This window comes from Halobaculum litoreum (assembly GCF_030127125.1).
Classification (GTDB): Archaea; Halobacteriota; Halobacteria; order Halobacteriales; family Haloferacaceae; genus Halobaculum; species Halobaculum litoreum.
In genome coordinates this window covers 1-56,847 of sequence record NZ_CP126156.1, presented here as the reverse complement: position 1 = coordinate 56,847, position 56,847 = coordinate 1, and the positions used below count along the sequence as shown (strand labels likewise).

53 protein-coding genes, 1 tRNA gene and 12 pseudogenes (1 of these 66 only partly in view) are annotated in these 56,847 nt (G+C 67.8%); 33 read left to right on the top strand and 33 right to left on the bottom strand.

The annotated features are described in order from the left end of the window. The 9 genes and pseudogenes from cmk to P0R35_RS00275 form a co-directional block, all read left to right on the top strand. Window positions 1–396: the 3' portion of a (d)CMP kinase gene (cmk, locus tag P0R35_RS00315; RefSeq protein WP_284014662.1), read on the top strand. 183 nt of this gene lie to the left of the window's left edge; only the last 396 of its 579 coding nucleotides appear in the window; the start codon falls outside the window, past its left edge; it ends in the stop codon at window positions 394–396. Between the two features lie 2 nt (window positions 397–398). Continuing rightward, window positions 399–1,307 carry an RNA-guided pseudouridylation complex pseudouridine synthase subunit Cbf5 gene (locus tag P0R35_RS00310; RefSeq protein ID WP_284013259.1) on the top strand — a complete coding sequence of 303 codons (909 nt, stop codon included), beginning with the start codon at window positions 399–401 and terminating at the stop codon, window positions 1,305–1,307. A gap of 76 nt (window positions 1,308–1,383) precedes the next feature. Continuing rightward, window positions 1,384–2,482: pseudogene (locus tag P0R35_RS00305) on the top strand (succinylglutamate desuccinylase/aspartoacylase family protein). Between the two features lie 84 nt (window positions 2,483–2,566). Next, window positions 2,567–2,637: transfer RNA gene (locus P0R35_RS00300), tRNA-Pro, on the top strand. A 66-nt stretch (window positions 2,638–2,703) separates the two neighbouring features. Further along, window positions 2,704–2,964, top strand: coding sequence for a DUF7563 family protein (locus tag P0R35_RS16465; protein WP_284013258.1), 261 nt, complete (start codon window positions 2,704–2,706; stop codon window positions 2,962–2,964). Further along, window positions 2,961–3,536, top strand: a complete 576-nt coding sequence (locus P0R35_RS00290; RefSeq protein WP_284013257.1) for a hypothetical protein — start codon at window positions 2,961–2,963, stop codon at window positions 3,534–3,536. Before P0R35_RS16465 ends, P0R35_RS00290 begins: the two co-directional genes overlap by 4 nt. Next, on the top strand, window positions 3,533–3,904 hold the full coding sequence (locus P0R35_RS00285; protein WP_284013221.1) for a hypothetical protein: 372 nt from the start codon (window positions 3,533–3,535) through the stop codon (window positions 3,902–3,904). Before P0R35_RS00290 ends, P0R35_RS00285 begins: the two co-directional genes overlap by 4 nt. Beyond that, entirely contained in the window at window positions 3,901–5,580 is a 1,680-nt protein-coding gene (locus tag P0R35_RS00280; protein ID WP_284013256.1) for a DUF7845 domain-containing protein, read from the top strand. The genes P0R35_RS00285 and P0R35_RS00280 overlap by 4 nt, the downstream gene beginning before the upstream one ends. A gap of 805 nt (window positions 5,581–6,385) precedes the next feature. Beyond that, entirely contained in the window at window positions 6,386–7,636 is a 1,251-nt protein-coding gene (locus tag P0R35_RS00275; protein ID WP_284013255.1) for a hypothetical protein, read from the top strand. 201 nt (window positions 7,637–7,837) lie between these two features. Here P0R35_RS00275 and P0R35_RS00270 read toward each other — a convergent pair whose 3' ends face one another. The 13 genes from P0R35_RS00270 to P0R35_RS16460 form a co-directional block, all read right to left on the bottom strand. Continuing rightward, entirely contained in the window at window positions 7,838–8,119 is a 282-nt protein-coding gene (locus P0R35_RS00270) for a hypothetical protein (protein ID WP_284013218.1), read from the bottom strand. A gap of 1 nt (window position 8,120) precedes the next feature. After that, complete coding sequence (locus P0R35_RS00265) at window positions 8,121–8,426, bottom strand: hypothetical protein (protein ID WP_284013254.1); 306 nt, start codon at window positions 8,424–8,426, stop codon at window positions 8,121–8,123. Between the two features lie 17 nt (window positions 8,427–8,443). Then, window positions 8,444–10,468, bottom strand: coding sequence for a hypothetical protein (locus P0R35_RS00260; RefSeq protein ID WP_284013253.1), 2,025 nt, complete (start codon window positions 10,466–10,468; stop codon window positions 8,444–8,446). A 559-nt stretch (window positions 10,469–11,027) separates the two neighbouring features. Further along, on the bottom strand, window positions 11,028–12,128 hold the full coding sequence (locus P0R35_RS00255) for an ATP-binding protein (protein ID WP_284013252.1): 1,101 nt from the start codon (window positions 12,126–12,128) through the stop codon (window positions 11,028–11,030). Window positions 12,129–12,354: 226 nt separating this feature from the next. Then, window positions 12,355–13,266, bottom strand: a complete 912-nt coding sequence (locus P0R35_RS00250; RefSeq protein WP_284013251.1) for a hypothetical protein — start codon at window positions 13,264–13,266, stop codon at window positions 12,355–12,357. Next, window positions 13,259–14,773 carry a hypothetical protein gene (locus P0R35_RS00245; protein WP_284013250.1) on the bottom strand — a complete coding sequence of 505 codons (1,515 nt, stop codon included), beginning with the start codon at window positions 14,771–14,773 and terminating at the stop codon, window positions 13,259–13,261. The genes P0R35_RS00250 and P0R35_RS00245 overlap by 8 nt, the downstream gene beginning before the upstream one ends. A 335-nt stretch (window positions 14,774–15,108) precedes the next feature. Further along, a complete protein-coding gene (locus P0R35_RS00240) occupies window positions 15,109–15,525 on the bottom strand; it encodes a hypothetical protein (protein ID WP_284013249.1) in 417 nt (138 codons plus the stop codon). A gap of 73 nt (window positions 15,526–15,598) precedes the next feature. Further along, the gene (locus P0R35_RS00235) at window positions 15,599–15,844 is read right to left on the bottom strand and encodes a hypothetical protein (protein WP_284013210.1); all 246 of its coding nucleotides are present in this window, start codon (window positions 15,842–15,844) and stop codon (window positions 15,599–15,601) included. Continuing rightward, window positions 15,841–16,149: a hypothetical protein gene (locus P0R35_RS00230; RefSeq protein ID WP_284013209.1), complete on the bottom strand. Its 309-nt coding sequence runs from the start codon at window positions 16,147–16,149 to the stop codon at window positions 15,841–15,843. The genes P0R35_RS00235 and P0R35_RS00230 overlap by 4 nt, the downstream gene beginning before the upstream one ends. Window positions 16,150–16,288: 139 nt before the next feature. Then, window positions 16,289–16,639 (bottom strand): hypothetical protein, encoded by a 351-nt coding sequence (locus P0R35_RS00225; protein WP_284013248.1) that lies wholly within the window; start codon window positions 16,637–16,639, stop codon window positions 16,289–16,291. Window positions 16,640–16,642: 3 nt separating this feature from the next. Then, window positions 16,643–17,179: a hypothetical protein gene (locus P0R35_RS00220; RefSeq protein WP_284013207.1), complete on the bottom strand. Its 537-nt coding sequence runs from the start codon at window positions 17,177–17,179 to the stop codon at window positions 16,643–16,645. Further along, a complete protein-coding gene (locus P0R35_RS00215) occupies window positions 17,179–18,534 on the bottom strand; it encodes a hypothetical protein (RefSeq protein WP_284013247.1) in 1,356 nt (451 codons plus the stop codon). The genes P0R35_RS00220 and P0R35_RS00215 overlap by 1 nt, the downstream gene beginning before the upstream one ends. 17 nt (window positions 18,535–18,551) lie before the next feature. After that, on the bottom strand, window positions 18,552–18,794 hold the full coding sequence (locus P0R35_RS16460) for a twin-arginine translocation signal domain-containing protein (RefSeq protein ID WP_432765016.1): 243 nt from the start codon (window positions 18,792–18,794) through the stop codon (window positions 18,552–18,554). Window positions 18,795–18,948: 154 nt separating this feature from the next. On the opposite strand from P0R35_RS16460, the gene P0R35_RS00210 reads away from it, so the two are divergent. Next, window positions 18,949–19,251: a DUF8053 family protein gene (locus P0R35_RS00210; RefSeq protein ID WP_284013246.1), complete on the top strand. Its 303-nt coding sequence runs from the start codon at window positions 18,949–18,951 to the stop codon at window positions 19,249–19,251. A gap of 262 nt (window positions 19,252–19,513) precedes the next feature. On the opposite strand, the gene P0R35_RS00205 is transcribed toward P0R35_RS00210, so the two are convergent. From P0R35_RS00205 to P0R35_RS00190, 4 genes are all read right to left on the bottom strand, one after another. Continuing rightward, window positions 19,514–20,008 carry a hypothetical protein gene (locus P0R35_RS00205; protein WP_284013245.1) on the bottom strand — a complete coding sequence of 165 codons (495 nt, stop codon included), beginning with the start codon at window positions 20,006–20,008 and terminating at the stop codon, window positions 19,514–19,516. 19 nt (window positions 20,009–20,027) lie between these two features. Continuing rightward, window positions 20,028–20,639 carry a hypothetical protein gene (locus P0R35_RS00200; RefSeq protein ID WP_284013244.1) on the bottom strand — a complete coding sequence of 204 codons (612 nt, stop codon included), beginning with the start codon at window positions 20,637–20,639 and terminating at the stop codon, window positions 20,028–20,030. A gap of 178 nt (window positions 20,640–20,817) precedes the next feature. Next, on the bottom strand, window positions 20,818–21,087 hold the full coding sequence (locus P0R35_RS00195) for a DUF7386 family protein (RefSeq protein ID WP_284013243.1): 270 nt from the start codon (window positions 21,085–21,087) through the stop codon (window positions 20,818–20,820). Between the two features lie 242 nt (window positions 21,088–21,329). Next, window positions 21,330–21,788: a hypothetical protein gene (locus tag P0R35_RS00190; RefSeq protein ID WP_284013202.1), complete on the bottom strand. Its 459-nt coding sequence runs from the start codon at window positions 21,786–21,788 to the stop codon at window positions 21,330–21,332. A 430-nt stretch (window positions 21,789–22,218) separates the two neighbouring features. Between P0R35_RS00190 and P0R35_RS00185 the strand changes: the two genes are divergently transcribed. After that, entirely contained in the window at window positions 22,219–22,575 is a 357-nt protein-coding gene (locus P0R35_RS00185) for a hypothetical protein (protein ID WP_284013242.1), read from the top strand. After that, a complete protein-coding gene (locus P0R35_RS00180) occupies window positions 22,560–23,573 on the top strand; it encodes a Cdc6/Cdc18 family protein (RefSeq protein WP_321170435.1) in 1,014 nt (337 codons plus the stop codon). The genes P0R35_RS00185 and P0R35_RS00180 overlap by 16 nt, the downstream gene beginning before the upstream one ends. A gap of 263 nt (window positions 23,574–23,836) precedes the next feature. On the opposite strand, the gene P0R35_RS00175 is transcribed toward P0R35_RS00180, so the two are convergent. Beyond that, entirely contained in the window at window positions 23,837–27,172 is a 3,336-nt protein-coding gene (locus P0R35_RS00175; protein ID WP_284013241.1) for an Eco57I restriction-modification methylase domain-containing protein, read from the bottom strand. Continuing rightward, on the bottom strand, window positions 27,157–27,345 hold the full coding sequence (locus P0R35_RS00170) for a hypothetical protein (RefSeq protein ID WP_284013196.1): 189 nt from the start codon (window positions 27,343–27,345) through the stop codon (window positions 27,157–27,159). Before P0R35_RS00170 ends, P0R35_RS00175 begins: the two co-directional genes overlap by 16 nt. Window positions 27,346–27,659: 314 nt before the next feature. On the opposite strand from P0R35_RS00170, the gene P0R35_RS00165 reads away from it, so the two are divergent. Then, the gene (locus P0R35_RS00165) at window positions 27,660–27,911 is read left to right on the top strand and encodes a hypothetical protein (RefSeq protein ID WP_284013195.1); all 252 of its coding nucleotides are present in this window, start codon (window positions 27,660–27,662) and stop codon (window positions 27,909–27,911) included. Between the two features lie 108 nt (window positions 27,912–28,019). Here the strand turns inward: P0R35_RS00165 and P0R35_RS00160 are convergent, their stop codons facing one another. Beyond that, a complete protein-coding gene (locus P0R35_RS00160; RefSeq protein WP_284013194.1) occupies window positions 28,020–28,277 on the bottom strand; it encodes a winged-helix domain-containing protein in 258 nt (85 codons plus the stop codon). A gap of 430 nt (window positions 28,278–28,707) precedes the next feature. Between P0R35_RS00160 and P0R35_RS00155 the strand changes: the two genes are divergently transcribed. The 7 genes and pseudogenes from P0R35_RS00155 to katG all read left to right on the top strand — a co-directional run bounded on the left by P0R35_RS00155 (window position 28,708) and on the right by katG (window position 33,932). After that, a complete protein-coding gene (locus P0R35_RS00155; protein ID WP_284013193.1) occupies window positions 28,708–28,980 on the top strand; it encodes a hypothetical protein in 273 nt (90 codons plus the stop codon). After that, on the top strand, window positions 28,977–29,327 hold the full coding sequence (locus tag P0R35_RS00150) for a hypothetical protein (protein WP_284013240.1): 351 nt from the start codon (window positions 28,977–28,979) through the stop codon (window positions 29,325–29,327). The genes P0R35_RS00155 and P0R35_RS00150 overlap by 4 nt, the downstream gene beginning before the upstream one ends. Next, the gene (locus P0R35_RS00145) at window positions 29,294–29,506 is read left to right on the top strand and encodes a hypothetical protein (protein ID WP_284013239.1); all 213 of its coding nucleotides are present in this window, start codon (window positions 29,294–29,296) and stop codon (window positions 29,504–29,506) included. The genes P0R35_RS00150 and P0R35_RS00145 overlap by 34 nt, the downstream gene beginning before the upstream one ends. Further along, window positions 29,503–29,805, top strand: a complete 303-nt coding sequence (locus P0R35_RS00140) for a hypothetical protein (RefSeq protein WP_284013238.1) — start codon at window positions 29,503–29,505, stop codon at window positions 29,803–29,805. Before P0R35_RS00145 ends, P0R35_RS00140 begins: the two co-directional genes overlap by 4 nt. 6 nt (window positions 29,806–29,811) lie before the next feature. After that, window positions 29,812–30,390: a J domain-containing protein gene (locus P0R35_RS00135; RefSeq protein ID WP_284013190.1), complete on the top strand. Its 579-nt coding sequence runs from the start codon at window positions 29,812–29,814 to the stop codon at window positions 30,388–30,390. 36 nt (window positions 30,391–30,426) lie between these two features. Next, window positions 30,427–31,590 carry a site-specific integrase gene (locus tag P0R35_RS00130; RefSeq protein WP_284013237.1) on the top strand — a complete coding sequence of 388 codons (1,164 nt, stop codon included), beginning with the start codon at window positions 30,427–30,429 and terminating at the stop codon, window positions 31,588–31,590. 207 nt (window positions 31,591–31,797) lie between these two features. Continuing rightward, window positions 31,798–33,932, top strand: a pseudogene (katG, locus tag P0R35_RS00125) (catalase/peroxidase HPI). Window positions 33,933–34,020: 88 nt separating this feature from the next. On the opposite strand, the gene P0R35_RS00120 reads toward katG, so the two are convergent. Together P0R35_RS00120 and P0R35_RS16235 are read right to left on the bottom strand one after the other, a co-directional pair. Then, window positions 34,021–34,473: a pyridoxamine 5'-phosphate oxidase family protein gene (locus tag P0R35_RS00120; RefSeq protein WP_284013236.1), complete on the bottom strand. Its 453-nt coding sequence runs from the start codon at window positions 34,471–34,473 to the stop codon at window positions 34,021–34,023. Beyond that, window positions 34,470–35,297 (bottom strand): hypothetical protein, encoded by an 828-nt coding sequence (locus tag P0R35_RS16235; protein WP_321170434.1) that lies wholly within the window; start codon window positions 35,295–35,297, stop codon window positions 34,470–34,472. Before P0R35_RS16235 ends, P0R35_RS00120 begins: the two co-directional genes overlap by 4 nt. A gap of 4 nt (window positions 35,298–35,301) precedes the next feature. On the opposite strand from P0R35_RS16235, the gene P0R35_RS16230 reads away from it, so the two are divergent. Then, window positions 35,302–35,796 (top strand): lycopene cyclase domain-containing protein, encoded by a 495-nt coding sequence (locus P0R35_RS16230; protein WP_321170433.1) that lies wholly within the window; start codon window positions 35,302–35,304, stop codon window positions 35,794–35,796. Window positions 35,797–35,853: 57 nt separating this feature from the next. Here P0R35_RS16230 and ilvD read toward each other — a convergent pair whose 3' ends face one another. From ilvD to P0R35_RS00095, 5 genes and pseudogenes are all read right to left on the bottom strand, one after another. Continuing rightward, on the bottom strand, window positions 35,854–37,644 hold the full coding sequence (gene ilvD / locus P0R35_RS00110; protein ID WP_284013235.1) for a dihydroxy-acid dehydratase: 1,791 nt from the start codon (window positions 37,642–37,644) through the stop codon (window positions 35,854–35,856). 107 nt (window positions 37,645–37,751) lie between these two features. Continuing rightward, window positions 37,752–39,076 (bottom strand): annotated as a pseudogene (locus P0R35_RS00105) (S8 family peptidase). Window positions 39,077–39,197: 121 nt separating this feature from the next. Further along, a complete protein-coding gene (locus P0R35_RS00100; RefSeq protein ID WP_284014660.1) occupies window positions 39,198–39,803 on the bottom strand; it encodes an alpha/beta fold hydrolase in 606 nt (201 codons plus the stop codon). A 115-nt stretch (window positions 39,804–39,918) separates the two neighbouring features. Beyond that, window positions 39,919–40,071: pseudogene (locus P0R35_RS16345) on the bottom strand (alpha/beta fold hydrolase); the annotation flags it as partial. Between the two features lie 100 nt (window positions 40,072–40,171). After that, a pseudogene (locus tag P0R35_RS00095) lies at window positions 40,172–43,314 on the bottom strand (adenosylcobalamin-dependent ribonucleoside-diphosphate reductase). Between the two features lie 413 nt (window positions 43,315–43,727). On the opposite strand from P0R35_RS00095, the gene P0R35_RS00090 reads away from it, so the two are divergent. The 6 genes from P0R35_RS00090 to P0R35_RS00065 all read left to right on the top strand — a co-directional run bounded on the left by P0R35_RS00090 (window position 43,728) and on the right by P0R35_RS00065 (window position 48,206). After that, entirely contained in the window at window positions 43,728–43,940 is a 213-nt protein-coding gene (locus tag P0R35_RS00090; protein WP_284013182.1) for a DUF8029 family protein, read from the top strand. Between the two features lie 101 nt (window positions 43,941–44,041). After that, on the top strand, window positions 44,042–45,631 hold the full coding sequence (locus P0R35_RS00085; protein ID WP_284013234.1) for a sensor histidine kinase: 1,590 nt from the start codon (window positions 44,042–44,044) through the stop codon (window positions 45,629–45,631). A gap of 75 nt (window positions 45,632–45,706) precedes the next feature. Then, window positions 45,707–46,345, top strand: coding sequence for a dTMP kinase (gene tmk / locus P0R35_RS00080; RefSeq protein WP_284013233.1), 639 nt, complete (start codon window positions 45,707–45,709; stop codon window positions 46,343–46,345). Between the two features lie 83 nt (window positions 46,346–46,428). Then, window positions 46,429–46,896, top strand: a complete 468-nt coding sequence (locus P0R35_RS00075; RefSeq protein ID WP_284013179.1) for a hypothetical protein — start codon at window positions 46,429–46,431, stop codon at window positions 46,894–46,896. Further along, on the top strand, window positions 46,893–47,306 hold the full coding sequence (locus tag P0R35_RS00070) for a hypothetical protein (protein WP_284013178.1): 414 nt from the start codon (window positions 46,893–46,895) through the stop codon (window positions 47,304–47,306). Before P0R35_RS00075 ends, P0R35_RS00070 begins: the two co-directional genes overlap by 4 nt. A 3-nt stretch (window positions 47,307–47,309) precedes the next feature. Then, window positions 47,310–48,206 carry a hypothetical protein gene (locus tag P0R35_RS00065; protein WP_284013177.1) on the top strand — a complete coding sequence of 299 codons (897 nt, stop codon included), beginning with the start codon at window positions 47,310–47,312 and terminating at the stop codon, window positions 48,204–48,206. 3 nt (window positions 48,207–48,209) lie between these two features. On the opposite strand, the gene P0R35_RS00060 is transcribed toward P0R35_RS00065, so the two are convergent. Beyond that, entirely contained in the window at window positions 48,210–48,524 is a 315-nt protein-coding gene (locus P0R35_RS00060; protein ID WP_284013176.1) for a DUF7991 family protein, read from the bottom strand. 143 nt (window positions 48,525–48,667) lie between these two features. Between P0R35_RS00060 and P0R35_RS00055 the strand changes: the two are divergent. Further along, window positions 48,668–49,688: pseudogene (locus P0R35_RS00055) on the top strand (thiamine pyrophosphate-dependent enzyme); the annotation flags it as partial. A 51-nt stretch (window positions 49,689–49,739) separates the two neighbouring features. On the opposite strand, the gene P0R35_RS00050 reads toward P0R35_RS00055, so the two are convergent. Beyond that, window positions 49,740–49,976 (bottom strand): Lrp/AsnC family transcriptional regulator, encoded by a 237-nt coding sequence (locus P0R35_RS00050; RefSeq protein ID WP_284014659.1) that lies wholly within the window; start codon window positions 49,974–49,976, stop codon window positions 49,740–49,742. A gap of 83 nt (window positions 49,977–50,059) precedes the next feature. On the opposite strand from P0R35_RS00050, the pseudogene P0R35_RS00045 reads away from it, so the two are divergent. Both P0R35_RS00045 and P0R35_RS00040 read left to right on the top strand, forming a co-directional pair. Further along, window positions 50,060–50,717, top strand: a pseudogene (locus P0R35_RS00045) (potassium channel family protein); the annotation flags it as partial. Window positions 50,718–50,763: 46 nt separating this feature from the next. Continuing rightward, window positions 50,764–50,994, top strand: a complete 231-nt coding sequence (locus tag P0R35_RS00040) for an Lrp/AsnC family transcriptional regulator (RefSeq protein ID WP_284013173.1) — start codon at window positions 50,764–50,766, stop codon at window positions 50,992–50,994. Window positions 50,995–51,048: 54 nt separating this feature from the next. On the opposite strand, the pseudogene P0R35_RS00035 reads toward P0R35_RS00040, so the two are convergent. Beyond that, window positions 51,049–51,580 (bottom strand): annotated as a pseudogene (locus P0R35_RS00035) (DUF5813 family protein). A 162-nt stretch (window positions 51,581–51,742) separates the two neighbouring features. On the opposite strand from P0R35_RS00035, the pseudogene P0R35_RS00030 reads away from it, so the two are divergent. After that, a pseudogene (locus tag P0R35_RS00030) lies at window positions 51,743–52,994 on the top strand (carboxylate--amine ligase). A gap of 10 nt (window positions 52,995–53,004) precedes the next feature. Here P0R35_RS00030 and P0R35_RS00025 read toward each other — a convergent pair. Both P0R35_RS00025 and P0R35_RS00020 read right to left on the bottom strand, forming a co-directional pair. Continuing rightward, window positions 53,005–53,905, bottom strand: a pseudogene (locus tag P0R35_RS00025) (Vms1/Ankzf1 family peptidyl-tRNA hydrolase). A 69-nt stretch (window positions 53,906–53,974) separates the two neighbouring features. After that, window positions 53,975–54,344, bottom strand: a pseudogene (locus tag P0R35_RS00020) (DUF5802 family protein). A 219-nt stretch (window positions 54,345–54,563) separates the two neighbouring features. On the opposite strand from P0R35_RS00020, the gene P0R35_RS00015 reads away from it, so the two are divergent. After that, window positions 54,564–55,370, top strand: coding sequence for an aldo/keto reductase (locus P0R35_RS00015; RefSeq protein ID WP_284013232.1), 807 nt, complete (start codon window positions 54,564–54,566; stop codon window positions 55,368–55,370). Between the two features lie 75 nt (window positions 55,371–55,445). Further along, on the top strand, window positions 55,446–55,685 hold the full coding sequence (locus P0R35_RS00010) for a hypothetical protein (protein ID WP_284013168.1): 240 nt from the start codon (window positions 55,446–55,448) through the stop codon (window positions 55,683–55,685). A 33-nt stretch (window positions 55,686–55,718) separates the two neighbouring features. Here P0R35_RS00010 and P0R35_RS00005 read toward each other — a convergent pair. Continuing rightward, window positions 55,719–56,759 (bottom strand): annotated as a pseudogene (locus P0R35_RS00005) (phosphoenolpyruvate carboxylase); the annotation flags it as partial. Window positions 56,760–56,847 lie beyond the last annotated feature (88 nt).

Sequence of the window (56,847 nt, the reverse complement as noted above, 5' to 3'; positions counted from 1 at the left end):
GACCTCGACCGCCGCCTGCGCGCCGTCGCCGTCGAGCGCGACGACGTGCTGCTGGAGTCGCGCCTCGCCGGCTGGCTCGCGGCCGAGCACGCCGACCTCCGCATCTGGTTGGACGCGCCGCTGGAGGTGCGCTGCGAGCGCATCGTCGACCGCGAGGAGAAGCCGCTCGACCAGGTGATCGAGGAGACCCGCCGGCGGGAGTCCAGCGAGGCGAAGCGCTACCGCGAGTACTACAACGTCCACATCGACGACCTGAGCATCTACGACCTCGTGTACAACACCGCGCGCTGGTCGCCCGAGGGCGTGCTCGGGATGCTCACGACGGCCGTCGACTCGTACGACCCCGACACCGACGAGGGGAAGGCCCCCGTCGAGGGCGTCGACTACGACTTCTGAGCGTGTCCGACCTCCGTCCGGCCCCCGACGACCGGTCCGTCGACGAGTTGGCCGCCTTCGGCGTCGTCAACCTCGACAAGCCCGCCGGCCCCTCCGCCCACCAGGTCGCCGCGTGGGTGCGCGACCGCCTCGGCGTCGACCGCGCGGCCCACGCCGGCACGCTCGACCCGAAGGTGACGGGCTGTCTCCCCACGCTCACCGGCGACGCCACCCGGCTGGCGCAGGTGTTCCTCGAGGGCGCCAAGGAGTACGTCGCCGTCCTCGAACTCCACGGCACCGCGCCCACGGATCTGGCCCGCGTCGTCGCCGAGTTCGAGGGCGAACTGTACCAGAAGCCGCCGCGCAAGTCGGCCGTGTCGCGTCGCCTCCGGACGCGCAAGGTGTACGACCTCGACGTGCTCGACCGGACCGACCGACAGGTGCTGCTCCGCGTTCGCTGTGAGTCGGGCACCTACATCCGCAAACTGTGTCACGACATCGGGCTCGCGCTCGGCACCGGGGGCCACATGGGCCACCTCCGGCGCACCGCGACCGACCCGTTCGACGACCGCGACCTCCACACGCTCCACGACCTCGTCGACGGCGTCGCCTTCGCCGACGGCCGGGACACGCCCGACGGGGAGCCCGACGAGTCGCTGCTGCGGGCGGTGCTCCTGCCGGCGGAGACGGCGCTGACGCACCTGCCGTCGCTCACCGTCGCCGCCTCCGCCGCCCGGGAGGTCGCGACCGGCGCGCCCGTGTACGCGCCCGGCGTCGTCGCGACGGGGGAGTTCGGGGCGGGCGCGCCGGACGACGGCGACCTCCTCGCGTGCTACACGCCCGACGGGTCGGCCGTCTGTCTGGGCCGGCTGACGGGCGACCCCGACGCCGAGTCGGGCACCGTCGTCGAGTTGGAGCGCGTGCTGGTGTGAGCGCGCGTCGGGTCGGCCCGCCCGCGTCGACTGCCGGCTCTCGGGGCTTTTTCGGCCGCCACCCCCAGCCACGGCCATGGACGAGACGCTGGACGTGGGGACGGCGAGCGCCGCCCCCGGCGAGCGCGCGGACGGCTGGATCGAGGCGACACCGCTCCCGACGGGGGAGCGAGCGGCTCCCGGTGACGGTCGTGAACGGCGCCGCCGACGGCCCGACGCTGTGGGTGACGGGCGGCGTCCACGGCGACGAGGCGACCGGCGTCGCCGTCGCGCAGGACGTGGCCGCGGCGACGGCGCCGCTGGCCGGCGACCTCGCGGGCGCGGTCGTCGTCGTCCCCGTGGTCAACCCCGCCGGCCTCCGACGCAACGAGCGCACCTCCTACTACGGCGGCGACGACCCGAACCGTCACTTCCCGGACACCGAGCGCGACGCCTCGCGCCCGCCCGAGACCCAAGAGCGGATCGACACGCGGCTGTTCGAGGCGCTGACCGACTCCGCGGACCTGCTCGTCGACTGCCACACCGCACAGGTCGGCTCGATGCCGTTCACGATCCGCGACCGCGTGCTGTACGGCGCCGAGCGAACCGAGGCGGCGGCCGAGGCGCTCGCCGAGGACCTCGACCGACTGGCGAGTGCGCTTGGGCTCCCGGTGCTCACGGAGTACCCCGCCGCGGAGTACGTCGAGCAGTCGCTCCAGCGCTCGACCGCCGGCGCGGCGCTCAACACCGCCGGGATCCCCGCGATCACGGCGGAGTTGGGCGGCCACAGCGTCGTCGAGGCGACCGCCCGCGCGGCGGGTGTCGCGGGCGTCTGCGCCGCCGCCGTCGAGTTCGGCCTGCTGGAGGCGGTGCCCGCGGGCGTCGGCGCCGCCGGCGACGGCGTCCCGGCGGCACCCGTCGACTACCCCGTCCGGCGGTTCGTCGGCCCGCGCGTCGAGTCGGCTGGGCTGGTCCGCCACCGCGTCGCCGTCGGCGACGCCGTCGAGGCGGGCGACGTCGTCGCCGAGGTGGTGACGCCCCACGGGGCGGTGACCGAGACGGTCGAGAGCGACCACGACGGCTACGTCATCGGCCGGGCGGAGGGACTGGCGACGTACGAGGGGACGGCGGTCGTGAGCATGGCCGTCCGCGACGACGGCGACCTCGTGGTGCCGCGCGACCCGGACGACGAGTGAGCGCCGCCGTGTCGTGTGATCGCACGACGGAACGGCTCTGTGAAACGAAGGGCTTAACCCCGGGGCTCGTCTCCCATCGTGTGCGGGACCGTAGGGTAGTGGTATCCTCTGCGGATGGGGTCCGTAGGACCTGAGTTCGAATCTCGGCGGTCCCATAACCTTTCTGACAACAACTATCCGGCGAGGCGTAACTGTCGCCATACGGCGTCGGGGTGGGGGCTATGAAGGCCCCGCTCGACACGGGTGCGGGCAATTCGGAGTGTCAGTTCTGCGGCCGACACGTCACACGCCGGTTCGCGCGGGTGTTCGGAGACGAGGACGACGTCGCCCACCGCTGTCTCGCGTGTGACTCGACGTTCCGCGTCCAGAACGGGAGCGCCGCCGGACTCGACGCCGAACATCCCGATCCCGCGGAGAACCCGAACCGGAACCGCGGCCCGCGCGTCGGAGCGCCCGTCCGGACGGACGGAGGGAACCGATGACGTGCGACCGTTGCGGGTCCCGCTGTCACGGCCGCCTATGCGCGGAGTGTGAGTCTATCGAGGCGCTGGAGCGCGCTACCGAGTTCGACGCCGTCGACGAGGACGCCGACTCGGAGCTGCGGGACGACGAGGCCGCGAGCGACGCCGGCCGCGACAGCCCGGTGTACCATGTCGTCTGTCGGGATTGCGAGTTTGAGTCCATCGTGGACGACGCGCGCCTCGGGGACACCGTCTCCGAGGACGCCCGCCGTGTCGTCGAGAAGCACCGCGAGTGGTATGGACACGACGCCGAGGCCGCGAACGTCGGGACCGCTGTCGTCACCGACGGTGGAGTGTGGGGCCGGAACGTGTCCGGCTACCTCTCGGCGGAGACGTGTCCCAAGTGTGGCGGGGAACTCCAGTATCAGGGACACCACGGGCAACTACAATGCCTCTCGGAGCCGTCGCACACCTTCACTCACCTCCGGAACGGATCCGGGACGCATTGGCTCGCGGACGCTGACGGGGAGACGAGCGCGAAAACGACAATTGCGGACGAAGCCGCCCCGCATTCGGGGGGTGGTTCACGGTGAGTCGCACCGGCCCCGACCTCGGAGAGTTCGGGATCGTCCCGCCCACCGTCGTCCGTCAGCCGCCCACGTCGGGGGCGTCCATGCACCTTTGCGCCGAGTGTGGAGTCCCGATAGAGGGAACGAAAGGATCCCAAGTCGTCCAGCGGCCGAACCTCGCGTCCGACGAGGTCGCGGACGCCGTCGGAAAGCGCCTCGTCGTGTTTGGGTTCGTCTGTGAACGCCACCGTCAGCCCGTCGTCCACCCGCTCCCCACGAACCGCTACGCCGCGAACGTGAACGGCGGTCGCGGCTGGACCGGCGTCCGGCTGGAGTTCTCCGACACCGTCGTCCGTTGGGTCGCTACCCCGGAGAGTGAGGTGGAGCGGTGAGTTTCGAGTCCGAGTCCTTCGCCGCCGCTCCGGGTGGCGACCGCGACGCCGGATCCCTCCCGGTGTCGTCCGTCGAGGACGCCGCCCCGAAACCGCGCGCCCACGGCGCGAGCGTCGCGAACGTATTGAACGACCTCGCGCCCTCGGACGCCGACGCCCCCGCTGGACAGCGCGACACGCTGTATGCCGACGCTGTCCGCTACTGGAGGGAGAACGTCGAGTCCCACGAGAACGAACCGTATCCAGCGACCGAGTTCGACGCCGAGTGGCTACCCGAGACGGCCGGCGAGTGGGTCCTTCTCGTCAAGTCCTCCGGCTGGAAAGCCGGAACCGGCTACGGAGACGACTACTCGCAGTATTACGAGCAACACATCATGCTCCGCGAGCGCGTCGAGACGGACGACGGTGTGGAGCTGCGGAAGCCCCCACTCGCCCTCCACGTTGAGGTCATGCCGCAGTACCGGGACCTCGTGTTCAAGAGCGGGGATCCGCTGGAGTGTCCGTATGGAGAGGGGACCCGCGTCGTGTGTTGGACGACGTGGGCCGAGTCCGGGTCCGAGGTGGAGCGCCGGATGTACGACGCGATCCGCGCCGTGTACGGAGACGACGTCCTCGACGTCGCCCGCGACCGGAACCCCGACTCCCGACGCGTCCAGAAAGCCGAAGCCCACTACCGATTTGACCGCGACAAGAAGGGGGCCGTCGTCGAGACGGTCGAACAGTCAAAGGACCTCGTCGCGTGGGGCGGGAACTCCGAGATCGACGCACATCAAAAGCGGGTGCAAGAGGGTTGGCTGGAGGCCCGCGTGGAGTCCGACCGCTGGGATCTACTCGGGTTCGCGGATGTGAACTTCGCCACCGAGGTCAAAATCTACGAAATCCCCAATTGGCACAAGCGGCCCGCGTCGGATCCGCACGCACATCCGAAGATAGAGGCGTCTTTCGCGGGCGCTGACGGGAAACTCCCTCACGTCTCCGAGTGGGACGACGCGATGGACCACCTCCGGACAGTCGTCGCCACACACGCGCATTGGGCCGGCGTCGAGCGGGCGGACCTCGTCTCGGACGACTTTTTCGACGGTGCCGGAGCTGCGGAGTGGACGTACCACCGGCCGACCGGCCGCCGCGAACACCTCCGTCAGCGGTATCAAGAGGTCGCGACGGAGGTCTACCGCGAGGCGCTGAAAGACTCGACGGTCGCCGTGTACGACATACTCCGCGTGATCGCCACGGAGACGGGCGCGACCTACGACATGCTGGAGGATCGGACGGGACTCGCCCGCTCCACGATCCGCTACCACGTCGCCCGTCTCGCCCGCGAGGGTGTCGTCAAGCGGCTGGGGAACCCGGTCCTCGTCGTGTTCGTCTCTCGCGACCTACTGGAGCGGTCGCGGGAGATACTGGACCGGGCGCGGCCCGGACGGACTGCTGACGACATGCGCGAGGACGCCGAGGACCGCCGCGAGGACCGCGAGGCGCGGGACACGCCCTCGGAGACGGACGAGGACTCCGACGCCGCCACGGACGACGAGGCGGCCCCACAGCGCGACGAGTTCGTGTACCTCGGTGACGTCCCCGAGACGATCCGGGACGCCGCGGTCGCGGTGTACGACGGTCGCCTCGGTGACGAGGACGTGAGGATCCGCGAGCGCCGGCTACGCGAGGCACCCGGATAGCGCCTCGACACCCCAGCGTTCGCTCTTTCTTGAGTGGCGACACCGTCCGTTAGTCCTTCTTTTCGCGCCTCTCGCCTTCTGTGAGAGGTGGACGTCGTCTCGCGACGCCTCGATGTCGACGAGGATCGTCCGTTTCACTTTCGCCCGGGTGTATATGGGGCGTGTTCGCTCCAGTTTCGGCTGCGGACGAGGATCGCGTCCGTCGCGAGCGCCCGGAAGCGCCCTTGACGCCCCGCGAGAACGCCCGCGAGCGGGTCCGCGCCGCGACCGCACATTAGCACCCTCCCCTACGGTAGTGCCCCTAAGGGGAGAGAAGAATTACGGCCGGCGGCAGAACGCCGCCGGCCTACCGCCACCGCGACCGGACGACGAACCCGACGCTCGTAAGGGTGAGACACACGAGAACCGCATAGGCCACTACCCCACTACCTCGACAAATCCCCTTGTCGGGTTCCCCTACGATGGGGTAGCTCTGTTGAATCCCCTAGTCGCCGATATTTTGTTGAGGCCGGCTGGATATAGAGCGTGAATCGGTCGATGACACAGCGCCCCATATCAGAGAAGCGAGTCGCTGCTGTTCTGACACTTAATTGGGATTTATATATACGTCAAGCTAGCATTATTTGTGACATCATCTGAGAATCATACTCCCGATGAAAATTCCCCGTCCGATGAATCCTCGCTCTCGAGGCGTAACCTCATCCGTTCGTCCGCAGTCGCGGGAATCGCGGGTGTCGCGGGGTGTTCGAATGGCGGTTCTGATCTGGTAGGAACGTCAACCACAACGAGCGAGCAGACTGGGGAAATGAGCGGTAGTTACACTGTCCAAGCGTTCTTGCCCACTCTTACCACGACGGAAGGAGACGTTGTCACTGGTCAATCCCAGAACTCAGACTTGACTACAATTTCTAAAGACCAGGGGTCTTACGATATTACTGAGGTCGATCGGCTAGTTGTCCCAACAGCCGCGGATTTTAACACCGATTCAGTAGATGTCGATTTTCACACTTCATTCCACATGTGGGCCGACAAAGAGCTAGATTTTGATTATATGTATGGATCTCTCGAACTACAGGTCCCTCCTGGCAATGGTCCGGTGGGCCAGACTGCCAGTGTTTCTGTCAAAGCTGACAAGTCTGAGGTAGTAAATAACGGCGTAGTGGTGGGCAAGGGAAATATTTTGGAATGCTCACTAAGCAAGTTAGCAAGCACTCGTCAAAGCGTATATACGGTGGGAGCAAGCCTTAACGTGACGTTTGAAAAAGATGGGGAGATCATACATAGAGTAGATTCTGCTAGTCACGATCAGCTGACTCAGCAAGTATACGCGATTCCCAGTCCGTATCTCGAGGAGGCAAAGGACCTGATGGAGGTTGCTGCTGAGGCTGAGGATGCGATCAACTCGTATGGGGGAAAATACACTACAGCGGCGGCTATAGGAACGAAAGCGTCTATCGCGGGGGCGACCGGCACACTCGATGAGCCGATGGTGCAGGGAGCGATCACAGGAGGTATCGCTGGAATCGAATATAACGTAGAGCAGCAAACCAGTTCACTGGGTAATATCGAAGGCGTGGTTCGATCGTACCCTGAGGTAATTTACGAGGACTTCGGTAGCAAGGAGTTCCCCAATAGGAACTCCACATCAACTCCACCAGCCAGTCCGACACCCACGCCCACTCCGACGCCCACTCCGACGCCCACTCCGACACCCTCACCCACTATAACAGCGACTCAGAGCAAGTTTGATGGGGACGTTTACTACGAGATCAGCATTGTCTCATACAAAGAAGTGGAAATTAAGAACGTTTCATCACCAGCCAGAGATGTAGATAGATTCAGGATCAAACCAGATACGCCTTCGATCACAGACACTCTTCCGCTGTCCCAGTTCACACCGAAGAGCCATTTTGAACCTGGTGCGAGTGTCTACTTGAATCAGGACACACTCGGCTTGGACGAACCGTTTGAGTACCTGTATGGCGGATCGATCACTCTCGAAATGAAGGTTAACGGAGAGTGGGACTTGATCGAGAAAGCGAGGTATGAAGCCTAGCCAGTCATGACTTGTTCGTCCCTCAACGCAGTGGATGAGAGATGACGTCCAACCGCCGCGAGCAGCGCCCACTCCGCTACCGGACTCCGAACGTACCCGAGGCGGGTATAGACGTTCAACACGTGTTGTGGAGGACGAGGACTGCGAGTAGTCCCAAGCCCACAGCCGCGTAGAACGCGCGGGCCGCGCAGTCGCAGAAACTCACACCGCGGCCCCCACGACGCGCCCGAGGATCCGGACACCGTCTCCACCCCAGCGCGCTATCTGGACGATTCGCTGGACGTCCACGTCGAGGACACCCGACGCGATGAACACGCCCATGAGCGTGAGGAACCCGCCGAACAGCCATACGTAGGCGGTGAGGCCCTTAGCCCGGCGGACCATCCGACCCGCTATCAGGATGAACGCGCCGATCCCGCCCGTCTGGACGAGTTTCATCCCCAGGTCCGCCAAGTCGAGGCCCGGGACGAACAGCGGGACCATATCAGGACCCTCGCCGGAGCGTCAGCGCGACTTGGTCCTTCCGCGTGAACCGCTTGACGAGACGGTAGACGCCCCACAGCGCCACAGCCCCGCCCGCGAGGACGAGGGCGCTGGACACTTGGCCGATCCCGGACGCGACCTCGACGCCGAGCCGACGAACCACGCCCGACACCGTCCCCGGCGCGAGCGTTTCGAGGACCACGACGAACGCGATCCCGGACGCGGGCGCGGTCGCCCATATCGGGATCCGCGTCCGCCGCGAGACGATGAACGCCCCGAGGACGAGGGCGACACCGAGCGGACCCACGACGAGGGGCGACGACGTCAGCCCTCCAGCGCGCCGAACCTCCGCCGGGCTGCGCCGCCACCCCCGCCGCCGCCACCGCCGCCAGCCGACCCGGCGGTTTCGTTCGCCTTCACGACGGACAGTAGCTCCGTGTCGTCCTCCGGGTCCGTGAACGTCACCGGAGACGACGCTGTCGCCTCGTCAATCACGTAGCCGTCGCGAGTCTCCGAGACGAGGCGGTAGGTGTCTCCGGTGACGGTGTCGTGATAGACGACGCCGTAAGCGTCGCCCGACGCCGAAGCCGGCCCGACCTCGAAACTCGGTTGCGTCGGATCCGTCACCGAAACGCGGACGCCGTTCTCCGGCTGGACCTCGACGGGGATCGTCCGGGCGCGGGCCGTCCCGCCCTCCGGAGCCTTCGGCGCGTAGATCCGTTGCTTGCCGCCCGCCTCGACGACGACGGACTCGGACGGAGACGCCCACGACTCCGACATGAGGTGATGGACGAACTCCCCCGAGGCGGACCCGCCGACCGCGATATACGACGACTCGGACCACGAGTCCATCCGGAACTCCGTGTCCAGCGAGTTCCCCGCGAGCGTCGGAGACGTCACCGTGATGGACCCGTTCTCGACGCGAACCCGCGACCCGTTCACCCGGACGTGTGTCGTCTCTCCAGCGTCCACGGACCCGAGGTTCACCGTCAGCGTCGTCCCGTCGAGTTCGTAGTTCGACGTCCCCGTCCACGAGGACGAGTTCGTCCGGAACTCGACGTCCCGGATGGACACGACGTTCGACGCGAACGGGATCACAAGCCGCGCGTCCGCCCGCGAGTCCGCCCACGTCTTGCTGACGTTGTACCGCTCGGACCATGCGTCGCCCGCGTAGTCCACCGTCTGATTCGACGCCGCGGTGTGTTCCGCGACCACGCCGACTTGCGGGGCCGGAGCGTCCGCCGAGAGGTCGCCCCCGACGGTGACATTCAGTTCGTTCGTCTCCGAGAGACACGACGAGTTCAGCGTCAGCGTCGCCGTCTCTCCAGCCGCGAGGGTTCCCGGGTACGACTCCGAACAGTTGCCCAATTCCACGCCGGGATCGACCGTCTCCGTCTTTTCCTGAACAGCCAATTCGACCGCCACGGAACCCGAGCCGGTGGTTGTGGTGATTTGAGTCGCGTCCCGCCCGATTGGGAAGTTTGTCGACTTGGATTCTCCCTGTGAGAAATCACCGAGTGTCACCTCGGTCCCGTCGTCGGCGGAAACAGCGACGTTGCTCGCCGCTTTCGCGCCCCAATACACGTGAGTCGGGTATCCATGGCTTACCCCGTCGGTTGTCTTGGTAGACCAGTCAGTCTGAGGCTTGTTGTTGTCGATGTGGAGAGCGAACGCCTGCTGATTATTCGGCCCCGATTGCGTCGTGGTCGTGGTTACAAACTCTATCGTGTAGTTCGCACCCGCGTCGAGGTTCTGCGGACTGTCGAACGGAATCGTGAGATTCCCGGCCCCGTCCTCCGGCATCCACTTGGCATTATCCGCGACTCGTGTTCCCTCCGCGTACACGCCATCAGGTGCCTCTTTCACGAGATATACGTCGAAATAGACTCCATCATTCGAGTCCACATTTGCGTACGTATATTCGATATCGACGGTGATGCTTGACGCCGTATCCGGGGCGTTTGTAAACTTCATTTCAGAATTTACATACGTGTCCTGATTATCGTCCCAACCTGCGACCATGAAGAAGCCGGACTTACTCTCCGCGGTCGTCGCGGCCTCAAGTTCTGACGCTGTGACTGTGATCGACGGCGAGCCGTTCGGTCCAGTCGGCGGAGCGCTCCCCGCGACAGAAACCGACCTGCTATCACCGTCGCCCATACTCAGGAACGTTTGATTATCCCACTCGGTGTTACTCACGCCCGTCAAGTTTACCGAGACGTCGGACGCCGCGTCGAGGTCCGAAAGGCCCCACGAGAGAGACGTCCCGTTCGTCGCCGGGGACGCCGCCACCGAGACGCTGGACTCGAACGTCACCGCGTTATCCGAGAAATGCGGGACCTCGAACACCAAGAGGCCCGATTCTTCGCGGACCGGCCGCGTCCACTTGGATCCGTCGTCGTGGACGCCGTGGACGAGGTCCGGAACGTACCCCAGCGCGCCTTTCACCGCCGTCAGCGGAAGCGCGACCTCGCGCCCCTCGTGGTTCGTCGCGTCCGAGATAACCAGCGCGAGGCCGTCGCTGTCGCCCCCGAGGACCGCGCTGGAGTTGTCGAGGTAGTCCGACGCCCTCGACGGCGTCGTCAGCGTCACCTCCAGCGTCGAGGCGTGGCGGGACGACATGGTCGAACCACGCAGCCCGACACGGACACGCCCACGTCAGCGCCCGCGGGCAAGTCCTCGTGGACGTTCGCGTCCGGAACGCCCACGAACCCGGACGAGGACGCGCCCGCAGTACCGGCCGCGAACACGGGCGCGAACATGCCCACGATCACGAGCGCGGACAGCGCGACAGCGGCCGCGCGAGAGGCCCGATCCTCACCCCCCGGGGGGTTGCGCCCATACGACTCGACACACGCGCGCGCGTATCGCATCAGCGAACCGAGACGTCCGCGCGGATCCGGCCGTCTCACGAGGAACCACCCCCTCCGGTCGCGTCGAGAGTAGCACCCTCCGACGTCGACGAGGATCGATCAGCGCGATCAGCGACCACCGACCCCCCGTCCGTCGCCGCCTCGACGTCGTCCAGCGACGCTTGCGCGGGTCCGTCACCCGCCCCCGCGTCGTCGCTGGAGCTGCGGGCGTCGCGTTCGTCCTCGCGCGAAGCCGCGTCCGCGTCAGCCGGGTCCTTCGGAACGCGCGGGACGAGGCGGACACGCAGTTCCTCGTCCGTCGGTTTCGGAATATCTCCCCACGCGAGCGGGTAGCAGAACCGTTGCTCCGTCCACATCACGCACTTGCCGGTCTTGAGGTGAGAGGTGAGGTCCGTGTTCATCGGGACGTTCCCGACGCCGACCACTTGGGACGCCCGCGTCGGGTTCGCCGTCCCGTTCATCGTGATCCTCCAGCGGACCTTGCGCTTCACCTTCTCGTGAAAGTCTACGTCCGAGTGACCGTACCCGAACACCGACACCCCGAACTTGCGAGCGTCCGCGTAGGTGTCTCGGAACAGTAGGATCTTCTCATACGACGAGTAGGCGTCCTTAGACGCCTCTTGCGGGATGACGTCCCCTATCTCGTCAATGATGAACGAGACGAAGAAGTGGTACGGGCCGCTGTGGACCCGCGCGAGGACCGCCGCCGTCCACCAATGCTGTACCGGGTCCCCGTCCGAGAACTCCAGTTCGTACTCATACGGGCAATCCTCGTAGACCTCTTGACAGCCCCGCATTTGCGGGTCCGGATAGACGACGTGGAACTTGCCCGGCTGGACGTGATTCTCAAAGAGATCCCGCGGATCCTCGTAGTACCGGACCTCCCGGACGACGTCCTCCAGCGCGACCGACCGAGAACCCGCGGAGTTCGTGGACTCCAGCCGCGCCTCGACGTCGCACGACGCCGGGAGGCACACCGTCGCCCACGGCGCGAGCGGGACCCACTCGGACCGCGACGTGGACCCCCGCCACACGACCGCCTCGGACATGCCGGGGCGATTGTTCACCTCCAGTAGCCGCGTGGACCACTCCAGCGCGTGCGTGGACTTGCCGGCCCCCGGCGGCCCGATAGCCATGAAGTCCGTCCCTCCAGCCGCGGAGTGGGCGCTGTTGTCTCTCGCGTGCTTGAGACAGCCCGGAACGACCCGCGGGTAGTCAAAGACCGATTCGTCGTAGGCGGGCATGCTGAAATGCCGCCGGATACTGTCCGCGTCGGTGTGACGCGACGTCCCCAGCCACGTCCCCGTATCCGTCCGGGGTTCGAGGTCCGTCAGCGTCGAGATGTTTTTCCAAGTCATGTTTTCACATCCGCTTGTCCGTCGTCTCCGTCGTCTCCTGTTCCGCGAGTTCTCCAGCCCGCTTTGCCACCTTCCGGGCCGCGCGAGCGAACGCGGGCAGTAGGAACTCCGCCGCGAACGACTCCCGGAAGAACGGCCCGTGGTCCGCGTCGTGAGGCGACACGACGAGGTAGCGCCTCGACGTCTCCGCCTCGTCCACCGTCACCCGCGTGAGAAGGTCGTCCGGGACCTCCGCGTAGGACGCTTCGGTGAGGCGCTGTCCCCACACGGACAGCGCGTCGAGGGAGTCGAACCCCTCCAGCGCCCGGTCCAGCGCCCACCGCTGACGCTCGTGGACCTCCGTCAGCGACGGCCGCATCCCCGGGTGTTGCTGGACGTCCGGATCCGGCTGGAGCGTGTCGTCCTCGTCGGACACGTACTCCACCGCCGACCACCGAAGCCGCCGGACCGCCGCCGAACATGCCGGCGTGAGGTCCGTCGCCACCACACCCCGGCGCATGTCAGCCGCCCGGTCCGGTGGTTGTAGTTCCTCGACGTCGTCCACCCACCGCTCGCGGGCGGGCGACGTAACGAGGACCGAGAGGTCCAGCCCCGCGAACGCGCGGTCCGCGACCCACTCGCCGGAGAGTTCCCCCAGCGTGAGGATCACGGCCCGCTGTCCCCAGCGGATGAACTCCCGCCGACTGTCGAACCCGTCCACGAACGACCCGAGTAGGTCCACATGGTCCGACGTGAGTTTCTGGATAGCCGGCCGGAGGTTCGTCGTCTCCGGAAGCGACCGCTGGAGACGATCCACCGCCTCGCGGTCGAACTCCGCCGGTCGTGCGGCCCCGGTGTCCGTCGTCGTATCTGACGACGCCCCGACGTCGTCCGTCTCCGAGGGGGCGTCCTCGACGTCGAACCCGGACTTAATCATCCGCTTCACCTCGCGGCGGGACCGCCTCGTCGGAGCTGCGTGGACGCGGCCCACCCGCATCCGGGTTCGGTTCCTCCGGCGCGAGACGTTCCGCGAGCGTCCCGAACACCGTCTCGGTGTCCCGCTCCCGCTCGCGGACCCTCTCGACGCGACGGAGCGCGTCCGACTCGTGGTACTTCTCGCGGAAGTGGTCCGCGTCCGCCCTCTCGGAATAGCCCTCCAGCGTCCGGACCACGTTTCCGAGGACGCTGTCGAACGCCGCGGGCGCGAGTTCGACGCGAGCGGACCCCTCGACGGGCCGCGTCACGAGGGCGAGAAGCGCCACGCCCCCAGCGACGATCCCCCAGCCGACCGACGCGAGGGACAGCGTCACGACAGCGCCCGCGAGGACCACGACCGTCGTCCCGCCCACTATCTTCCCGAACGCGATAGACGGGAGCGGGACGCCGCGGACCCACGTTCCCGAATCCTCGTCCTCCGGGAACGACACGAGCGACGGGAACGCCCACTCAAACGTTTCCTCGTCGTACTGGACGACGTCGTCCGCGAGCGGGTCCACGAGGTAGATCGTATCGAACTCGTCACCCTCTCCCGGACGCCCTTCGATCCGCGTCCGGATCCGGTCCCATACCGAGGACTCGTCCTCGTCCGGGAGGGTGAAGTCCTCCGGTGGAGCCTCCAGTTTCCGTTGCTCCGACGCGGAGAACTCCATGACCGGCGTCGCGTCCACGAACGGCCATGCCCGCGCGAGGAACGGGAGCCAGCCCGACCGCGGGATCACCTTCTTCCCGTCCTTCTCCCGCTCGACGACAGTATGCACGCGATTCGCCCACCACCACGTCCCCGACCCGTCGGGTAGCACCTCACCCGTCTCCGCGCGCGGCTGGAGGAACAGCGACCGCTCGCCGGTCCCCGACATGGCGTAGAGGACGAGTCCGCCGATGAACACGCCCCCGAGGACACCGAGGAGCTGCGGACGGCGCGCGAGCGTGTCCATGATACCCGCGTAGAACACGAACCCCCCGAGGAACAGCGACGCGAACCCGAGGAACCCGTACTCCAGCGCCCCCCATTGGGGACCCTTCCCGACCTTCCGCATGACCTTCGCGTCGAGGACGACGAGGCCGCCCGCCACCCCGAGGACGTAGATGAAGATATTGAACAGCGACCACTTGATAACGCCGCCGAGGGACCCGATAGGCACCGATTGGGTGGCCTTCGAGGTCTTGAGACGGAACGTCCATTGTGTCGTCTCACGGTGTCCGACCACCCACATCGTCACCCGCTTGGACGTGTCGTAGAACCGCGGGAGTTCGACCTTCGCGCGGTCGTAGCCGCCACCCGGGAGCGTCACCGAGACGTCGCTGACGGTGACGTTCCGCGGGACCTCGACGACACGCCGACCCGAGGACGAGTTCTCGACGCGTGTCCCCTTATTCCACGTCACGATCCGGACCGTGAGGTCCAGCGGGTCAGCCGTCCAGCCCCGGTAACTCCCGAGGTACACAGCCTTCCGCTGGACCGTCGTATACGGCCGCACGTAGCGCGAAGCGTTCGCCGGGTCGTTCGGTGTGAGTAGCCCGACCGGGACGTGTCGGAGCCATATCTGACCCATGTCGCCCCACGGACGGACCGACGCCGGAGCGTCGAACCGGAGCGTCCGCGAGAGGCCCCGGACCGTGTAGCCCTCCGTCGTGTTCGTCGCCGTCTCGTTCACTTGGGCGGTGACACCCGGACCACGGGCGTCCGTCGCGGCCGACGCGACGCCGCCACCGAACCCGACCACGACCGTCGAAAGGACGAGAACCGCGGCGGCGGCGGTCCTCGCGGCCCTCGCGTGGTTCACGACCTCGACACCCCCAGCGCCACGAGGAACACGAGCGTCCCCGCCACGAGCGCCGACGTCACCGGGAGGTCAGCCGCCGCTCCGAGGGCGTAGGACGTCACCGCTCCGACCCCCAGCGACGCGAGCGTCCCACCCGCCGGAGTTCCGACGAGGCCGACCGCTTGTCCGAGGCCGTCCGCGAACACGTCGAAGAAGCCCATGAACGCCGCGAGGACACCGAGGCCGGCCGACACGAGGCCGCCCGCCGCCCACCTCGACGTCCGTTCCGTCCGGCGCCGCGCGGACCGGCTGTCGCCCTCCCGCCACCGGAAGAACGCGAACGTCCCGATTCCGAGGACCGCCACGAGCGCGACCGTCCCGAGGATCCCGAGCGTCCCCAGCCATCCGAGGATCCGGAGCTGCAACACGATCACAGCCCGAACACCTCCCGGACCGCGTCGTCGCTTCGGTCGATACTCCGTCCGCTGTCCGTGCCGTCGTGCATGATTAGTTGAACCTCCGAGCCGCGTCCGCCGCTATCTTCCCGGCCGTGAACACGATGAACACGACCGTCACCGATACCGCCGCCTTCTGGAGCGTCGCCGCGTCGAGATACGGGACTCGTGGCGCGACCGTGAACGCCAGCGGGATGAGAACCGACTGGAGTTCCGCGATGTTCGCGATCCCGAAGTGCCACAGCGTCGCGACTACCGTCCCCAGCCCGCCGACGAACGCCCCGAGTTCTCGCTTCATGTGACCCACTTCACCCCGTTCAAGAGCGCCCGGAGCGCCGCGAACGTCGCCGCCGCCGCGACAGCGAACAGGATCGCTATCACGAGCGGCGCCGCGAGGCCGGCGTCCCCAGCCGCCCCAGCTATCGCTCGGTTCACCGTCGCTTGCGCGTCGAGGACCGCGAGGCCCCCCGACGCGAACGCCCGCTCCACCGCGAGGCCGGCGTCCCGGAACGCGCCTCGGACCTCTCCGGTGACGGTCGCCACCGTCCCCGTCAGCGTCCGGTTCACCGCCGCGAACCCGCCCACGAGGAACGACAGGACCACCGAGAGGATTTTCGCTCGCGGGTTGAACACCCACGACGGGACGGTTCCCCCGCCGCCGGATCCGCCGCTGGACGACCCATCGGACGAGGACCCCGGCCGCGAGAGGACACCGCTACCGCCACCGCCGCCCGTGTCTCTCTTAGCCACGGACCCGACTCACCCCCCAAACGAACAGGAACAGCGTGAGCATTGTAGCGCCGACCGTCACCGCGAACGCCCCCGGTCCAGCGAACCGGACGCCCACGAGGAACCCCGCCCACGCCGAACCGATACTCCCCGTCACACCGGAGAACACGCCACCGACGAGTTCCGACACGAACCACTCGACACCGTCGAGTCCCGCGCCGATCCCGCCGCCGACGAGTTGCACGAGGCCGATCACACCCTCAAAGTAGGCGTAGAGCGGCCCACCCACGAGGATCGAACCGAGGAGTCCCCACTTCACGCGGGTCCCCTTCACGACCTCGACGCCCCCAATGCTCGCGCCCATTCGCTACCTCCGGTCCAGTAGCGCCCCGAACAGGGACAGGTCGATCCGGCGGATGATTTCGAGGAACACCCACAGCCCCGCGAGCGTCGCCGCCACGCCCACCGCGAAGGTGAACGGCCCGAAGATGGACCACTCACCCCGCGTGATGGAAAAGGCCGTGAAGTCCGCCGCCTCGTTCACGATCCGCACCGGGAACGCGGCCGCCACGAGGTCCGCGAGTCCCGACCCGAACGCCCGGAACGGGGCCGTGATAGTCCCGCCGAACGATTGGATCGCGCTGATAGTTTCGAGGATGATCGCGTAGCCGATGCCCCCGACCCCATACTGCTCCACGAGGCCGACGAGGCCGACGCTGGAGACGATCCCAGCCGCCGCCGCCGCCGTCTTTCTCGGGTTCGCTTGTGCCCGGTCGCGCCCGCTTGCGACGAACACCCCCCGGATGCGGGGGAGGGAGAGACGCGCCGCGAGCCACGCCCGCGACGTCGTGGCGAGAAGCCACACCACCGCGAGCGTCGCCCGGAACCGATCCGCGGCGGACATTACGCCCACCCACTCCGGAGCGCCGCGACGAACGCCGCGATCCCGGCGAACACGCCGCCGAAGATCCACATGCCCCCGTCCTTCTTCTCGGACGGAGCGGCCCCGCCGCCGCCCATTCCGCCCTCGGACGCCGCCGTGTCCATGTTCGCCTCGGTGACGAGAAGGTCCGCCCCGTAAGCGAACACCGTGTCCGCCGTCACGGAGCTGCGGAGTTCCGCGTCCTTCCCCTCCGAGTCGTAGGCCCCGCCGTGGTACACCTTCGAGTCCTCGTCCATGTCCGCGAACTCGGTGTCCTCGACGCCCGCGAGCGTCCACACCGACTTGTAGCGACCCGGCGGGACCGCGACCTCGTCCATGAACGTGAGGCCCGAGTGGGTGAGGTCGATAGCTGTCGGGACCATGACCTTCCCGCGTTGCTCGAACACGTAGTCATACCCCGGGTAGTCCGTCGCCTCCACGAACCGGAACATGTAGTCCAGCGTCGAGTCCGCCAGCGTGTACCGGAACGGCTGGGTGACGTCGTGGATCACAGCCGAGTCCGCCCCGAGGACGTCCCCCAGCGTGTCCAGCCCGGTGACGGTGAAGTCCCCCGGACCCGGTTCGTACCGCTTGGTTCGTTCCTCCGAGTCGGTGTCCTCGTTCGCGAGGTACGACCCGAACGTCCACCGGGACTTGCGCTCCACGTCCAGCGCGGTGAACGTCACCGTCGCGTCCGCGTCCTTGATGCGGACCTCGACGCTGTCGAGGGAGTCGAACGTCCCGTCCCCGTTCGCGTTCGTCGTGAGGTCCGCGAGGCGTTGCTGGAGGACGATTCCGGATCCGGTCGCGGCCGCGAACACGGACGCCGTGGACGTGTCCGCGCCCGGGGACGCGGATACGACCTTCTCGTCTCCGTCGTCGTCGAGGACCGCCACCTCCACCGTCGCCCCCGAGGTCAGCGCCTCGACGTTCACGACGAATTGCAGGTACCGCTTCTCCGCCGCGTCCGAGAGGGCGAAGTCCGAGAACGCCGCCGTCACCGTCTCGCCGCCCGCCACGGACGACGAGGACACCGTCAGCGCCTTCTCCACGTCGAGGTCCGCGTTCGACACGGAGACGGTCCCGTTCGTCGCGTCGGTCGTGGACCAATGCGTCTGGTCGAGGGCGGACACGTCCTCGTCAGCGTCCCCGTCGCTGTCCGCGTCGTACTTCTCTCCACGCGGGAACTCGCGCCCTCCCTGAAAGTCGAACTTGTCCGCCCGTAGCGTCACGACGTTCTCCGTGTCCTCGCGCGGGACGTAGCCCGGGAGCATGGCCTTCTCGCCGCTGTCGTCCTCGTAGGCGGTGAGGGCGTCGTCGTCCGCGCCCCACTCCATGCGGTGCCGGGCGCGCGTCAGCGTCCCCTCCGCGATGTACGGGTCTTGGACGTAGTCCGAGGACCACGCGAGGCCGTCGCGTCCCGTCGTCCACTCCGGTCCGTCCGCGGTTGTCGTCTCTTGGGCGCTCGCGCTCCGGCCGTCGCGAGCGTCGCGGCTGTCGCGCCTACGCCCTTGATGAACGTGCGCCGGTCCGCGAGAGTCGTTCCGTCCGATTCACCGTCCGTCGTGGGGGCGTCAGCCCCGCGTTTCGCAGTCATAGGTTCTCCGTCGGCCGACCGCGGGCCGATACGGGCGGCGAACCCTCCCCCTCACTAATACCCTGACTTGAACAGCGGGTTCCCCGTGGGGGTCCCCTTGGGGTGCCCTCCCCTCGGGCGGGGTTTTATCACACCCCGAGGGTAGCCGCCGAATATGCCACACAGACAGCTACGGAAGATCGGGACCGACTCGGTCGGGATCGTGCTGGAGCGGTCGGACTTTCTGGAGCGGGACGGGATCCTCGACGACGAGGGCGACCTTCCCGAGAACACGACGGCGTTCACCGAGCGGCTGGGAGAGCGGACGTACCTCGTGCGCGTCCCCGAGGACGGATACGTCCCGGCTCGCACGAGTGCGCGCCGATCCGGCGGGTCGCCGGGCAGATCCTCTTGGAGAACGATGCTACTTCAGGTCGAGTCTCACGAGCAGATTAATCGCGAGTGGATCCGCTTGTAATCCAGTTGGTAATATGTTTCGCTAAGGGAGAGGAATATTGACGCGAGTCCCTCATCACATAGTTATTAATTGTGGTTCCCCTACGATAGATCCTTCAGCAAGGTTGTGAAGAAATGAACCTTTTCTTGATATTCGACTCCGTAATTTAGGAAAGAGGACATATCCTCAAGATCCCATTGGCCGAATTTGTCGATGTATAGGAGTAACAACCCGTCTAGTAGTAATTTTGCCCCATTGCGGTGCCCCTGATGTATCTCGGTCTTCAGCCCTTCATGAACCAGCTGTGGCGTTTCTCTTCTATCTCATCGATTGCACGCTTCAATTCGGGACGAAGCGAGTCGTCACCGTCATGATGATACGATAACGCGAACTCAGCACGGTCAACCATTTTGTCAAAATCGCCAGCATTCGAATAGTTACTGGTGTTTGTGAGGATCTCAATACCTCTCCAAAAACTGAAGAACGATTGCCGGACAGACCGTTCGGTTATCCCATCTTGGTACGCAAGTAGAGCACTGATGAGATATCCTTCATAAGTTCCTTTGTCAGCATCGTAATCGAATGTCGGGATATCACTTATTGTATCAACATTATCTGTATGGTTGAAGTGGAACCGACCCACTGTCCGTCGATAATCGAAATCCATTGGCCGATGCGAAACGAAATTCCCTTCCTGAAATATGAGGTAGAATGGTGGTTCTTGATGTCTAGTCCACTTCTCGTAGGGAGGACGGGTCGAATTTCCCGGTCGTGGCATACCTGCGGTCCACAATTCTTCAAAGAAATTCATCTCGGCGAAGCGCGTTTCGACAGCCCGAAACCCTGCGTAACGCGTAGGACTGATCCCGAGCATTAATTTCGACCATCAAGAAAGTCCATTCACGCCGTTTCAGCGGGTGGTCAGAGTAGTCATTAGGTAGTGCATCAAGGAAAGAACCAAAATCAGAATCATCGTCATTCTCGGCCGCTGTGAGATAATGTTCCCATCGGGCTTCGTCGATCTGCTCTGCTTTTGACTCGTAGAGTTTGACTTCATCCGGGAAGTGTTTGCTCCGAATCATAATTGGGAAAACCACCGTGTACGTGGCTGGTGGTGCTCCTAACCAATCCGAGAAAATTTCTTCCTTCTTAGTTTGAAAGTGAGCATTGAACTCGTCTTCAGTGAGGTTTGTTCCGTGGGTTTCGGCTATTTCAATGAGGCCATCGGCGAATTTGTTAAATAGACCACTATTTGTGATTCGGTGATAGTCTCTTTCAAGTCCAAGATCTCGAATGGCTCCGTGTAGATTCCTCTTGAACACGGATCCCCGGCCCATTTTTACACGTACTTCGTCGGTTCCGGGCCGTTTCCAAATTTGTTGATATGCGTCGTGGAACCGCTCGTCCATGATCTAAGCCTTGCCAGTTCCTTATGTTAAATTGCCGCGTGATAATTTACGCTGCATCCAACTACTTCGGTTCGGTGTGAGGAGCGCGAGTTCTCGAAAACCACGGTATCCAGCACACCACGCCTCACAGTCCCATCCTGGATTGACGGATTCAGACCTGCCACTATTCCGTCTGAAATCAATTTGTCCAGCGCCACCGACTTTCGATACTCGTCCGGTAGTACAGCCCGAGAACGTCAGTGTTCGCGATATCTTGGATCGTGCGCGGGTCGTAGTCCTGCCTCGCGTCCTCAACGTTCCGCGCCGATTGGACGAGGTGGGTCAACGCCGCGTCGATCACGTCGGACCGCGGCGGGTCGTCGTCGCCGTCCGCGACGATCCCGGCGGCTTGGTCCAGCAGTCGTTTCCGTTCGTCCGAGAGACGTAGGGTCGTTCGGTCGGTGCCCATATTCGGCGGCTGACCTCCCCCGTTTATAACCGTATGTATGAGCGGAGTCCGGATCGCGTCGATCTGGAGTTACTGGACGGGTCGCGCATTATATACCCCCACCCGCGCGGCCGCTCGGCTGCGGACTCGACGCGAGCGACCGTCCGGATGTATGCACGAGGACCCCCGCTCGTAAGGGGTGTGCATACGGCCGGCGTGCATACATCGAGGATCCCCGTGACATTGGCGCGCGACCCCGTGTTTCACTCAGTGAGATCAACTACCGTAGGACCTACTGGTTCAAATAGTCGGAGTTGGCTCAAATTGTCGGAATTTATGTAGATGACACCCCCCTGTGTCTCGTCTGGTGAATCAGTTTCTTCCGGACGAATAAGCAGATCATTTTCAGATGAGTTAATTCCAATACGGACTAATCTTCCAGTAACAGTAGTTCCATCAGTCATCACAACCTCAACTCCACTACCAACCATTGCATTCTGTAGCAGAGTCTCCCAGGGTTCACTTCTGTGACTTCTCAAATCATGTCTGGCGTAGAGGGTTCCGACTGCATAACCTACCATTGAGATAATAATTACCTGTCCTGATAGACCGAATCCGAAGTCAATTATAGAATTTGATCCCAATTCAGATAGTAGAATTCGCCGAGACCCGAATACTTCCCACGACCACCAAATTCCATTGTTACTGAGGATGAAGTCCATCCAAGCCCCCAAATTTAGCTTATGAAGTAATGCGTATGATATCAATGAGACCGCACCAAAGATAGATGTCAGGAAAATCCGGTCGTACTGGGCAAAACTATCTTTATCAATACTCGCCCGCAAAAACATCTTATATGCGATATATCCGGGCAGTAATATATACGAAACAAAAACGAGACTCCGGCCGAAAGCCAATTGCATGAGAACGCCTGACTCCATAATCATACTCTTGTAGGTATGTGTGTTAAGAATACACCGAACTTGCTACTGATATTGCGCTAAGCGCTTATTAGGTGATTTACAGCCACCGACTACCATTTTCGTGATAAGGCATCACTTTCACAAGGGAAACACCCCCGCATCCGGGTGCCTCTACTTACACTCCGCCCTTGGCTCGCTTCTAATACCAAACCGTGTTGGTAACGAGTTGATGTCAAAGTCAACCCCGAAACACGGCCTCTTTACTCACGTGAAAGGGGAACTCGCGTGGACGATCGCCGAACACCGCTCCCCGAGCGAAGCGATCACGCTGACCCGCCACCTCACCGATGCCGACGAAGGGCGCTACGAACTGCTCGGCCTCGTGAACGAGTGCGAGGTCGCCCTCTTCTGGGACTACTTCTGGAACCATGTGGTCGCCGCGGGATTCGACGCCGACGGCGTCGACGACCTCGCCCGGGACGCGCCCGAGGAGATCCGGTACGCCGGTCGCGAGGACTACTTCGCGGAAGTCGACCTCGAGGATTGGGATTGGATTCACCCGCGGCACCAATGGCGGGCGGAGTGAGTACATCCGTCCCGCGGGTCCTGGAACTCGACCGCGTCCCCGAGCGGATGCCCCACCGCGACGCCGCGCTTGGGCAGCTCGCGAACGCCCTGGACCCGCTGCGCTCGGACCGCCCAGCGTACCCGATCTGTATCTCGGGGCCGACCGGCGCGGGCAAGACGGCCGTCTCGCGGTTCGCCGTCCGCGAACTTCGCCGGGAGACGGCGGTAAACACCGCGCACGTCGACTGCCTCCGGACGCGCTCGCGCGCCGCGATCCTCGAAGAGGCGTTGGTCGACGCCGGACTCAAAACCCGCTCGTCACCGAAGGCGGACGCCGCGTCGTCGTACCTCGCGCAGATGGAGGACGCCGACTCGCCGATCGTCCTCACGCTCGACGAGGCGGAACACATCGAGGACGAACACCTTCCGCACGTGCTGTTCGAGGCGGACGGCGTGACGCCGCTGTTCGTCGTCCACGAATACGAGCGGTTCGCCGCACGCCTCGACGCCGCGACGCCGTCGCGACTCCGCACCGGCCCGCACATCGAACTCAGCCGGTACAGTCAGTCGGAACTCGTCGACATCCTCCAGGCGCGCGTCGACGCGGGCGACCTGTCCGGGATCACGGACGGGACGCTGGAGCTGATCGCGGACACCGCCGCCGGCAACGCTCGTGAGGCGATCTCGATCCTCCGAGAGGCGTACTTGGAGGGAAAGTCGCGGGACGAGCGAGTCACGCCGGCGCTGATCGCCGACGTCCGCGAACCGGCGATGGAGTCGATCCGCCGGTACAATGTGGAGCGCCTGGACACGCCGCATCGACTGTTGAAGCACATGATCGACGACGCAGGCGAGATACGGGCTGGGGAGCTAGCCGACCTCTTCGAGGTGGAGTACCCGGACGCGCACGGTCGCGACCGCCGCCGGTATCTGAACGTCCTCGTACGGTACGGGTGTATCCGGAAGAAGGGAAGCGGGAGGGGGACGCGGTATCTGTCCATTGACGCCGCTGAGTAGAGCTACTGGCTCTGCTGACCCTCCGAGTTGACATAAGTCTCGTTCTGAATATAGAGTGTGAGTTCAGTAACGTGATCACGCTTTATCCTGACGGCTCTGTTGAAACCCTCAGTCGCTAACAGACGGTGGGCCAAATCGTTCGATTTAGACTGCTGCATCTGACTGTTCGACCATCTCCTATCGCGGCTTATGACTCAATCACCGCCAAGGGAGTGGTGTCGGGCTGTATCGTCTCATATCACACGCTCCCCACGTCGTCCATTCTAATCGTCGGTCGCTACGGCCTCACGCTCCTCCTCATCGAGGAACTCATCCAACGACGCCGAGTCACTGTCCCTCAACCCGCGGCCATATTCCGCGTGATAGTTCTGAAGATACTCCACCATCTCGTCGTTGAGACCGTACAACTTACCCACCAACTCATCAATCTCGTTCACGATCGGCTTGAACTGCACCGCGTGAATCACGCCCTCCGATTCGAACATGCGCTCCATTCCGTTCCACAGCGACTTGGACAGCTCCTTGATGCGGTCTCGGTGATCCTCCATATCCTCATCACTCGGCATCGGGAACGCCCGCACTCGTCCCCAGTTCAGGTCACGCTCGTTCCCGTACGTCATCCAGTACAGGTAGAACAGCGACGACTGCATCACACAGAACACTGTGCGCCGCTCTAACTCGGACTCGAAGTACATCGGTTCGAAATCCCGGGGCTTCTCGCCGGCGGGGTAGATGTTCTCCAGATACGGGTTGCACCAATACCGTGGGTGGTAGCTCCGCCACACGACGTGCGGCGTCTCGCTGTCCTGCTCACGGTCGCGGAATACCTCGCCATCATCTCCTATCGACTTCTGCCGCAACGTCTCAATCAAATCGACGTGCGCTTGTGGCCCCAGTTTCGGCATCGAGTACCTCGAGTCGTGAACGCCGATCTTCTCACCCAACTCGTACCCCTCGACGGCGTGGTAATCAATCGTGTTCGACAGCACTTGCTCGCGGTTGTCGCTATTCATCCGCACGAACTCGCTTGTTCGAATCTCGCCACTCTCCTCGGAGTTTGTCTTCTTCCCCGTGATGATGGACGCCCGCACCTCGGCATTCTCGAAGACTGATGTGGGGCGGCTGGCGAAGCACGAGATGAGCGTCTCCGGCATCGTCTCGCGCATCTTGTCGTGAACGGGCTTGAGATTAGACTGGTAAACGAGTCGGAGTGTCGTGATGTTCCCGAAGTATCCCCCGTCGTCAAGCAACTGCAATTGTCGCTCGACAAACTGCGCCGCCGTGTCGTTGATACCACCCGTGTCGTAGGTGTCAGTCAACACCTTCTCACTCTGTCCCATGATGTCCCCGTAAGGTGGGTTTCCGAGGATCAAGTCGAAGTTGAGCGTTCGACTGCTACCTTCACCCTCCTCGCCGTACCGTGGCGACACCTCGGGGAACTCCGCGAACCAGTGGAAAGGCTCGCCGAAGATATTCCCGAAGTCATACTCCAGCGGCCGGCGCACGAACTCGTCAAAAACGAATCCGTCCCCCAACATTCCTCGCAAATCCTCGACGATAGATTCCTTCGTGTTCCAATCCTCGTCGTCGTGGCCGTTAGACTGCTCGCGCTCCTTCACGTCCAATCTCGCGCTCTTGTTCACATCTCGCCACTCATCGTAGTCGAAACCGGCCTCATCGAGTCGCTCTAACTGTTCGTCGGTAAGTGCCTTGTCGTCCTCGCGTTGCACCTTCACCGACGACACCTGCGAGTGCAGCAGATCGTCGTCAATTGACGCCACCACGTCATCGAACTCGGTCACGTCTTCAACCTCGGTCTCAAACTCGAAGTTCAACTGTCGCAACAACTCGCGATTGAGGGCAGGTTGAATTTCCTCTTCAAGACGTTCAATCTCCAACCTCTCACCGGCCGCCTCCTCGTACTTGTACTCTATCCGACGCTCCAGCACCTCATCAATCGTCTCGTACACGTCAGAAATGTCGAGTGAAGCCGTCGTCGTGCCCGCGATTGGGAGACCGATCAGTGAATTCCCGGACGAGATGTTCACGTCGATATTCGGAAGACGGCCGTAGTCATCGTCCCACCCGCCCTCAACGATCTTCAACCATACGCGCAGCTTCGCAATCTCGCACCCGACAGGTTCGGCATCGACGCCGTAGATCGAGTTGAGCGCGAGTTGTTTCTTCTCTTCGAAGACCGTCCCACCATCTGGTTCGTCTCCTCCGTTCAACCCCCGCAGCAGACTCATCTGGACGCGGTGAAGCTCGTCCATCGCAGTTGTGAGGAAGTGACCGCTCCCACACGCAGGGTCAAGCACTCTGAGATTGCTAATCCTCTCGAGCGCGTCCTCGGTGGCATCGGGGTCTCCAAACCATCCCTCTCTATCTTCTACGTGGCGCAGCATCTCCTGTAGGGACGTGTCTTCGTGACGAGTGGCGAACGCGTCTTTCTCGACGCCAGAATACTCACCGTACACGTCCACCAACTCGTCCTTTACTTTCGGGTCAACCGTTTGCCGGGTGATCATTCGAGTCACATCGTTCGGCGTATAGTAGGCCCCGATGTCCTGTTGATCGCGCTCGTACTCGAGGTGGGTAATGGTTTTCTCGAAGACCGAGCCGATCATTGAGGGGTCAAGACCACCGTCGCCGTCCCCAGGTTGGTGGTGAATCAAGTCTTCAATGAGGGTTGGGAGGACCCTGTCCTTCACCACGTACTCCTGCTCGTTCGACACGTTCTCACGGAACAGGCCGCCGTTCAGGTAGTCGACGTCGTCGAACCACCCCATCCGGTACTTGGGTTCGCGCTCCGGACGCGGCGTGTTCAGCAGTTTGTAGAACAGCGGCTTGATCTGGGATTCGTAAAGGTTCCCGGCGATTTCCCCCTCGTACTCGTGGTACGCCTCAACCCGCTTCAGAAGGAAATCGTTCTCATCGAACACTCCCTTATCCTCGAGGAACTTGATGAAGAACAGCCGGTTCACGAGTGTGATCGCGAATACCCTCTTCTCACTCTCCGAGGCCCCACGCGGGGCCACTATGTCCTCCATCAAATTCGTCTTGTACTCGTAGTCCCCCTTCCCTTGACCGAACAGTAACTCGATGTACAAATCGAAGAAGTCCTCAATGCCGCGGCGGCGTGTGTCGCGTAGCTCGCGTGGCGCAGTCTCAGTGAGCAGGCTCGTAAGGTGCTCCTCGGCAAACACGTCCCAGAAGGACTCAATTTCCCCGTCAACATCCACGTCGACATCGAAGTCCACGTACCCGCCTGCTGCGATGGCCTGCAGAACCGGACGAAAGTCCAACTCGCGGATGGTCTGGTAGTCAGCGAAGTCGCCACCAATCTCGATGCGAATCAGGTGCCACTCGATCCCATCGGTGGCGATACCGTAGTCTGGCCCAATCGCCTTGTTGACGAGGTATGCCTCCATATCCGAGATGGCTTCGTCAATCTTGTTCATCGACTTGTTCTCGCCCATCAACGCAACGCCGACGCCGCGAACCTCGAAGTCCGGTCTGTCATCGTCACGGCCGTAAGGCTGGGGTTCCCAATCCAACCCGAGATCATCAAGAACGTATTCAATCAGGTGCCGCTCCAACCATCGTTCGGGCGGATATCCAGTAAATTCAGAGTCATCAGGCCGAGATCATCGCCAGTCAATTCCCGACGAATGTCGCCGTCCAGAACCTCCTGCAACTCGCGCGAGTTCAACCGTCGGTAGAGATCGTCTACAAAATTCTCCAGATCAGAACGAATCTCGTCCGTGGTCATAATGAAGTCTCGTTGGCTGAGGGTCCATCCAACATACCTTATAACTTCTCGAAAGAGTACCCCACCACGATGAAAGAGCGCCCTGTATTCAGCACGCCCTAACCGAGTTGTCAGGATCGCAGAATATCACAACTCTCATCTGCCGGAAACGGGGTGTGTCACAATATTCGTGTCCGGAAGTGCCGGAATTTGAGGGCTGTTTGTCCGGAAGTGGATCGGTGGGTCGACGCTGTATGGTGATTCTGTTCTTGAGCCCTGAAAGATAGTCGGCTTCTCTCACCTATTCAAACCCGAAACGGTACTCCGTTCGCTCGATGTCGACGAGAGATCGCGTCCTGTCCCCCCAGGACACCGACGACGACGCGCCGGAGATCCGGTTCAGCATCGATGAAGAGGCGTATCGGTCCGACGAGGTCAGGCTGACGCTCCATCGCGGGAACGACCGCGAACGATTCCGCGTCACCGACGAGGAGGAAGCGATCTACGAGGGTGCCGGCTTCGTCCCGGCGTGGTGTGAGGCGACGGTCCAGCGGCTCGGACTGCACCTCGACGTGATCACGGAGTGAGTCGGATGGCCGCGACTCAGAGCCAGAAGAGTACCAGCGCCAGCAGCGCGAACGTGCCGCCGAACACGAGGGCGATGAACAGCTTGGCGGAGAGTGGGTATCCGTATCTCATTCTCCGTCGTCCTCGAGGTCGGAAGCATCGAGTTCATCGTCGAGCCAGAGCCGCCCCTTCTGACTTACCTCGTAATATCCGGAGTCTGCCTTCCTCAACAGTCCATGTTCTTCCAGTGTGTTCAGCCGGAGACGGACTGTCGAGTACCCGATGTCGTGTCCATGGCGATTCAAATTCACGTACACGGACTTCGGCGGAAGCTCAAGATCGTGCTCAGATAGGAATTCAAGCACGACGGAGTCGTTCAACGACATCCACTCCGGCCGGGGTCGCATTCGGCTATTACAGCCAGTTCAGTCCCTTTATTACTGGAGGTTCGGGGACGGTGGTGGCACATATTCGCTATATCAATAGCAGATATGTGCTAAGACTTAAGCACCCTCTGTTCTCACAGGGTTGTAACGAAGGCACTTCGCGGACCCGTCGCTCCCCGATGGGTCCCTATTCGCAGAAGTTTGCGGACCCGGCGCTTGGGACGCCGGCCCGCGCGGGCCTTCGTGATCGAGGCACGAAAGCCATGTACGACGACGCTATGGGGGCCATCAAACCCCCGAACGAGAGGACGCACCGCTTTCCGAGAGAACCGACTGTCCCGACTGTGGACGCCCGCTCGCGGACCACGGCCTGACGTCGGCCGGCCCCGGACGGACGACGCTGGCGCCGTGCGGGTTCGACGCCGCGGCCGTGACGCTCCGCGAGATCGCGTTCGTCCTCGACGACTCGCCCGACGGAGAACCCAGCCGGCGGGTCGCGGCGGACGGCGGCGGAGTCGATCCCGAGGACGCCGAGTTCGTCGCGTGGTGTGACGACGGGTGTGAAGCCGTCGGGTGGTTCGCGGAGTCGAAGGCCGCCCAAGAAGTGGCGGGCGACCACCGACGCGAAACCGGCCATTTCGCCACCGCGATCCCGCGGGAGGATGCTGGAGACGACGAGGCGACCGGAGGTGAGTCGGCGTGACCGACGTGGACGTCACCGCTGGAGTCGGCTACGTGTGCCGTATCTGCGGGAACGAACAGACGGTCCGCGTCTACCCGGTCGTCCGCGACGACGGCGCGACGGTGGACACGGACTCGCGTCACCGTCTCGTCCAAGCCGGGTGCCCCCGGTGTGGCGAACGGCGGACCCACGTCGCCGCGGTGACGCTCGCGGGTCGTGGGGAGAAGGACGCCGCCCTCGGGGTCGCCCTCGACGGCGGAACCGCGGACCGGACGCTGACGCTGGACGGTGACGGCTGGAGGTTCCGGCGGACGCCGACGTCTCCGACGGCGTCGTGTTCCGCGCCCGCGGCGCGACGGTCGACGTGAAGCCGCGCGGCGCGGACCGCGACCGCTATCCCCTGATCGACCGCCGGAGCCTCGAAGCGGACGGCCGGCGCGTCGTGAACGAGGGGATCGGGATCCGCGAGGTGACGGTGAAGCCCTACGGTGAGGATGCGCGGACCTACCGTGTCGAGGTCGCGGAGGACGGAGGTGACGGCCGGTGACGCTGGACGTGGAGCGGTTCACCGTCGGTCGCGCCGCGTCCGTCACCTACGGACCGCTGGGGGCGGAGCCGGAGCCGTGGACGCTCCGGTTCGCGACGGAGGGCGGCGAGCGCGTCGTCGTCCGGCTGGACCGTGAGGCCATGTACGAACTCTGGACGGAGGTCCGAGGCGTCCCGTGGCCGACGGTCCACCGGGATCCGGAGCGCCGCGAGAAGGACGAACTCGTCCGGGAACTCGTGGAGCGGGCGAACGTCGCGGACGCCGCGCAGCCCGCGAGGCGCTGGACACGCTGGGGGTGAGGAACGGTGAGTCTCGACTGGCCCGCCGGTTGGGACCGGACACCGCCCCGTCAGCGCGAGCGTAACCGGAGCTTCCGCGCGTCCCTCGCGGACACGACGAAGGAACTCGCGGCGGAGATGGACCGCCTCGACGCCGACGACTGGCGCGCGTCCATCGGAAACCAACACACGAAGTCGAACGGGCTTCCGCTCCACAACGCGAGTCCCGACGATCCGGGGTTCGTTCTCCGCTGGAGCATGGACGGCGAACAGTACGCCGTCGCGTGCGACGCCAGCCCGCGGCTTCGGGACAACGTCCGCTGGGTCTACAAGTGGATCCACGAGACGCGGATGCGCGGACAGCGCCCCGTTCAAACGGGTGACGCGGAGTTCGCGGCGGCGCGACTCCCGCCGGGCGACGAGGGAGCGGCTCCGGCCCGCGTTCCCGCCCACGAGGTGTTGGGTGTCTCGGCGGACGCCGACGACGGAGCGGTCCGGGACGCCTACCGGGATCTCGTCACGGAGGTCCACCCCGACACTCCGGACGGATCCGAGGACGAGTTCAAGCGCGTGAAGCGGGCGAAGGAGGTGATGCTCGGTGAGTGATCGCGTCCGGGAACGGTTCTCGCCGGAGGGATCGGCGTGAGCTTCGACACCTCACACGCCAACCGGGACGACCTCCGGCCGATCACGCCGCGGCAGGCGATGGAGGAGTGGCTGGACGTGATCGAGGCCGACACGGCCGGGAGTACGGCCCACTCGTACCGGCGACGGGTCCGCCAGTTCGTCCAGTGGCTCGAATCGGAGGACGCCCTGAACCTGAACATCGTCGACGGTCGCGACATCAAGGCGTACCGGGACCACCGCGCGCCGGCGCTGAACAACACCTCGATGAAGAACGAACTCCGGACCGTCCGGCAGTTCATGAGCTACGGGGTCGCGCTGGAGGCGGTCGAACCGGCCCTCGTGGAGAAGTTCTCGGCCCACATCCCGTCGCTGACGAAGGGGGAGGCGTCGAGCGATCTGATGCTCGGTCGGGAGCGGGCCCACGCGATCCTCGACCACCTCGACAGGTTCCGCTACGCGACCCGGGACCACGCGCTGTTCATCACGATGTGGGACACGGGCGCGCGTATCTCCGGCCTTCAGGCCCTCGACCTCGACGACTTCGACGCGGAGGACGGAACCGTGCGGTTCGTCAGTCGCGAGGAGTCGGAGACACGCCTCAAGAACGGCCTCACCGGGGAGCGGCTGAACGTCTTGAACGAGAAGACGGTCGAGGCTGCGGCACTACATCCGCGAGCACCGGCGGGACGTGGAGGACGACTTCGGCCGGAAACCGCTGTTCACCTCGAAGTTCGGCCGCCCGACGTCCTCGACGTTCCGGCGAACGACGTACAACCTCACTCACCCGTGTTTCCGCGGTGGGTGTCCCCACGACGAGGACCCGGATACCTGCCAGTACCGAGAACACGGACACGAGAGCAAGTGCCCGTCCGCCCTGAGTCCGCACCCGATCCGGACGGGCCGGATCACGGATCTGCGGAACCGCGGCGTTCGTATCCAGAAGGTCGCGGGCCGCGTCGACGCGCTCCCGGACACGATCAGGGCGTACTACGACAAGCCGAATCTCGGCGAGGAACTGGACCGGCGGCGAGACGAAATTGCGGAGGCTGGACTATGATCGGATCACTCGACACAGACGCTGAAACGGCTAGAATTGCAGTCGAAGCAGGGGGGTTACCCACTCGGCGGTCCCACTCCACGTTTTCACGCCGCCTATCGACGGGAGAGTCGCCCGAGTAGCTACGCGGAGGTCCGGTAGGAGTCGCCGACGATCACTCCGCCCACCGACACGGAGCGGACGCGGGGATCGACCCGCGCCCGGCGGCTCCCGGGCGCGGACCGAGGCAAGCCGGGTTTCGGGACGGAGAAAGATATCTTCCCCATCGGCGAAGCGGAGCTTATCGATTTAGACAATCTTTACAAGCGATCGCCACGGATTCGCGAGCGATGACCGGGTCCAACCAGGACTGGTGGCCGGAACAGCTCAAACTCGACGTGCTCGACGCGAACGCCCGCGACATCGACCCGATGGGCGAGGCGTTCGACTACGCGGAGGCGTTCGAGGACCTCGACCTCGAAGCGGTGAAGGCCGACCTCGAGGAACTCATGACCGACTCGCAGGAGTGGTGGCCGGCCGACTACGGCCACTACGGGCCGCTGTTCATCCGGATGGCGTGGCACAGCGCCGGCACCTACCGCGCGAGCGACGGGCGCGGCGGCGCCGCCGGCGGCCGACAGCGGTTCGCCCCGCTCAACAGTTGGCCCGACAACGCGAACCTCGACAAGGCGCGCCGCCTGCTGTGGCCGGTGAAGCAGAAGTACGGCCGCAACATCTCGTGGGCGGACCTGATGATCCTCGCGGGCAACGTCGCGATGGAGTCGATGGGGTTCAAGACGTTCGGCTTCGCGGGCGGCCGGGAGGACGACTACGCCCCCGACGACGCCGTCGACTGGGGGCCCGAGAGCGAGTTCGAGACGAACGAGCGCTTCGACGAGGCCGGCGAGATCATGGAGGGGCTCGGCGCCTCGGTGATGGGGCTCATCTACGTCAACCCCGAGGGGCCGGACGGCCAGCCCGACCCCGAGGCGTCCGCGAAGAACATCCGGCAGACGTTCAGCCGGATGGCGATGAACGACGAGCAGACGGTCGCGCTCATCGCCGGCGGCCACACCTTCGGGAAGGTCCACGGCGCCGACGACCCCGAGGAGAACCTCGGCCCCGAACCGGAGGCCGCGCCCATCGAGGCGCAGGGCTTCGGCTGGGAGAACGACCACGGCGACGGCAAGGGCGCCGACACGATCACCTCCGGCATCGAGGGGCCGTGGAACGCCTCCCCGACCGAGTGGGACATGGGCTACATCGACAACCTGCTCGAACACGAGTGGGAGCCGGAGAAGGGCCCCGGCGGCGCGTGGCAGTGGCGCCCCGTCGACGAGGACGCCGTCGAGTCGGCGCCCGAGGCCCACGGCGACGGCGAGCAGACGCCGATGATGCTCACCACCGACGTCGCGCTGAAGAAGGACCCCGAGTACCGCGAGATCGTCGAGCGGTTCCAGGAGAACCCGATGGCGTTCGGCATGGCGTTCGCGAAGGCGTGGTACAAGCTCACGCACCGCGACATGGGCCCGCCGTCGCGGTTCCTCGGTCCGGAGGTTCCGGACGAGGAGATGGTGTGGCAGGACCCGCTCCCCGAGGCCGACTACGACACGATCGGCGAGACCGAGGTCGCCGAGCTGAAGGAGACGCTCCTCGAGTCGGAGCTCACGACCGCGCAGCTCGTCAAGACCGCGTGGGCGTCGGCGTCGACGTACCGCGACAGCGACAAGCGCGGCGGCGCCAACGGCGCCCGCATCCGCCTGCGCCCGCAGCGCGACTGGGAGGCGAACGAGCCCGCGGAGCTGGCGACCGTGCTCGACACGCTCCGGGAGGTCCGGGAGGAGTTCAACGCCTCGCGCGACGACGACGTGCGCGTCTCGCTGGCGGACCTGATCGTGCTCGGCGGCAACGCGGCGATCGAGGAGGCCGCCGCCGCGGCCGGCCACGACGCCGACGCCCGTTCGAGCCCGGCCGCGTCGACGCCACGCAAGAGCAGACCGACGCCGACTCCTTCGAGGCGCTCGAGCCGGCCGCCGACGGCTTCCGCGACTACCGCTCCGACGACGCCTCGCGCCCGAGCGAGGAGATCCTCGTCGACAGGGCGGACCTGCTCGACCTGACGCCCTCGGAGATGACGGTGCTGGTCGGCGGCATGCGCGCGCTCGGCGCGACCCACGGCGACGACGACCCCGTGTTCGTCGACGAGCCGGGGACGCTCACGAACGACTTCTTCGTGAACCTGCTCGACATGGGCACGGTGTGGGAGCCGGTCGAGGGCGACGAGGACCTGTTCGAGGTCCGCGACCGCGCCACGGGCGACCTCGAGGGCGAGGCGAGCCGCGTCGACCTGATCTTCGGGTCGCACTCGCGGCTGCGCGCCGTCGCGGAGGTGTACGCCGCCGCCGACGCCGAGGCGCAGTTCGTCGACGACTTCGTCGACGCGTGGCACAAGGTCATGACGGCCGACCGCTTCGACCTCGAGTGAACTGAGCGGCGCCCCGGCGACGGTCGGCGCCGCGCCGCTCGCGGTCGGGCTCGTTCTCCCGACGTGTCGCGAAACAGCGACGACGCCCTCAGCCGCTCTCGTATCCGGTCACTTCCTCCGCGTCGAGCGCCCACAGGTCGATCCGGCCGCGGGGGTCGGCCCGGCGGAACAGGCCGGGGTACCAGCCGTTGTCGCCGATGGCCTCGCGCGCGGCCGGCCAGTCGTCCTCGCCGAGCCGGGTCAACGGCCCGCGGACGGAGACGCTGTGCCAGTCGTCGCGGCCGTCGACGTCGTACATCGTCAGCGTCGCCCGCTCGGTCGACTCCGCGAACGTCGTCTTCGTGCTCGGCTCGTGGTAGCCGATGAACACGAAGTAGCAGCGCTCGCCGTCGAAGCCGAACGACACGGGCACGGCGTACGCCTCGCCCCCGCGCGCCAGCGACAGCACGCCGGTGCCGTGCTCGCGGAGCGCGGCCGCCGTCGCCGCCGCACTCATCTCGTTGTCGACCAACGCGTCGAGGTCCCCCGTCGAGTCGCTCATACCCGTCCTGTTGGTCGTCCGACCATATGAATCGACCTCCCGATCCGGTCGGCGGCGGGGACGGGGCGGGGTGGGGCGGGGGCAGGGGGCGGCGGGCGTTTTATCGCCGGCGACGGCGACCACCCTGCATGGCACTCGCCCGTCACGGCGACGGGCCCGTCGCCGTCGCCCGCGCGTACGCCTCGCAGGTCCACCCGGTGTTCATGCTGCCCCCGGTGGCGACGGCGCTGTTCGGCGCGGCGCTGGCGAGCGAGGGGACGCGCGCGTTCGACCCGGCGGTCGCGCTCGTGTACGCCGGCGCGGCGTTCTTCGCCGTCTACACCGCCCACGTGAAGGACGGCTACGTCGACTTCCACCGCCGCGGCGAGGACGACGACCACCCGATGACCGAGCGCGGCTGTCGCCTCGGCCTCGCGGGCGCGACCGTCGGCTTCGCCGCCTGCCTCGTCGGCCTCGCCGTCCTCGCGACGCCGGTCGCGGTCGCGCTCGCGGCGCCGATGTGGGCGGTCGGCTACCTCCACGCGCCGCAGTTCGACACGAACCCCGTGACGACGACGCTGGGCTACCCCGTCGGCATCGCGCTGTGCCTGCTCGGCGGCTACGCCGCCCAGACGGGGACGCTCGCCGTCGCGCCCGTCGCGCTGGCGGCGGTGTTCGTCGTCACGCTCGCCGGCGTGAAGGTGATCGACGACGCGCAGGACTACGCGTACGACCGCTCCATCGACAAGCGGACCGTCGCCGTCGCTCGGGCCCGCGCCCGCCCGGTCGCTCGCGGTCGCGTGCCTCGCGGGCGGCCTGTTCGCGGTCGTCCCGCTCGCGATCACGGGCGTGCTCCCGCCGGCCTCGCCGGTCGCCAGCCTCGCGTTCGGCGCCGTCGCGGCGGTCGCGGTGCGGCGCGAGCCGACGACGGCGACGATGCTGCTCGTGCGCGGCGCGTACCTGTTCCTCGCGGGCCTGCTCGTGGCGGTGTTCTTCCGGCCGCTCGTCGCCGCCGGGGTCGCCCTGCCGGACGTCACCGCCTTCGGGCCGTACACCTACCTCGCGACGGAGGTCGTGTTCGGGTCGGCCGCGGCCCTCCTGCTCGTCCGCGCGGGCCGCGACGCGCTGTGGCGCGCCGCGCGGACCGTCGCCGCCGTCTACCCGGTCGCGTACGTCTGGGACTGGTACACGCTGGAGGTGGGCGTGTTCTCGATCCCGATGCGCACGGGGGTCGAGCTGCTCGGGATCCCGCTGGAGGAGCACCTGTTCATGCTCGTCGTGCCGGCGCTGGTGCTCGGCGTCCACGAGACGGTGAACCCGCGCGAGGACGGCGACGGGGAGTGAATGGACGGGTGAGTCGGCGGATGGGTCGGCGGGCGAGCCGGCGGTGCGGTGCGTCGCTCAGTCGCGCTTCGCCATCGGGTTCGTGACGGCGCCGTTCGCCGCGCTCCCGAAGTCGCGGGCGTACTTGGCGAACACGCCGCCGCGGTACGGCGGCTCGGGGCGCTCGTAGGCGTCGGCGCGTTCGGCGAGTTCGTCGTCGCTCAGATCGACCGAGAGGTCGCGGTTCGGGATGTCCACGGTCACGGTGTCGCCGTCCTCGACGAGGCCGATGGGGCCGCCCTCGACGGCCTCGGGAGCGACGTGGCCGACCATGGGCCCGCGCGTCGCTCCCGAGAAGCGGCCGTCCGTCAGGAGGGCGACGTCGTCCTCGTGGCCGGCGCCGACGACGGCCGCGGTGACGCCGAGCATCTCGCGCATCCCGGGCCCGCCGCGGGGCCCCTCGTTGCGGATGACGATCACGTCGCCGGACTCGATGGCGCCCGACTGGACGTACGCCATCGCGTCCTCCTCGGCCTCGAACACGCGGGCGGGGCCCTCGTGGTGGAACGCGTCGTCGCCGGTCACCTTCAGCACCGCGCCGTCGGGCGCGAGGTTGCCCGTCAGCACCTTGATCGCCCCCTCCTCGCTGTACGGCTCGTCGACGGTGTACAGGAAGTCCGCCTCGATGTCGTCGTCCGCGGGGAGGTGGCCCGTCTCCTCGAGGAGGGCGATCTCCTCGGCCACCGTCCGGCCGGTCACCGTCATGGCGTCGCCGTGCATGTACCCGCCCTCGACGAGCCGGCGGATCACGACCGGGACGCCGCCGACCGCGTCGAGGTCCTGCATGACGCGCGTGCCGCCGGGCTGGAGGTTCGCGATCTTCGGCGTCCGGCGGGAGATCTCGTCGAACTCCGTGATGTCGAGGTCGATCTCGGCTTCGGCCGCCAGCGCGAGCAGGTGGAGGACGGCGTTCGTCGACCCGCCCATCGCCACCTGCACGGCGATGGCGTTCTCGAACGACTCCTTCGTGAGGACGTCGGAGGGCCGGCGGTCCTCGCGGACGCACTCGAGGGCGAGTTCGCCCGCCCGTTTCGCCACGTCGTAGCGCTCCTCGGACTCAGCCGTCGGCGAGGCGGAGCCGAGCGGCGCCATCCCGAGCGCCTCCGAGATGGACGCCATCGTGTTGGCGGTGAACATCCCCCCACACGAGCCCGCGCCGGGGCAGGCGTGGCGCTCCATCTCGTCCAACTCCGCGGCGCTCATGTCGCCCTCGGCGTACGTGCCGACGCCCTCGAACACGTTCTGGACGGTGACGTCGCGCCCGTCGTGTTCGCCGGGTTTGATCGACCCGCCGTACAGGAACACGGACGGGAGGTCCGTCCGGATCGACGCCATCAGCATCCCCGGGAGGTTCTTGTCGCAGCCGGCGACCGTGACCAGGGCGTCCATGCGCTCGCCGAAGGAGACCAACTCGACGGAGTCGGCGATCACCTCGCGGGAGACGAGGCTCGCCTTCATCCCCTCGGTCCCCATCGAGATGGCGTCGGAGATGGTGACGGTGCCGAACTCGATGGGCATCCCCTGCGCCGATTCGATCCCCTCGCGGGCGGCGTCGGCGACGTCGTCGAGGTGGACGTTACACGGCGTGATGTCGGCGGCCGGGTTCGGGATGCCGACCATCGGCGAGGAGAGGTCGGCGTCGTCGTACCCCATCGCGCGGAACATCGCGCGGTGGGGCGCGCGCTCGGCCCCGGCGGTCACCTCTCGACTCCGGAGGGACGGGTCCTTCTCGCCGGCGAACGCGTCCGCGTCGGCGGCCTCGTCGCCGTCGCCCGCGCGGTCGTGCTCGGGCGGCTGGTGGTCGCTCATACCTCCGGGTCGGCGTCGGGCCTGATAAACTGCCGCACACGAACAGATGTTGCTGTGGGGTCGGGCGGCGACGAAGAAACGGTGTCAACGGGCGGCGGGGCGCGGCCTCAGTCGAGCAGGTCGACCGTGTTCGCGGCGTTGACCCGCCCGGCGCCGAACTCGGGATCGCTGGCGCCGTCGGCCAACTCCGCGCCCTGTTTGATGACGCTCTCGACCTGGTTCGCGTTGAGCGAGGGGTCGGCCCCGCGCACGAGACCCACGAGGCCCGCGACCTGCGGGGCGGCCATCGAGGTGCCCGAGATGTAGTCGTAGCCCTGTGTCCCGATCTGCTCGGAAATACTCGAATTGAGGTTCGTCGGCCACGTCGACAACACGCCGTTGAACGGGAACGGGATGTCGCCCGGTTCGCTCAGCGGCCCCTCGCCGAGCGTCCGCGGGATCGTCTCGTACCAGCCGCCGGGCGCGGCCACGTCGATGTCGCTGGTGCCGTAGTTCGAGTAGAACGACAGCGTGTCAGCCGGCGACGTCGCGCTGACCGTGATGACCGCGGGGACGCTGTTCGGGAGCGTGAGGCCGCCCCCCTGCTGGAGGTTCCCGGAGTCGTTGCCCGCGGAGCCGGTGATCACCGTGCCGCGGCGGACGGCGCTCTGGAACACGCGCTGGACGTTCGCGCGCAGTTGGTTGACCTCGACGCCCGGTTCCTGGACGCCCGGGATGCCGAGGCTGAAGTTCGCCACGTCGGCGTCGATCTCGGCGGCGTAGTCGATCCCTTTGAGGATGTCGCCGAACGTCGCGCCCCCCTCGGCGGGGAACACGCGGATCGGCACCAGCCGGCGTCGGGCGCGACGCCGACGACGCCGGCCTCGCCGGTCGCCGCGGCGATGCCGGCGCAGTGGGTGCCGTGGAACCCCGAATCGTCGGGGCCGATCTCGGGCACGTCGTCGTCGGCGACGAACGCCCGCCCGAGGTCGGCGTTCACGTTCCCCAGATCCGGGTGGTTCAGGTCGATCCCGGTGTCGACGATGGCGATGCGCGCCCCCTCGCCGGTGGCGGTCTCGTGGGCGGTGCCCGTCTCCAGCAGGTCGTTGTCCCACTGGAGGTCGCGCAAGGCCGCGTCGTCGCCGGGCGTGGACACGTCGTCGGCGTCCACCTCCGGCAGTTCCAGTTCGACCTCGACGTCGCGGCTGACCGCGGTGACGCCCGACGTCGCCGCGAGCGTGTCGCCCGCGCCGGCCGGACCGGTGACGACGGCGACGCGGCCCCCGGCGAGGACGTGTCGGACGGCGAAGTCCGTCCCCGCCAGTCGGTCGCCCAGGTCGCCGGAGTTGCCGCCGACGACGTACTGGGCCGACCCCCCCGCGCTGGCGAGTCCGCTGAACGTCAGTGTCGCCCCGGCCGCACCGATACCGCGCAACAGTGTCCGCCTGTTCATGTTCATAGGTAGCATGCCCGATGCGGGCTACCATCACCAAGTAATATTCACATAAATATGTAGTGATTCCACGGTACGTCCGTCGTACGTATCGCGTGGGCACCGGCGGGCGGCGGTCGCCTCAGCCGTCCGTTCCCGGGGCGACGACGGCCGGGTCGTCGTCCCGCGGTGCGTGGTCGGGCCACACCAGCCCGAGGTGCCCCCGGATCGCGCCGCCGACGAACGCCTCGTTGTCGAGGTTCGCGACGTGGCCGGCGTGGGGGACCGCGAACAGGTGGGCGTCGCGGATCAGCGCCGCGAGCTCGTGCATCTGGCGACGGATCACGCCCGTCTCGTGCTCGCCGTACAGCAGCAGCGTCGGCACCCGGATCGCGCCGAAGTCGACCCGCGTCCGGTGGAACGACGCGATCGCGCGGATCACCTTCGCGAACTCCTCGGTCGCCATCCGCGGCCCCCGGTCGCGGATCGCCTCGATGCGGCCGTAATCGCCGGCGACGCCCGCCCCGGAGAGGCGCTGCTGGAGCCACACCATCCCCCGCTCGACGCGCTCGTAGCCGGCTGGCCGGGCGGGCGGGATCGTGAGCCGGAGCGCCTCGCGCCACAGCCGGTCCCCGACGGTGAGCGGGACGGGGCCGAACGTGTCCGCCAGCACCAGTCCGGACAGGCGGTCGGGGTGGCGCGCCGCGAACGTCATGGCGATACAGCCGCCCATCGACAGCCCGCACACCACGGGGCGGTCGAGGTCGAGCGCCTCGATCAGCGCCGCGAGGTCGTCGGCGAACAGCTTCTATGCTGTACGCCTCCACGGCGGATCCGCCGGTCCGGCCGTGGCCGCGCACGTCGTACGCGACGACGGTGTAGTCGCCCGCGAGCGCGTCGAGTTGCGGCGCCCACTGGGTGCGGTCGACGGCCGCCCCGTGGACGAACACGACCGGGGGACCGTCGCCGCGGCGCTCGTAGTACGTCTCCACGCCGTTCGTCTCCACGGTGGGCATGACGGTGGACTACGCGGGCGGCGCGAATAGCTGTTGCTCGTCGAACAGGAGCGCGCGAACGCGCGAAAAACGCGGTCGAGCCGGGTTCCTCAGCGCCGGCTCAGCACTCGGACCAGCCGCACGACTCGCACGTCTTGCAGCCCTCCGAGTAGTACAGCGTCATGCTGCCGCAGTCGGGACACTCGGGCGACTCGCCGTTCGCGATGAGTTCGTCGACCGCGTCGGTCCGCGCCGCCACGTCGCCGGCGTCCTCCGGACCCGGGGCGCTCCCGGACGGGGACTCGACGGCCGCACCGCCGTCGGCCTCGGGGCCGCTCGCGGCGTCCGTCTCCTCGGTCACCTGGTCGAGGCTCGTCTGCTCGGGGTACCCCTTCTCCACCTCGTCGTCGAGGTAGCGGCGCATCGCCGTGCCGATCGCGTCCGGGATGGACTGGATCTGCTCGCCTTTGTCCCAGGCGATCTTCGGCGAGCGGGTGCCCTGCAGTTCGTCGACGATCTCGCGCGGGTCGACGCCCGAGCGCAGCGCCGTCGAGATGACCTTCGCCAGCGACTCCGTGAAGGAGTTGGTGAAGCCGCCGGAGTGGCCGATGTTGGCGAACAGCTCGAACGGCTCGCCCGTCTCGGGGTCCTCGTTGATGGTGATGTACATCTTCCCGTAGCCGGTCTCGATGAGCTGGGTGACCCCGCGCAGCGAGTCCGGCCGGGCGCGCTTCTCGGTGTAGTCGATGTGGACCGTCTTCTCGTCGGCGGCCTCCAGCAGGTCCGCCACCTCGGCGTCGAGGGCGGCCTGCACGTCCTCGTTGTCGAGGAAGCCCTCGATGCCGCCGAACACCTCGGTGATCTGCTCGACGAGCGTCTCGGCGGCCTCGCTCTCGTCGGCGAACTCCGTGTTGTCGGCGCGCGTCGTCAGCACCTGCTTCGAGCGGGTGCCGTCGCGGTAGTAGGTGACGCCCTTGCCGCCGTGCTCGTAGATGTACTCGAACACCTCCTGGGCGTCCTCCAGCGTGGAGTCGTTGGGCGCGTTGACCGTCTTCGAGATGGCCGAGTCGACGCCCGTCTGGCAGGCGACCTGCACGCCCGCGTGGTCCTTCGCGGTGAGGTCGCCGGTGACGACGAACAGCTCGCCGATGGCGTCCGGCACCGTCTCCAGCCCCTCGACGCCGTCGAACTCGTTGTTCGCCATCTGGTCTTGCGCCTCCTGCTTGACGGCGTCGGCGTCGATGTCGTTCGCCTCCAGGGTGCGCAGGAAGTAGTCGTCGAACTCGACGAGCATCTCGTCGCCCTGCACGTCGTCGGAGACGTTCTTGTAGTAGGCGACGTTGTAGATCGGCTCACAGCCGCCGGTCGTGTTGCCCACCATCGAGGTCGTGCCGGTCGGCGCGATGGTCGTCGTGTTGTGGTTGCGGATCGGGTAGCCGTCCTCCCAGTCGTGGGGGTCCTCGCCGACGTACTGCTCGAACCAGTCGGCGTAGCGGACGGGGTCGGCGTACTTCGAGTCGGCCCAGTCGTTGAACACGCCGCGCTCCTCGGCGAGGTCGTGGCTGGCGGCCTTCGACTCGTGGTTGATGTGGGTCATCAGCTCCTCGGCGACGAGGTTCCCCGTCTCCGAGCCGTAGCGCACGCCCAGCTGGATGTACAGCTGTGCCAGCCCCATCACGCCGAGCCCGATCTTCCGCATGTCGCGGACCTTCTGTTCGATCTTGTCGACCGGGAAGTCCGACATGGTGACGACGTTCTCGAGGAAGCGCGTCCCCATCTCGATGCGGTGGTCGAACTCCTCGAAGTCGATCGCCTCCTCGAGGAACGCCTCGACGGCGGCCCGCTCGGAGTCGTACTCGTCGGCGTGGGCCTCGCTCCAGACGCGCCAGTCGGGCGCGTCCAGCGACGCGAGCGTCGAGAGGTTGATGTGGCCGAGGTTGCACGCCTCGTACTCCTCGAGCGGCTGCTCGCCGCAGGGGTTGGTGGCGAGGATGCGGTGGTCGGGGTGCTCCTCGACGTCGAAGCTGTGGAGCTTGTTGATGCGCTCGAGGTAGACGACGCCCGGCTCGCCGTTCTCGTGGGCGCCCTCGACGATGTGGTCCCAGATAGCGGCGGCCGGCACCGAGAGGACCTCGCCGACCTCGACGTGCTCGCCGAGGCCGAACATCTCGTACAGCTCCTTCGTCTGGGGCGTCGCGACGTGGGGCTCCTCCGTGCGCGGGTTGGTGAAGGTGAACTCCTCGCCGTTGTCGAGCGCCTCCATGAAGTCGTCGGTGACGCCGACGGAGATGTTGAAGTTCGAGAGGTGGCCCTCGACGGCGTTGCGGAGGTGCTTGGGCACCTTCCCGTCGTCGTCGATGAGCTCGCGCGCCTCGTCGAGCGCGTCCGCGAACGACGTGTGCGTGAAGTCGTCGGGGTCGTTGAGGCGGAGCGTGTTCGCCAGCGAGACGTCCTTGTTCTTCGCGTGGATGAACTGGATGACGTCGGGGTGCGAGACGCGCATGACGCCCATCTGGGCGCCGCGGCGGGCGCCGCCCTGCGCGATGGTCTCGCACATCTGGTCGAACGTCCGCATGAACGTGATCGGGCCGGAGGCGATGCCGCCGGTGGAGCCGACCGCGTCGCCGTACGGGCGGAGCTTCCAGAACGCGTACCCCATCCCGCCGCCGGACTGGAACACCTGGGCGGCCTCCTTGGCCGTCTGGTGGATGTCGTCGATGTCGTCGTCGGGCGAGTCGACGAAACAGGCGGACGCTGCTGGAGTTCGTCGCCGGCGTTCATCAGCGTCGGCGAGTTCGGCATGAACGCGAGCCGCTCCATCAGCTCCCGGAACTCGGCGGCCGTCTCCTCGACGTGGGTCCGCACGTCGTCGGGGAGCTCCGGGACGACCGTCTCGTAGGCGAACTTGTTGACGTTGTGGACGGTCAGCTCCGTCTCGGCGTCGTCGGCGGCCGTGACGCCCGCGCCGAACACCTCGGCGGCGAGTTCGTCGCGGCGCGGGTGGTCGGGCTTCAGCTGGTCGGGCGTGACCGTGACGGGCTCGTCGGCCTCGTACACGGCCTCGGCGAGCGCGACGTTGTGGCCGACGCGCTCGAACAGCTCCTCCTGCGTCTCGACGGGCTCGCCGTCCGCGTTCTTGCGGAGGTAGCGGGCCGGCAGGATGTTGTCGTAGGCGTTCGAGGTGAGACGCTCGCGCAGCGTCTCCCCGTCGGTGCGTTTGATCGGCAGTTCCAGTTCGTCGGCGCCGAGGTCCGCGCGACTCATTCGTCGCGTACCTCCCCGGCGAGACCGGTCGATCGGCGGAAATCGGTGTGGGCGTAGTGGCGTTCCATAGGTGCTGTCGGACGAACGTTCCGTACCGGAGCCACGCAGATAAACGGCGTGGGTTCCGGTGAGGTTGTGTTAATTCAAGCGCACTTGATGTGCGCGTCGCTTCTCGGTTCGAGCCTGCACGCGTCTGCTTCGTCGCGGTATCGTGTTGTACGAGCGGCAGTATAAGACTGTGTAGAGCGGAGTGAAAGTGAACCGGATCGGGAGCGGAACGAAACCGCACGACGGCGTCGGTAGGCGCGATCGTGCATGAACACGATCGCACATATCTGGATACAACGCGGTCGCGACTCGGGTGACGGCCGGCGGACAAGAAGGTTATACGCGATGCCCGTCAAGCCGGGGGCATGAACGCCGCGACAGTAGCCCTCGCCGCGACCGCGCTCCTGCAACTGCCCGCCCCGCTCGACACGACCGTCGGGAAGGTGTTCCTCGCGCTCGTCGCGTTCCTCGTCGTGTTGACCGTCGGCCGCCTGCTGCTCAGCGTCGCGTGGAAGGTCGCGCTGGTCGCCGCGCTCGGGGTCGGCGTGTTCCTGTTCGTCACCACGTTCCTCCTGTAGGCCGGCGGCCTCGACCGGCCCCTCGGCGGCGCGCCACGAACCCGTCGCCGGACCGCCACGAGGGGACGCGCTTATCACCGAGAGCCGCCTCGTCACGGCCAATGTCGCGCCCGCCGTCCCCGGACGCCGCGGACGACGACCTCCTCGCGATCCGTCGCGCCAGCCGACGGATGGCGCGCGCCGACGACACCGAGCGGGTCGCCCGCGAGTTCGTCGACACCTGCGCCGACGCGCTCGGCGTGCCGCTCGCCGCCATCCGGGCGTACGACCCGCGACGCGACGCGCTCGACGTGGTCGCCGCCGCCGACGCGGCCCGCCCCTACCTCGACGACTGGGACGACCACCGCCGCGGCGACGACGCCAGCCCCGCGTGGCGCGCGTACGTCGCGGGCGACGCCGTCGCCGTCGAGGCGCCGACGCCCGGGACGGGCGCCGACCCGGTGGCCCACGCCCTGTACCTCCCGTTGGGCACTCACGGCGTCGCGACGCTCGCGACGCTGGACGCCGACGGGTTCGACGGACGGACGCGCTACCTGCTGGAGACGCTCGCCTCGGACGCGACGGCGGCGCTGGAGGCGGCCGCGGACCGACGCGGGCTGCGCGGCCTCCACGACGCGACCCGTGCGATGCAGGCGGCCGACGACCCGGAGGCCATCGTCGCGGCCGCCGTCGACGCCACGGAGACGGTCCTCGGCGTGCCGTACAGCGGGGCCCGGCTCCGCGACCCCGACTGCGACAGCCTCCCGCTCGTGGCCGTCTCCGCCGCCGCCGCCGAGGGCGTCGGCGTCGGCGGCGACGTCGACGCCGAGCGCGTCGCCCGCGAGGTGCTGTCGACCGGCGAGCCGCTCGTCCGGGACGACGCGACCGACGGCTCCGCGGTCACGCTCGGCGTGACGGCGGTGTACCCGCTTGGCGACCACGGGACGCTGTCGGTCGCGCTCCCCGAGGGGATGGACCTCGACGGGCGCCGTCGCGAGCTGGCGCGCGTCCTCGCGGACAACACGACCGCGGCGCTGGACCGCGCGGGCCGGGCGGTCCGCCTGCGCGAGCAGGCGTCGACGATCGCCGCACAGGACGAGCGCCTCGAGGAGTTCGCCAACGTCGTCTCCCACGACCTCCGCAACCCCCTCAACGTCGCGACGGGCCGGGTCGACCTCGCGCGCGACCGCCTCGACGGGGAGACGGACGCCGACGCCGTGGCCGACCTCGAGACCGCCGGCGAGGCGCTGGAGCGCGTCGCCGACATCATCGAGAACGCCCGAACGCTCGCGGTGGGGGAGGAGGCCGACGACACCGAGCGACGGTCGGTGGCCGAGACGGCCCGCGCCGCGTGGGAGGCGGTCGACACCGCCGACGCCGAACTGGTCGTCGAGGCCGACCGGACGGTCGAGGCCGACCCGAGCCTGTTCGCCCAACTGTTCGAGAACGTGTTCGCCAACGCCATCGAGCACGCGGGCGAGGCGTCGACGGTGCTCGTGACGGGCACCGACGACGGGTTCGCCGTCGAGGACGACGGCCCCGGCGTCCCCGACGACGAGCGCGGGGCGGTGTTCCGCGTGGGCTACTCCGGCGCCGACGGCACGGGGCTCGGTCTCGGGATCGTCGCGCGCGTCGCCGAGGCCCACGGCTGGACCGTCCGCGTCGAGGACGGCGAGCGCCTCGGGGGCGCCCGCTTCGTCGTCGTGACGTGAACCGGCGCGCGCCGGGCCCGCCCGCGCCGACACGCAAGGGGTAAGCCCCCGGCCCGACCACCGACGGTAGACACGATGCTCCTCACGCTCGAAGGGCTCGACGGGAGCGGGAAGACGACCGCGTGGGAGGCGCTGCACGACGCCCGCCCCGACGCGACGTTCACCCACGAGCCGACCGACACGTGGTACGGCGACGCCGTCCGCCGGTCCTTGGGCGACGACGACGCCGACCCGCTCGCGGACCTGTTCCTGTTCACCGCCGACCACGCCGACCACCTCTCGCGGGTGGTGCGCCCGGCGCTGGCCGACGGCGACGTGGTGATCTCCGACCGCTACACCGACTCGCGGTACGCGTACCAGGCCGCGTCGCTGGCGGACTCGGAGATCCGCCGCCCGCTGGAGTACGTCCGCGGGATCCACGGGGCGTTCACGCGCGAGCCGGACGCGACCATCTACCTCGACGTCGACCCCGAGACCGCCGCCGCCCGCGCCGGCGCCACCGACAAGTTCGAGCGCGTCTCGTTCCTCGCGGAGGTGCAGTCGAACTACGATCGCCTCATCGACGCCGAGCCGGAGCGGTTCGTCCGCGTCGACGCCTCCCGCTCGCCCGAGGCGGTGATCGACCGCGTCGAGGACGTCGCCGACCGGCTGATCGAGGCGTTCCACGGCGACGACGCCGCCGTGGCCGGCGCCGGCGACGGCGACGGCGCCTGACGCCGCCCGGAGTCGCCGAGTGCCGCCGCCCGACGCCGCCCGGCACCCGCCCGCTTTTGCCGCGCCGCGCCGAACGTGACCGCGTGACACGGAGCGCCGCCGACGGCCGCGGCCCGCCCCGAGCCGCGGCGCTGGCGCTGGCGTGCCTGCTCGTCTGTGCGGGGTGTGCCGGCTTCGGCGGCGCCGGCGACGCCGGGGCGCGGACGGTCAACCCCGCGCTCGCCGAGACGCCCACGGCGACCCCGACGCGACCGACGCCGACGGGCGGCTTCCCGGCGGGCGTCTCGCGGGACGGCGTCGACGTGGAGGCGCTGATCGACGGGCACCGGGCGGCGCTGACGAACGGCTCCGGGTCGTGGACCGTCTCGCTGACGCGGACGGTCGAGGGGCCGGAGGGCGTCGTCGAGCGCTCGGCCGCGCGCGTCGCGGTGGCGGGCGACCGCTCGCTGTACACGTTCGAGCGGGTGCGTGGCGACAACAGGCTCGCCTCGGCCCACTGGAGCAACGCCTCGGTGTCGGCGAGCCGGCGGGTGGCTGGCGCGGCGAGGTGACGCTCGAGGGGCGCCCCGGCGACCCCGGCGCGCCGGTCGGGCTCGACCCCACGGGCGGCGCGTGGCTGTACGCCGCGTCCGTGGACACGCGCCCGAGCTACGCCGGCACCGAGGCGACGCCGAACGGCAGCGTCGCCGTGATCGAAGCCGCGGAGGGGCGGATCGAGCGGTCCGGCCTCCCCGACCGCCGGCAGGTGCGGCTCTCGGCGACCGTCGACGAGCGCGGGGTCGTGCGGTCGCTGACGCTCCGGTACGCGATCTTCCTCGGGAACGACCCCGGCACCGTCGCGGTGCGGCTGCGCGTCGACGACGTCGGCACCACGACCGTCCCGCGGCCGCCGTGGGTCGCGGAGGCGCTGGCCAACGCCACCGCCGGCACGGCGACTTATCTCCCGCCGCTCCGTGGGTGAGGTGTGTTCCGCCCGCTCGTCGTCGTCGCCGTCGCCGTCGCGCTCGTGACCGCCGGCTGCGGCGCCGGGGGCGACGGCGGGGAGCGGACGATCAACCCCGCGCTCGCCACGACGCCGACGACCACGCCGACCGCGACGCCCGCGCCAACGTACCCGCCGGGCGTCGGCCCCGACGGCGTCGACGCGCGCGTCCTCGCGGGCAACCACGACCGGGTGCTCGACCGGGTCAACTCGACGGTCCGGGTCGAACGCGCCGTCGTCGACGCGAACGGCACGACCGTCTCGACGACCGCGATCCGCATCGAGTCGGCCGGCCCCCGGCTCCGCTACCGCGTGAACGAGAGCGGCGGCCTCCCCGACCAGTTCGTCTCGCCGTTCCCCGTCTTCGAGTTCTGGACCAACGGGACGGTGACCGCGACGCGCTCGGTCGACGGCGACGGTAATGTCACGGTCCGCCGGATCCGCGGCGAGCCGCCGACGATCGCCGGCGCCGACGACACCGGCGAGGACTCCGTGTTCGGCGCGGTCGTCGGGACGAACGCCCGGCTCGTCGACACGCGGACCGTCGACGGCGAGACGCTGTACGTCGTCCGCGCCGACCACGAGGAGCTCGACCGCCGCCGCGGGCCGCCGCTGCGCGACTACCGCCTGAACGCGACCGTCACCGAGGCGGGGGTGGTGCTGGCGTACGACCTGCGGTTCACGGCGACGTACGACGCCGACGACGGGAGCTCGCTCACGGCGACGACGACCGAACGGTTCCGCGCCGAGGTGGGCGGGTCGGCGGCCGCGCCGCCGCCGTGGGTCGACGACCGGAACGCGTCGGCGGTCGGCGACCCCGACACCGCCGACGGCGAGAGCGAACCGGCCGGCCTCGGGAGCGCGCTCGGCGGCGACTGACGGCTACTCCGCCGCCGGCAGGTCGTACTCCTCGGGCGGCGGCACGTACAGCAGGTCGATGGTGAACCCGAGCGCGAGCGGGACGGCGACGAACACCGCGAGGAACAGCCCCGCGGCGCCCTCGAACAGCGGCGGGATGACGGTGCCCTGGATCAGTCCGAGGATCAGCAACACCACCGGCGAGACGAGCAGGGTGTACACGACCCATCCCCACTGCGTCTTGAGCCGGATCCGGAAGAAGCGCGACAGCACCGCGACGACGAGCGTGTTCACCGCGAGGGCGACGAGGGTGAGCACGAGCGCGAGCGCCGAGACCATACCCGGCGTAGGGGTCGGGCGCTCTTTGGCCTGTCGGGTGCGGCGACGGGGACCGCCGGGCCGGGGCCCGGACGGACGCGCCGTCGGCGTCCCGCCGCAATTTATGCCGGATGCGACGGGAGTGGCGAGCCATGAGCGACGACGTGACGCGGATCGTCGGGGAGCGCGACCTCGACGACACCCGCTTCGACGCCGACGACGCGCGGGCGGCGCTGCGGGACATCGTACGCACCCGCCGGTTCGACGAGCGCGCGCTCGCCCTCCAGCGCCGCGGCTGGATGAGCGGCTACCCGCCGTACGAGGGGCAGGAGGCCGCGCAGGTCGGCGCCGCCCACGCGATGCGCGACGACGACCACCTGTTCCCCACCTACCGCTCGAACGCCCTCCAGATCGCCCGCGGCGTCCCGATGAGCGACATCCTCCTCTTTCGCCGCGGGTTCGCGGAGTACCACTCCGACCACGACGTGCCCGTCTTCCCGCAGGCGGTCCCCATCGCCAGCCAGATCCCCCACGCCGCCGGCGCGGGGATGGCGGCGAACTACGCCGACGAGGACTGGGCCGCGCTCGTCTGCTTCGGCGACGGCGCCACCTCCGAGGGCGACTTCCACGAGGGGCTGAACTTCGCGGGCGTGTTCGACGCGCCGACCGTGTTCTTCTGTGAGAACAACGGCTGGGCCATCTCGTTGCCCCGCGAGCGCCAGACCGCCAGCGACTCCATCGCGATCAAGGCCGACGCCTACGGCATCGACGGCGTGCAGGTGGACGGCAACGACCCGCTGGCCGTCCGCGCGGTCGTCGCGGACGCGCTCGCCAGCGCCCGCGACGGCGAGCCGGTGCTCGTGGAGGCGCTCACCTACCGCCGCGGCGCCCACACCACCGCCGACGACCCGAGCCAGTACCGCGACGGCGAGCCGGACCTCCCCGAGTGGCGCCTGCGCGACCCGCTGGACCGCTTCGCCGAGTGGTGCGAGGCACAGGGGGTCGTCGACGGCGACTTCCTCGAGGCCGCCACGGAGGACGCGAACGAGGAGTTGGCCGACGCCGTCGAGACGGCCGAGGACGCCCCGCCCCGAGCCCGAGGAGATGTTCGACTCCCTGTCCGAGTCGCTCCCGGCGGGCGTCCGGCGCCAGCGCGAGGCGGCCCGGCGGGTCGCCGACGAGCACCCGAGACGTACGAGTTGGAGCGGTAGCGCGGGGCGGCCGGCCCCCGCCGCCTCAGGCGGTCATCGACACGTACGTCCGGGTGTCGGTGACGCCCTCGACGCCGCGGACCGCGTCGGCGACGGTGTCGAGGACGGTGTACATGTCCGGCGCGTCCACCTCCGCGACGGCGTCGAAGTCGCCGGCGACGACGTGCGCCTCCGTCACCGTCTCGATCCCCGAGATGGTGTCCGCGACGCCCGGCGTGTCCGCGTCCCCGCCCACCTTCACCATCACGAACGCGTGAACCATGACGTATGCCAACGAGTAGCAAGCACAAAACCCTTGCTCCGGACGGAGGTACCGTTATATTCTCCCATGCCAATTGGTAGCACATGCGCTTCATCGTCATCGGTGCGGGACGTGTCGGGCTACGCACGGCGCGGGTGCTCCGCGAGGAGGGTCACGACGTGACCGTCGTCGAGCGCGACCCGGACCGCGCGAGCCGAGCCCGGAACGCGGGGTTCAGCGTCGTCGAGGGCGACGGCTCCCACGAGGACGTGTTGGCGAAGGCGGCCGTCGAGCGAGCGGACGCGGTCGGCGCGCTCACGGGCGACCTGAACGTGAACTTCGCGGCGTGCATGATCGCGAACCACCACGGCTGCCGCACCGTGATGCGTATCGACGAGGACTACCGCGAGGAGATCTACCAGAAGTACGCCGACGAGGTCGACGAGGTCGTCTACCCCGAGCGCCTCGGCGCGATCGGCGCCAAGAACGCGCTGCTCGGCGGGAACATCCGCGCGATCGCCGACATCGCCGAGAACCTCCAGGTGCTGTTGTTCACCATCACCGACGAGTCCCCGATGCGCGGCTACACCCTCAGCGAGGTCCGGCTCCCCTCGCAGGCGCGCCTGCTCGCGTTCGGCAAGCGCGACCAGCCGATGCGGATCCCGTTCCCGGACGACTCGCTGGAGGCGGGCGACCGCGTCGCCGTCCTCGCGGACTTCGAGGTGCTTCGACGACGTGCGCCAACTGCTCGTGGGCGACGACCCCGCGGGGACGCTCGCGTCCGCCGCGGGAACGGGGTGGGGCCTGAATGGTCGTCGCCTACGTGATGGTGAAGGCCGCCTCAGGCGACGCCGACCGAATCCGCGACGGGATCCTCGGGCTGGAGGGCGTCGACGAGGTCCACATCGTCGCCGGCGACATGGACTTCGTCGTGAAGGTGGACGTCGAGGCCCCCACGGACGTGAAGCGCGTCGCCGCCGACGGCATCCAGGGGATCACCGGCGTCGAGGACACGCAGACGTACATCGCGATGGGGTGACCGGTTCGGACACGGGCGACTCGCCGACCCGGTCCCGTTCTCGCGCTCGCCGACTCAGTAGCCGTCGCTCCCGCCGGCGGCGCGGGCGCGGCTGATCAGCCCCGACACCGGCTCGCCGTACTCGTAGCCGGGATCACCCTGCACGTACGTCCCCTCGACGTAGTCGACGAGCGCGACCGCGTCGTCCAGCCCGCGGCGCTCGTTCAGGTCGCGGATCGACTCGGCGACCATCACGCTGTCGCCGTCGCGCTCGACGGTCGGCGCGAGGTCGTGGCCGGCGGCGGTCACGTCGCCGACGGCGTCGATCCGGCGCTCGAAGGTGTCGAGCCACCCGTCGACGACCACGTCGGCGACGCGTCGGCGGCCACGGCCGCGAGCGTCGGGACCGTGACGGTGACGGCGAACTCGATGCGGCCGTCGTCGGCCTCCGCGGCCGCGATGCGGCCGTCGAACGGGTCGAGGTGACGACCAGTGCGTCGTCCTCCGGGGCGTCGGCGACGGCGTCGTGGTCGCGGACGGCGCTCCGGAGGCGGCCGGGGATCGCCTCGGGGGCGGACTCGCCCGGCGCGTCGTCGGTGTCGCTCATGGACGTGGGGAGGGCCGGACGCCGGATAAACGGCGCGCTCGGCGCCGATCCGCGTCGGCCGCCGGCTCCCGGCAACGTCCCGCTCCCGTCCCCGCGTCCGCGTCGCCGGCAGTCGACGCCGCCGAACGGGAGCCTTTAGCCGCCCCGGTCGAAGCAGCGCGCATGGCCGACACCTTCCACGACACCGACGGGCTGGTGGCCGCGCTCGCCGACGCCGCGTTCGACCGGCCGCCGGCGCTCGTCGCCAACGCCCACGTCACCGGGGTGAGCGTCGCCCGCGCGCTCGCCGCCCACGACGTGCCCGTGATCGCGCTCGACCGCGTCGACTCCGGGCTCGCGCCCCCTCCGACGCCGTCGACTACGCCGGACGCGTCACCTACCCCTCGACGACGCCGACGGCTTCCGCGCGGACGTGGAGCGCATCGCCGACGCCGTCGACCACGACCCGGTCGCGTTCGCCTGCATGGACGAGTGGGTGCGCGGGTTCGCCGAGACGGAGCCCGCGGGCGTGCGCCTCCCCTTCTCGGACCTCGCCGGCGTTGAGCGCGTGCTCGACAAGGCGAACCTCTACGCGCTGTGCGAGGAACTCGGGGTGCCGTACCCCGAGACGTACGAGGTGGGGGAGACCCCGGCCGACGAGGTGTGCGCGGCGCTCGGGTTCCCGTTCGTCGTCAAGCCCGCCCACAAGCGGAAGTTCGAGGAGGCGTTCGGGACGAACGTCATCGAGGTCGCCGACCGCGCGGAGTTCGACGAGGTCGTCGCGGAGGCGCGCGAGTACGGCGCGACCGTGCTCGCACAGGAGAAGGTGAACGTCGAGGTCGGCGCCGACACGTCGCTCGCGAGCTACGTGCCGCCCGAGGGTGCCGACCGCGAGCCGCTCGCGGTCGTCGGCAACGCCGCGGTCCGCTACCCCGAGTTCGGGAGCTCCTGTCTGGTCGAGCGCGTCGAGGAGCCGGCAGTCCGCGAGCACGCCCTCACAGTCTTGGAGGAGACGGGCTACCACGGGATCAGCGAGTCGGAGTTCGTGTACGACGCCGACCGCGAGGAGTACGTCCTCCTCGACGTGAACACGCGCCCGTGGAAGTGGATCTCGATGCCCGTCGCCGCCGGCGCGAACCTCCCGATGGCGGCGTACGCCGACGCCACAGGCGTCGCGTACGAGGCGGCGGCCCGCGAGGACGGCCCCCGCGACGCGCGCTGGGTGTACCTCCCGGGCTACCTCGAACGCTGTCTCACCGACGACGCCTTCTGGGACGTGCTGGGTGACGACGACTGGGCGAGCCTCCTGTCGGGCGCGTTCGAGGCGAGCGAGGGGGGCCTGACCACGGGCGTCTACCGCCCGAGCGACCCCGGGCCCGCGGTGACGTACCTCACCGGGGAGTTCACCGACCGCGAGTACTACTGTAGCTGCTGAGCCGGGCGGCTCACACCAACCGCAACGTCGCCGTCCAGAAGTCGTCGAACGCGTCGTCCAGCGCCCGCGTCGGCTTCCCGGTCGCGTCGCTGCCGGCGGTGTGGTCGGCGTACTCCGCCAGCCGCTTCACGACGCCGCGCTCCCCGACCAGCACCACCCGGTCGAGGTCCGACGGCAGGTCCGCCAACACGTCGCGACAGTCGTCGAGGTGTTCGTCGATCTGTTCCTCGCGGAGGCGCTCGTAGCGCGCCTGCGAGAAGCCGCCCTTGTCGTGTTCGTCCATCACGTCCGTCCGGACCGTCGCCAGGTCCACGCGCTCGTCGCCCTCGTACACGCCGACGGCGAACGTGTCCGAGCGCGCGAGGCCGAACGCGAACCGCCCGGCGGGGCGGAACCACGACTCCTCCACGCGGAAGCCGTCGCGCCACTCGCAGAACGGGTCGGGGGCCAGCGGCGGGTCGAGCGCGCACGCCACCAGCCCCGCGTCGTCGACGTACACGAGCGTCGGCGCCGCCCGGCGCACGAGCGACACGCGGCCGTCGAGCGAGGAGGCGACGGCCTCCGGGACCGCCCCGCCGTCGGGGACGAACGCCGACAGCGCGCCCTCCGGCGCCGTCTCGACGCTCCGGAGTCTGGCGAGCACCTCGTCGCGGCGGCCCGGGCGCAGCGTCTCCGTCCCGCGGAACTCCGGCGGGGCGTCGTCGGTCGCCTCCGCGCGCTCCAGCCGGTCCTCCAACTCGGTGACGCGCGTCTCCGCCGTTGACGCGCTTCTCCGCCGCCTGCCGCTTGCGGGCGGCCTCGCCGCGGCGCTCCTCCTCGGCCTCCATCCGCGCGACGGCGTCGTCGCGCTCCCGCTCCAACTCGGCGATGCGCTCCTTGAGCGAGGCGCGGCCGAGGAGTCTGTCGAGCATGGGCTACCGGGGGCGTGGGAGCGACAAAAACGGACGGGATCGGCGGCCCGGCGCGGGCGCCGTCCCCGGTCAGGCGTACTCGGCGGGGTCGCCGGTGTCCCCCTCCCACCCCGTGTAGCGGATGAGGTCGCGGGCGCGTTCGGCGTTCGCGAGGAACACCTCGCTGCGACCGGGGAGGCGGAGCTTGAGGTCGTCGGGCACCGCCGTCTCCGGGAGCGCGAGCGTCCCGGCGGGCACGTCGTCGTCGCCGACGACCGGGAAGTGCTTGGTGCCGACCTTCATCACGAGCGGGTTGTCGAGTCGGGAGATCCCCGACTCGTCCGCGAAGCTGTTCGTTCACCCGCTCGTGGTCCGCTCGCTTGATCGCCGCCGCGGCGTCCGCTCTCGGCTGGACGTACATCTCGCCCAGGTAGTAGCCGTGTGAGAACCGTTCGAACATGCTGTACGGAGTTGAAGTGCCGACTCGTCGTGATAAGTGTTAGCACGAACCGTTATTACGGACCGCTTTCACCCGGCCCGTGATTCTCGCCGGTCGAGAATCGGGGCCGCACGGGTACGGGGTCGGGGCGCGCCGCGGGCGGTCGGCGCCGCGGCGATCCGTCGCGCGCGCCGCGCCGACACCGACGGCTTGAGGGTCGCCGCGCGGCACCGGCCGCGTATGTCCGAGTTCACCCGCTTCGGTCTCGGGACGTACGAGCTCACCGGCCCGCAGTGCGTCGAGAGCGTCGCCACGGCCGTCGAGGCCGGCTACGACTGCATCGACACCGCACAGGGGTACCAGAACGAGGCGCTCGTCCGCGAGGGCATCGAGGCCGCCGGCCGCGACCCGGCGGACCTGTTCGTCGCGACGAAGCTCAAGACGGACAACCTCGGCTACGACGACGCGTACGCGACGGCCCACGAGTCGGCCGCTCGCCTCGGGGTCGACTCGATCGACCTGTTGTACGTCCACTGGCCGATCGACAGCTACGACGCGCCCGAGACCGCCCGCGCGCTGAACGACCTCGTCGCCGAGGGCACCGTCGACCGCGTCGGCCTCTCGAACTTCCGGCCGGACCAACTGGACGAGGCGCGCGAGCACCTCGACGTCGACGTCTTCGCCCACCAAGTGGAGTGTCACCCGATGCTCCAGCAGCGCGAGCTGCGCGAGTACGCCCGCGAGGACGGCCACTGGCTGGTCGCCTACTGCCCCATCGCGCGCAACCGGGTCGCCGAGATCGACGAGATCGTCGCCATCGCCGACGCCCACGACGCCACGCCGGCGCAGGTGTCGATCGCGTGGCTGCTCGCCCACGACGAACTCGCCGCCATCCCGAAGGCGACGAGCGCGGCCCACATCCGCGACAACCTCGCCGCGACGGAACTGGAGCTGACCGCCGACGAGGTCGCGACGATCGACGCCGTGCGCCGGGAGCACCGCATCGTCGACTTCGAGGCGGCGCCGTGGAACGACGCCGAGGCCTGACGCCGACGACGCGTATTACTTTCACTCCGGACAAGGCCGATAGTTATCCCCGTCGGAGCCGTCCCTCCGGGTACGATGGTCCGATCCTCCAGCGGAGACGACGGACGAACCGACGCCGTCGGGCCCGGTGCCCGGCAGCTACTGGCGGTCGCGGTGCTGTTCGCGGTGTTGGGCGGCGCGCTCGTCCGGGTCGCGACGGTGGCGGCGCCGCCGGCGGCGCTGTGGACGGCGCTCGGGGTCGTGGTGGTCGCCGCCGCGGTCGTCCTGTTCGGCGCCGACGCGGTGCGGGTCGCGCTCGACGGCTTCGGACGGTGAGGCCGCGGCCACGCCGGCGGGCCGCCGGCGCGACTACCCCGTGTTCTTCATCCCGGCGGCGATGCCCTTCACCGTGAGCCGGAGCGCGCGCTCCTCGGCCTCCGTGAGGTGCGTGCGCGACAGCAGGTCGATCTGCAGGAGGTTCAGCGGGTCGACGTACGGGTTGCGGCGCTCGAGGCTCTCGCCGAGCCACTCGCGGCGCACCAGTTCCTCGCGGCCGGTGATCGCCCGAACCAGCTCGACGGCGCGCTCGTACTCCGCCTCGATGCGCGGGAAGAACTCCGCGCGGAGGTGGTCGGGGGCGAGGGCGGCGTACTCCGCGGCGATCTCCAACTCGGTGCGCGCCAGCGACAGCGCGATGTGGTCGACCGTCGTGCGGAAGAACGGCCACTCGTCGTACATCTCCCGGAGCGTGTCGAGGTCGCCGCCCTCGTCGAGGTACGCGTCGATCCCCGACGCCGCGGAGAACCAGCCGGGGAGGATGGCGCGGCTCTGGGTCCACGAGAACACCCACGGGATGGCGCGGAGGTCCTCGACGGTGCGCTCGCCCGAGCGCGACGCCGGCCGCGACCCCATGTTGAGGTCCTCGATCACCGTGATCGGCGTCGCCGTCTCGAAGAACTCGACGAAGCCGTCCGTCTCCAGCAGGTCCTGGTAGGCCGCACGCGCCCTCGCCGGCGGCGTCCATCGCGGCCGTCCACTCCTCGCGCACCTCGGGACGTCGCCCTGGAGGGCGCGGAGGCGGGCGCGCACCTGCGCGTCGAGCATCTGCTCCAGTTCGCGCTCGGCGACGCGGGGGTTGGCGAACTTCTCGGCGATCGCCTCGCCCTGCTCGGTGAACTTGATCTCGCCGGTGGCCGTCTCCGGCGGCAGCGCGAGCATCGCCTCGTTCATCGGGCCGCCGCCCCGCGAGATGGAGCCGCCGCGGCCGTGGAACAGGCGGAGTTCGACGCCCAGATCGTCGGCGACCTCGGCGAGCCGGCGGGCGTTCCGGTGGAGGTCCCACGCGGCCGCCAGCGGCCCGTTCTCCTTGTTGGAGTCGGAGTAGCCGAGCATCACCTCCTGCAGGTCGCCGCGGGCCTCGAGGGCCGCGCCGTACGCTCGTTGTTGACGAGCGTGTCGAAGATGTCGCGGGCGTTCGCCAGCGCCGACGCCGTCTCCA

Coding starts and splice junctions, on each gene's coding strand:
- P0R35_RS00050 (WP_284014659.1), bottom strand. CDS start 49,976: ATGGTTCACGCGTTCGTGATGGTGAAGGTGGGCGGGGACGCGGACACG.
- P0R35_RS00205 (WP_284013245.1), bottom strand. CDS start 20,008: ATGCCACGACCGGGAAATTCGACCCGTCCTCCCTACGAGAAGTGGACT.
- P0R35_RS00185 (WP_284013242.1), top strand. CDS start 22,219: ATGTCAAAGTCAACCCCGAAACACGGCCTCTTTACTCACGTGAAAGGG.
- P0R35_RS00085 (WP_284013234.1), top strand. CDS start 44,042: ATGTCGCGCCCGCCGTCCCCGGACGCCGCGGACGACGACCTCCTCGCG.
- P0R35_RS00220 (WP_284013207.1), bottom strand. CDS start 17,179: ATGTCCGCCGCGGATCGGTTCCGGGCGACGCTCGCGGTGGTGTGGCTT.
- P0R35_RS00040 (WP_284013173.1), top strand. CDS start 50,764: ATGGTCGTCGCCTACGTGATGGTGAAGGCCGCCTCAGGCGACGCCGAC.
- P0R35_RS00060 (WP_284013176.1), bottom strand. CDS start 48,524: ATGGTCTCGGCGCTCGCGCTCGTGCTCACCCTCGTCGCCCTCGCGGTG.
- P0R35_RS00225 (WP_284013248.1), bottom strand. CDS start 16,639: ATGGGCGCGAGCATTGGGGGCGTCGAGGTCGTGAAGGGGACCCGCGTG.
- P0R35_RS16460 (WP_432765016.1), bottom strand. CDS start 18,794: ATGACTGCGAAACGCGGGGCTGACGCCCCCACGACGGACGGTGAATCG.
- P0R35_RS00250 (WP_284013251.1), bottom strand. CDS start 13,266: ATGATTAAGTCCGGGTTCGACGTCGAGGACGCCCCCTCGGAGACGGAC.
- P0R35_RS00010 (WP_284013168.1), top strand. CDS start 55,446: ATGGTCCGATCCTCCAGCGGAGACGACGGACGAACCGACGCCGTCGGG.
- P0R35_RS00255 (WP_284013252.1), bottom strand. CDS start 12,128: ATGGCTATCGGGCCGCCGGGGGCCGGCAAGTCCACGCACGCGCTGGAG.
- P0R35_RS00235 (WP_284013210.1), bottom strand. CDS start 15,844: ATGAAGCGAGAACTCGGGGCGTTCGTCGGCGGGCTGGGGACGGTAGTC.
- P0R35_RS00190 (WP_284013202.1), bottom strand. CDS start 21,788: ATGGACTTCATCCTCAGTAACAATGGAATTTGGTGGTCGTGGGAAGTA.
- P0R35_RS00090 (WP_284013182.1), top strand. CDS start 43,728: ATGAACGCCGCGACAGTAGCCCTCGCCGCGACCGCGCTCCTGCAACTG.
- P0R35_RS00120 (WP_284013236.1), bottom strand. CDS start 34,473: ATGAGCGACTCGACGGGGGACCTCGACGCGTTGGTCGACAACGAGATG.
- P0R35_RS00210 (WP_284013246.1), top strand. CDS start 18,949: ATGCCACACAGACAGCTACGGAAGATCGGGACCGACTCGGTCGGGATC.
- P0R35_RS00015 (WP_284013232.1), top strand. CDS start 54,564: ATGTCCGAGTTCACCCGCTTCGGTCTCGGGACGTACGAGCTCACCGGC.
- P0R35_RS00215 (WP_284013247.1), bottom strand. CDS start 18,534: ATGGAGTGGGGCGCGGACGACGACGCCCTCACCGCCTACGAGGACGAC.
- P0R35_RS00160 (WP_284013194.1), bottom strand. CDS start 28,277: ATGTCGTTGAACGACTCCGTCGTGCTTGAATTCCTATCTGAGCACGAT.
- P0R35_RS00195 (WP_284013243.1), bottom strand. CDS start 21,087: ATGGGCACCGACCGAACGACCCTACGTCTCTCGGACGAACGGAAACGA.
- P0R35_RS00170 (WP_284013196.1), bottom strand. CDS start 27,345: ATGACCACGGACGAGATTCGTTCTGATCTGGAGAATTTTGTAGACGAT.
- tmk (WP_284013233.1), top strand. CDS start 45,707: ATGCTCCTCACGCTCGAAGGGCTCGACGGGAGCGGGAAGACGACCGCG.
- P0R35_RS16465 (WP_284013258.1), top strand. CDS start 2,704: ATGAAGGCCCCGCTCGACACGGGTGCGGGCAATTCGGAGTGTCAGTTC.
- P0R35_RS00200 (WP_284013244.1), bottom strand. CDS start 20,639: ATGGACGAGCGGTTCCACGACGCATATCAACAAATTTGGAAACGGCCC.
- P0R35_RS00290 (WP_284013257.1), top strand. CDS start 2,961: ATGACGTGCGACCGTTGCGGGTCCCGCTGTCACGGCCGCCTATGCGCG.
- P0R35_RS00180 (WP_321170435.1), top strand. CDS start 22,560: ATGGCGGGCGGAGTGAGTACATCCGTCCCGCGGGTCCTGGAACTCGAC.
- ilvD (WP_284013235.1), bottom strand. CDS start 37,644: ATGAGCGACCACCAGCCGCCCGAGCACGACCGCGCGGGCGACGGCGAC.
- P0R35_RS00270 (WP_284013218.1), bottom strand. CDS start 8,119: ATGGTCCCGCTGTTCGTCCCGGGCCTCGACTTGGCGGACCTGGGGATG.
- P0R35_RS00165 (WP_284013195.1), top strand. CDS start 27,660: ATGTCGACGAGAGATCGCGTCCTGTCCCCCCAGGACACCGACGACGAC.
- P0R35_RS00275 (WP_284013255.1), top strand. CDS start 6,386: ATGAGCGGTAGTTACACTGTCCAAGCGTTCTTGCCCACTCTTACCACG.